General features: G+C 51.7%; 58 protein-coding genes (2 of these 58 only partly in view). 26 read left to right on the top strand and 32 right to left on the bottom strand.

The window, feature by feature from the left end; genetic code table 11:
• On the top strand, nt 1–888 hold the final stretch of the coding sequence (locus tag ACJJIS_RS22380) for an ATP-binding cassette domain-containing protein (RefSeq protein ID WP_475709120.1). Its footprint begins 1,032 nt before the window's first position; 888 of the gene's 1,920 nt are visible here — the last part of the coding sequence; its start codon lies beyond the left edge, outside the window; the stop codon is at nt 886–888.
• 86 nt (nt 889–974) lie between these two features.
• Here ACJJIS_RS22380 and ACJJIS_RS22375 read toward each other — a convergent pair whose 3' ends face one another.
• Nucleotides 975–1,913, bottom strand: a complete 939-nt coding sequence (locus ACJJIS_RS22375) for an outer membrane beta-barrel protein (RefSeq protein WP_475709119.1) — start codon at nt 1,911–1,913, stop codon at nt 975–977.
• A gap of 203 nt (nt 1,914–2,116) precedes the next feature.
• Between ACJJIS_RS22375 and ACJJIS_RS22370 the strand changes: the two genes are divergently transcribed.
• Complete coding sequence (locus ACJJIS_RS22370) at nt 2,117–3,127, top strand: hypothetical protein (RefSeq protein WP_413663809.1); 1,011 nt, start codon at nt 2,117–2,119, stop codon at nt 3,125–3,127.
• A gap of 73 nt (nt 3,128–3,200) precedes the next feature.
• Here the strand turns inward: ACJJIS_RS22370 and trmB are convergent, their stop codons facing one another.
• From trmB to ftsY, 6 genes are all read right to left on the bottom strand, one after another.
• A complete protein-coding gene (gene trmB, locus ACJJIS_RS22365) occupies nt 3,201–3,986 on the bottom strand; it encodes a tRNA (guanosine(46)-N7)-methyltransferase TrmB (protein ID WP_475709118.1) in 786 nt (261 codons plus the stop codon).
• 84 nt (nt 3,987–4,070) lie between these two features.
• On the bottom strand, nt 4,071–4,448 hold the full coding sequence (locus ACJJIS_RS22360; protein ID WP_444911805.1) for a DUF423 domain-containing protein: 378 nt from the start codon (nt 4,446–4,448) through the stop codon (nt 4,071–4,073).
• A gap of 108 nt (nt 4,449–4,556) precedes the next feature.
• On the bottom strand, nt 4,557–5,411 hold the full coding sequence (rpoH, locus tag ACJJIS_RS22355; protein WP_282930650.1) for an RNA polymerase sigma factor RpoH: 855 nt from the start codon (nt 5,409–5,411) through the stop codon (nt 4,557–4,559).
• A 222-nt stretch (nt 5,412–5,633) separates the two neighbouring features.
• A complete protein-coding gene (ftsX, locus tag ACJJIS_RS22350) occupies nt 5,634–6,650 on the bottom strand; it encodes a permease-like cell division protein FtsX (protein WP_444915170.1) in 1,017 nt (338 codons plus the stop codon).
• Nucleotides 6,631–7,317, bottom strand: coding sequence for a cell division ATP-binding protein FtsE (ftsE, locus tag ACJJIS_RS22345; RefSeq protein ID WP_444895668.1), 687 nt, complete (start codon nt 7,315–7,317; stop codon nt 6,631–6,633). Before ftsE ends, ftsX begins: the two co-directional genes overlap by 20 nt.
• A 36-nt stretch (nt 7,318–7,353) precedes the next feature.
• Nucleotides 7,354–8,397, bottom strand: coding sequence for a signal recognition particle-docking protein FtsY (ftsY, locus tag ACJJIS_RS22340; protein WP_444898273.1), 1,044 nt, complete (start codon nt 8,395–8,397; stop codon nt 7,354–7,356).
• 433 nt (nt 8,398–8,830) lie between these two features.
• On the opposite strand from ftsY, the gene rsmD reads away from it, so the two are divergent.
• The 4 genes from rsmD (at nt 8,831) to ACJJIS_RS22320 (ending at nt 13,548) form a co-directional block, all read left to right on the top strand.
• A complete protein-coding gene (rsmD, locus tag ACJJIS_RS22335; protein ID WP_444895667.1) occupies nt 8,831–9,421 on the top strand; it encodes a 16S rRNA (guanine(966)-N(2))-methyltransferase RsmD in 591 nt (196 codons plus the stop codon).
• A gap of 86 nt (nt 9,422–9,507) precedes the next feature.
• Nucleotides 9,508–9,984, top strand: a complete 477-nt coding sequence (coaD, locus tag ACJJIS_RS22330) for a pantetheine-phosphate adenylyltransferase (protein ID WP_282930647.1) — start codon at nt 9,508–9,510, stop codon at nt 9,982–9,984.
• Between the two features lie 62 nt (nt 9,985–10,046).
• Nucleotides 10,047–11,771: a gamma-glutamyltransferase gene (ggt, locus tag ACJJIS_RS22325; RefSeq protein ID WP_475709117.1), complete on the top strand. Its 1,725-nt coding sequence runs from the start codon at nt 10,047–10,049 to the stop codon at nt 11,769–11,771.
• Nucleotides 11,772–11,910: 139 nt separating this feature from the next.
• Nucleotides 11,911–13,548 (top strand): NAD-dependent malic enzyme, encoded by a 1,638-nt coding sequence (locus tag ACJJIS_RS22320; RefSeq protein WP_444906855.1) that lies wholly within the window; start codon nt 11,911–11,913, stop codon nt 13,546–13,548.
• A 49-nt stretch (nt 13,549–13,597) separates the two neighbouring features.
• On the opposite strand, the gene ACJJIS_RS22315 is transcribed toward ACJJIS_RS22320, so the two are convergent.
• The 7 genes from ACJJIS_RS22315 to radC all read right to left on the bottom strand — a co-directional run bounded on the left by ACJJIS_RS22315 (nt 13,598) and on the right by radC (nt 18,299).
• Nucleotides 13,598–15,199 (bottom strand): amidohydrolase family protein, encoded by a 1,602-nt coding sequence (locus ACJJIS_RS22315; protein ID WP_444906854.1) that lies wholly within the window; start codon nt 15,197–15,199, stop codon nt 13,598–13,600.
• 84 nt (nt 15,200–15,283) lie between these two features.
• Nucleotides 15,284–15,832 carry a disulfide bond formation protein B gene (locus ACJJIS_RS22310; RefSeq protein WP_475709116.1) on the bottom strand — a complete coding sequence of 183 codons (549 nt, stop codon included), beginning with the start codon at nt 15,830–15,832 and terminating at the stop codon, nt 15,284–15,286.
• 11 nt (nt 15,833–15,843) lie between these two features.
• Entirely contained in the window at nt 15,844–15,996 is a 153-nt protein-coding gene (locus ACJJIS_RS22305; RefSeq protein WP_475710377.1) for a DUF5993 family protein, read from the bottom strand.
• Between the two features lie 71 nt (nt 15,997–16,067).
• Nucleotides 16,068–16,883: a bifunctional DNA-formamidopyrimidine glycosylase/DNA-(apurinic or apyrimidinic site) lyase gene (gene mutM, locus ACJJIS_RS22300; protein WP_444934497.1), complete on the bottom strand. Its 816-nt coding sequence runs from the start codon at nt 16,881–16,883 to the stop codon at nt 16,068–16,070.
• Between the two features lie 97 nt (nt 16,884–16,980).
• Nucleotides 16,981–17,136, bottom strand: a complete 156-nt coding sequence (gene rpmG / locus ACJJIS_RS22295) for a 50S ribosomal protein L33 (RefSeq protein ID WP_020413983.1) — start codon at nt 17,134–17,136, stop codon at nt 16,981–16,983.
• A 36-nt stretch (nt 17,137–17,172) separates the two neighbouring features.
• Nucleotides 17,173–17,409 (bottom strand): 50S ribosomal protein L28, encoded by a 237-nt coding sequence (gene rpmB, locus ACJJIS_RS22290; protein ID WP_020413982.1) that lies wholly within the window; start codon nt 17,407–17,409, stop codon nt 17,173–17,175.
• A gap of 215 nt (nt 17,410–17,624) precedes the next feature.
• Nucleotides 17,625–18,299 carry a RadC family protein gene (radC, locus tag ACJJIS_RS22285; RefSeq protein ID WP_444892377.1) on the bottom strand — a complete coding sequence of 225 codons (675 nt, stop codon included), beginning with the start codon at nt 18,297–18,299 and terminating at the stop codon, nt 17,625–17,627.
• A 148-nt stretch (nt 18,300–18,447) separates the two neighbouring features.
• Between radC and coaBC the strand changes: the two genes are divergently transcribed.
• From coaBC to slmA, 4 genes are all read left to right on the top strand, one after another.
• Nucleotides 18,448–19,653 carry a bifunctional phosphopantothenoylcysteine decarboxylase/phosphopantothenate--cysteine ligase CoaBC gene (gene coaBC, locus ACJJIS_RS22280; RefSeq protein WP_475710376.1) on the top strand — a complete coding sequence of 402 codons (1,206 nt, stop codon included), beginning with the start codon at nt 18,448–18,450 and terminating at the stop codon, nt 19,651–19,653.
• A gap of 65 nt (nt 19,654–19,718) precedes the next feature.
• The gene (locus ACJJIS_RS22275) at nt 19,719–22,094 is read left to right on the top strand and encodes a phosphomannomutase/phosphoglucomutase (protein ID WP_475709115.1); all 2,376 of its coding nucleotides are present in this window, start codon (nt 19,719–19,721) and stop codon (nt 22,092–22,094) included.
• A gap of 146 nt (nt 22,095–22,240) precedes the next feature.
• Nucleotides 22,241–23,158 (top strand): acetylglutamate kinase, encoded by a 918-nt coding sequence (gene argB, locus ACJJIS_RS22270; RefSeq protein WP_444915165.1) that lies wholly within the window; start codon nt 22,241–22,243, stop codon nt 23,156–23,158.
• A 111-nt stretch (nt 23,159–23,269) separates the two neighbouring features.
• On the top strand, nt 23,270–23,878 hold the full coding sequence (gene slmA / locus ACJJIS_RS22265) for a nucleoid occlusion factor SlmA (RefSeq protein WP_108735025.1): 609 nt from the start codon (nt 23,270–23,272) through the stop codon (nt 23,876–23,878).
• A gap of 64 nt (nt 23,879–23,942) precedes the next feature.
• Here the strand turns inward: slmA and ACJJIS_RS22260 are convergent, their stop codons facing one another.
• Nucleotides 23,943–24,539 carry a hypothetical protein gene (locus ACJJIS_RS22260; protein WP_475709114.1) on the bottom strand — a complete coding sequence of 199 codons (597 nt, stop codon included), beginning with the start codon at nt 24,537–24,539 and terminating at the stop codon, nt 23,943–23,945.
• 47 nt (nt 24,540–24,586) lie between these two features.
• Entirely contained in the window at nt 24,587–25,240 is a 654-nt protein-coding gene (gene pyrE, locus ACJJIS_RS22255; protein ID WP_413663822.1) for an orotate phosphoribosyltransferase, read from the bottom strand.
• Nucleotides 25,241–25,354: 114 nt separating this feature from the next.
• Between pyrE and ACJJIS_RS22250 the strand changes: the two genes are divergently transcribed.
• Nucleotides 25,355–26,122, top strand: coding sequence for an exodeoxyribonuclease III (locus ACJJIS_RS22250; RefSeq protein WP_413663823.1), 768 nt, complete (start codon nt 25,355–25,357; stop codon nt 26,120–26,122).
• 66 nt (nt 26,123–26,188) lie between these two features.
• Here ACJJIS_RS22250 and rph read toward each other — a convergent pair whose 3' ends face one another.
• Nucleotides 26,189–26,908 carry a ribonuclease PH gene (gene rph / locus ACJJIS_RS22245; RefSeq protein WP_444895659.1) on the bottom strand — a complete coding sequence of 240 codons (720 nt, stop codon included), beginning with the start codon at nt 26,906–26,908 and terminating at the stop codon, nt 26,189–26,191.
• Between the two features lie 109 nt (nt 26,909–27,017).
• Here rph and ACJJIS_RS22240 point away from each other — a divergent pair, with 109 nt between their 5' ends.
• The 8 genes from ACJJIS_RS22240 (at nt 27,018) to ACJJIS_RS22205 (ending at nt 36,309) form a co-directional block, all read left to right on the top strand.
• Nucleotides 27,018–27,905 carry a YicC/YloC family endoribonuclease gene (locus ACJJIS_RS22240; protein WP_475709113.1) on the top strand — a complete coding sequence of 296 codons (888 nt, stop codon included), beginning with the start codon at nt 27,018–27,020 and terminating at the stop codon, nt 27,903–27,905.
• 88 nt (nt 27,906–27,993) lie between these two features.
• Nucleotides 27,994–28,548 (top strand): rhomboid family intramembrane serine protease, encoded by a 555-nt coding sequence (locus ACJJIS_RS22235; RefSeq protein ID WP_445355381.1) that lies wholly within the window; start codon nt 27,994–27,996, stop codon nt 28,546–28,548.
• 528 nt (nt 28,549–29,076) lie between these two features.
• Entirely contained in the window at nt 29,077–30,816 is a 1,740-nt protein-coding gene (locus ACJJIS_RS22230; protein ID WP_475709112.1) for a S8 family peptidase, read from the top strand.
• A gap of 334 nt (nt 30,817–31,150) precedes the next feature.
• Entirely contained in the window at nt 31,151–32,395 is a 1,245-nt protein-coding gene (locus ACJJIS_RS22225) for a sterol desaturase family protein (RefSeq protein WP_444906845.1), read from the top strand.
• 223 nt (nt 32,396–32,618) lie between these two features.
• Nucleotides 32,619–33,239, top strand: a complete 621-nt coding sequence (gene gmk, locus ACJJIS_RS22220) for a guanylate kinase (protein WP_444906844.1) — start codon at nt 32,619–32,621, stop codon at nt 33,237–33,239.
• Nucleotides 33,240–33,337: 98 nt separating this feature from the next.
• Entirely contained in the window at nt 33,338–33,601 is a 264-nt protein-coding gene (gene rpoZ, locus ACJJIS_RS22215; protein ID WP_413663830.1) for a DNA-directed RNA polymerase subunit omega, read from the top strand.
• Nucleotides 33,602–33,652: 51 nt separating this feature from the next.
• On the top strand, nt 33,653–35,770 hold the full coding sequence (spoT, locus tag ACJJIS_RS22210; protein ID WP_282930627.1) for a bifunctional GTP diphosphokinase/guanosine-3',5'-bis pyrophosphate 3'-pyrophosphohydrolase: 2,118 nt from the start codon (nt 33,653–33,655) through the stop codon (nt 35,768–35,770).
• 155 nt (nt 35,771–35,925) lie between these two features.
• Entirely contained in the window at nt 35,926–36,309 is a 384-nt protein-coding gene (locus ACJJIS_RS22205; protein WP_282930626.1) for a Rid family detoxifying hydrolase, read from the top strand.
• Nucleotides 36,310–36,356: 47 nt separating this feature from the next.
• Here the strand turns inward: ACJJIS_RS22205 and ACJJIS_RS22200 are convergent, their stop codons facing one another.
• Together ACJJIS_RS22200 and ACJJIS_RS22195 are read right to left on the bottom strand one after the other, a co-directional pair.
• The gene (locus ACJJIS_RS22200; protein WP_282930625.1) at nt 36,357–37,241 is read right to left on the bottom strand and encodes a sugar nucleotide-binding protein; all 885 of its coding nucleotides are present in this window, start codon (nt 37,239–37,241) and stop codon (nt 36,357–36,359) included.
• A 142-nt stretch (nt 37,242–37,383) separates the two neighbouring features.
• Complete coding sequence (locus tag ACJJIS_RS22195; RefSeq protein WP_108735039.1) at nt 37,384–37,644, bottom strand: GlsB/YeaQ/YmgE family stress response membrane protein; 261 nt, start codon at nt 37,642–37,644, stop codon at nt 37,384–37,386.
• 189 nt (nt 37,645–37,833) lie between these two features.
• Between ACJJIS_RS22195 and ACJJIS_RS22190 the strand changes: the two genes are divergently transcribed.
• Nucleotides 37,834–38,757, top strand: a complete 924-nt coding sequence (locus ACJJIS_RS22190; RefSeq protein ID WP_282930624.1) for a hydrogen peroxide-inducible genes activator — start codon at nt 37,834–37,836, stop codon at nt 38,755–38,757.
• On the top strand, nt 38,736–40,841 hold the full coding sequence (gene recG, locus ACJJIS_RS22185; RefSeq protein ID WP_475709111.1) for an ATP-dependent DNA helicase RecG: 2,106 nt from the start codon (nt 38,736–38,738) through the stop codon (nt 40,839–40,841). The genes ACJJIS_RS22190 and recG overlap by 22 nt, the downstream gene beginning before the upstream one ends.
• A 10-nt stretch (nt 40,842–40,851) precedes the next feature.
• Here recG and ACJJIS_RS22180 read toward each other — a convergent pair whose 3' ends face one another.
• Nucleotides 40,852–42,168 (bottom strand): dicarboxylate/amino acid:cation symporter, encoded by a 1,317-nt coding sequence (locus ACJJIS_RS22180; protein ID WP_413665904.1) that lies wholly within the window; start codon nt 42,166–42,168, stop codon nt 40,852–40,854.
• A gap of 74 nt (nt 42,169–42,242) precedes the next feature.
• On the opposite strand from ACJJIS_RS22180, the gene ACJJIS_RS22175 reads away from it, so the two are divergent.
• The 4 genes from ACJJIS_RS22175 (at nt 42,243) to phoR (ending at nt 46,077) form a co-directional block, all read left to right on the top strand.
• The gene (locus ACJJIS_RS22175) at nt 42,243–42,920 is read left to right on the top strand and encodes a chorismate--pyruvate lyase family protein (RefSeq protein WP_475709110.1); all 678 of its coding nucleotides are present in this window, start codon (nt 42,243–42,245) and stop codon (nt 42,918–42,920) included.
• A complete protein-coding gene (gene ubiA / locus ACJJIS_RS22170) occupies nt 42,917–43,798 on the top strand; it encodes a 4-hydroxybenzoate octaprenyltransferase (protein ID WP_475709109.1) in 882 nt (293 codons plus the stop codon). Before ACJJIS_RS22175 ends, ubiA begins: the two co-directional genes overlap by 4 nt.
• Before the next feature lie 110 nt (nt 43,799–43,908).
• Nucleotides 43,909–44,613, top strand: coding sequence for a phosphate regulon transcriptional regulator PhoB (gene phoB, locus ACJJIS_RS22165; protein ID WP_108735044.1), 705 nt, complete (start codon nt 43,909–43,911; stop codon nt 44,611–44,613).
• A gap of 84 nt (nt 44,614–44,697) precedes the next feature.
• Nucleotides 44,698–46,077 carry a phosphate regulon sensor histidine kinase PhoR gene (phoR, locus tag ACJJIS_RS22160; protein WP_475709108.1) on the top strand — a complete coding sequence of 460 codons (1,380 nt, stop codon included), beginning with the start codon at nt 44,698–44,700 and terminating at the stop codon, nt 46,075–46,077.
• A 12-nt stretch (nt 46,078–46,089) separates the two neighbouring features.
• Here the strand turns inward: phoR and ACJJIS_RS22155 are convergent, their stop codons facing one another.
• From ACJJIS_RS22155 to ACJJIS_RS22140, 4 genes are all read right to left on the bottom strand, one after another.
• On the bottom strand, nt 46,090–46,449 hold the full coding sequence (locus tag ACJJIS_RS22155; protein WP_475709107.1) for a hypothetical protein: 360 nt from the start codon (nt 46,447–46,449) through the stop codon (nt 46,090–46,092).
• Between the two features lie 2 nt (nt 46,450–46,451).
• Nucleotides 46,452–47,063, bottom strand: a complete 612-nt coding sequence (locus tag ACJJIS_RS22150) for a DUF938 domain-containing protein (RefSeq protein WP_475709106.1) — start codon at nt 47,061–47,063, stop codon at nt 46,452–46,454.
• The gene (gene yaaA, locus ACJJIS_RS22145; protein ID WP_475709105.1) at nt 47,060–47,836 is read right to left on the bottom strand and encodes a peroxide stress protein YaaA; all 777 of its coding nucleotides are present in this window, start codon (nt 47,834–47,836) and stop codon (nt 47,060–47,062) included. Before yaaA ends, ACJJIS_RS22150 begins: the two co-directional genes overlap by 4 nt.
• A gap of 79 nt (nt 47,837–47,915) precedes the next feature.
• On the bottom strand, nt 47,916–48,395 hold the full coding sequence (locus tag ACJJIS_RS22140; RefSeq protein ID WP_108735048.1) for a DUF4265 domain-containing protein: 480 nt from the start codon (nt 48,393–48,395) through the stop codon (nt 47,916–47,918).
• A gap of 72 nt (nt 48,396–48,467) precedes the next feature.
• Here ACJJIS_RS22140 and ACJJIS_RS22135 point away from each other — a divergent pair, with 72 nt between their 5' ends.
• Nucleotides 48,468–49,754, top strand: a complete 1,287-nt coding sequence (locus tag ACJJIS_RS22135) for a M48 family metalloprotease (protein ID WP_475709104.1) — start codon at nt 48,468–48,470, stop codon at nt 49,752–49,754.
• 57 nt (nt 49,755–49,811) lie between these two features.
• Here the strand turns inward: ACJJIS_RS22135 and ACJJIS_RS22130 are convergent, their stop codons facing one another.
• From ACJJIS_RS22130 to ACJJIS_RS22095, 8 genes are all read right to left on the bottom strand, one after another.
• Complete coding sequence (locus ACJJIS_RS22130) at nt 49,812–50,759, bottom strand: putative porin (protein ID WP_475709103.1); 948 nt, start codon at nt 50,757–50,759, stop codon at nt 49,812–49,814.
• Between the two features lie 580 nt (nt 50,760–51,339).
• Nucleotides 51,340–52,167, bottom strand: a complete 828-nt coding sequence (locus ACJJIS_RS22125) for a putative porin (protein ID WP_475709102.1) — start codon at nt 52,165–52,167, stop codon at nt 51,340–51,342.
• 291 nt (nt 52,168–52,458) lie between these two features.
• A complete protein-coding gene (locus ACJJIS_RS22120) occupies nt 52,459–52,773 on the bottom strand; it encodes an antibiotic biosynthesis monooxygenase family protein (protein WP_475709101.1) in 315 nt (104 codons plus the stop codon).
• Nucleotides 52,774–52,858: 85 nt separating this feature from the next.
• Entirely contained in the window at nt 52,859–53,560 is a 702-nt protein-coding gene (phoU, locus tag ACJJIS_RS22115) for a phosphate signaling complex protein PhoU (protein WP_282930610.1), read from the bottom strand.
• 23 nt (nt 53,561–53,583) lie between these two features.
• Nucleotides 53,584–54,393 carry a phosphate ABC transporter ATP-binding protein PstB gene (pstB, locus tag ACJJIS_RS22110; protein ID WP_282934617.1) on the bottom strand — a complete coding sequence of 270 codons (810 nt, stop codon included), beginning with the start codon at nt 54,391–54,393 and terminating at the stop codon, nt 53,584–53,586.
• Nucleotides 54,394–54,495: 102 nt separating this feature from the next.
• Nucleotides 54,496–55,782 (bottom strand): phosphate ABC transporter permease PstA, encoded by a 1,287-nt coding sequence (gene pstA, locus ACJJIS_RS22105; protein WP_282930609.1) that lies wholly within the window; start codon nt 55,780–55,782, stop codon nt 54,496–54,498.
• Nucleotides 55,775–57,154 (bottom strand): phosphate ABC transporter permease subunit PstC, encoded by a 1,380-nt coding sequence (pstC, locus tag ACJJIS_RS22100; RefSeq protein ID WP_444918616.1) that lies wholly within the window; start codon nt 57,152–57,154, stop codon nt 55,775–55,777. Before pstC ends, pstA begins: the two co-directional genes overlap by 8 nt.
• A 163-nt stretch (nt 57,155–57,317) precedes the next feature.
• Nucleotides 57,318–57,418: the final stretch of a PstS family phosphate ABC transporter substrate-binding protein gene (locus ACJJIS_RS22095; RefSeq protein ID WP_475709100.1), read on the bottom strand. Its footprint extends 952 nt past the window's final position; the window shows 101 of its 1,053 coding nt (coding positions 953–1,053); its start codon lies off the right edge, out of view — the gene reads right to left on this strand; the stop codon is at nt 57,318–57,320.

Raw genomic sequence — 57,418 nt, 5'->3', positions numbered from 1 at the left:
CTGCTCGGCCCCAATGGTGCGGGCAAGTCTTCTCTAATCAAAACCCTGGCTGGCACACTCGCCCCCCTCAGCGGCGAGCGCCAATGTGGCGAACACTTGGCCATCGGCTACTTCGCCCAGCATCAGCTGGAAGCACTGGATAGCAACGGTTCCCCATTGCTGCACCTGCAAAGGCTGAGCCCCGATGCCTCGGAGCAATCGCTGCGGGATTTTCTCGGCGGCTACGGTTTTATCGGCGATCGGGTTTTCGAAACGGTAGGGGGCTTTTCCGGCGGTGAAAAAGCCCGTTTAGCCCTGGCACTACTGGCCTGGCAAAAACCTAACCTGTTGCTTCTCGATGAACCGACAAACCACCTTGATTTGGAAATGCGCCACGCCCTGACCCTGGCGCTGGCGGAGTTTCCCGGTGCCGTCATATTGGTTTCCCACGATCGTCATCTACTGGCCAATACTGCCGACGAATTTATTCTGGTGGCCAATGGCCGCGCCGAACCCTATAGCGGCGACCTTGATGACTACAAACAGTGGCTGCTCGGCTTTAACCGGGAAAAGAAACGCAAAGAGGAGAGCCCCTCCACTGTTACTGGCACAGAGGAAAAAGCCCCTGAGGATAAGAAGGCCCAAAGGCGCGCCGCCGCCGCTCTACGCGAACAACTGAAGCCCCTGACCAACAAACTCAAGAATATTGAGCGACAGATGGCTACGGCAGAAAAGGCATTGGCCGCAGTACAGGAAAAACTTGCCGATGAAGCGCTATATAGCGGCGGCCAGCAGGAAGAAATAGCTCGACTTAATAAAGAGCAGTCGGAGCAGCAGGAATTAATGGAAGAACTGGAAATGGAATGGCTGGAAATTTCTGAGAAGCTCGAAGAAATTCGCAGCGAGTAATTTTATAGAAAATCATTTTAAACAATATCTTCAGCGGGCTTCAGAACTTTTCTGCCGCCCGCTGAAGAAATCGATTTTAGTTGCCCTTAACGAATACAACCGTATTCATCCACTGCAATACCAATCGGTGTATTTGGGCATTGATCGATATAGCTGGGTACACCATCAAAATCTGTATCCAGCGGGCAGCCATCTAATTGCACATCGATTCCCACTGGGGTCTGCGGACATTGATCAGTGGCATCAATAACACCATCGGCATCTTCGTCATACCAAAAATCCGGATATTCAAGCCATTGATAGCCGACCGCCAAGCTGGCAAAACCATCGACACCACCTTCTTCGACCCCCTGGAAAAGCCGTATATCTGCGCGGGCCTGCCAACGGGGCCCCAGGTGATATTTAATTCCCATTCCCACATTCACCATATTTTGCCGGTCATGCCAGTCACAATGGTTAGGCGGGTAGGGATAATGGTGGCCGTCTGGCCGATCCTCAGGGACATAGAATTTCTTACGACAATCCCAAGGATAGGGATAGTATGGGTCGTAGGGATGATCCGGATCATAGACATACTTTGGGTCATCTGGATGCCAGTGTTTTTTACGGTAACGCCGGTCGTAATTAATACGCATTTCACCCAGGCCAAACGCGACATAGGGCTGCCAACAAAAATTACCGCAGAACTGCCCTCCAAATTGATATAGGAGATCTATGCGGTAGTTATACACATCTACTTTCTCGGGCGTATCCGCAACACTCACGACGAAATAGTCGACAACCCCTTCCATCGCCCAATGATTTGTCATGTTAAAGCCAAAACCGGCACCGACACCTGAGGTATCTCGCATTTCAAAACCACGAAATGGTGTGCCTTGTAGGCGGTCGCCATCAAACCAATGCTTACCCCCATTAACATAGAGGTTTAAAGTTCCAACAAAATCAGCACGGACTTCAGAAACTGTAAAGAGTAAGATAAACGGCAGGCTATAGAGAAATGAAAGCAGAGGGTCACGCCTTCTCATTAGAAACACCAAGATTCCTTCCTTGATCAACCCCCCAAATTATTATTAACATCAATATCTATTAATAAAAATAATTCGGTTTTGTTTTCGCGATGCTTCCTGAATCCGGTTCTTATTGGAAATAAAATTCGATAATCACAGCACCACTAGAAGCATAGACGGCTAGTGGCGAAAAACAGTAATAAAGACAGGAGAGTTAACCCTTGCTGGCACCCAATATCGATAACTATGTTAGGAACTTGGTTCACCCACAAAACATACAAACCACCTGCTATGTCCCCAAAAGTATCCGTGAGTACGCACAGGACTTCCAAAATAATTCCAATAGCAACAGTAAGTGGTATCACAAGCGCAGTAGTGATGGACTAACCCGGATCGACCAATTAGTAAGCCAGGCAGTACAAATTCAAACAAATGATTATGGAAGGATTACCCGTGTCGCCAAAGTACTAGTGGAAACCCTATATACCTGGCTTACTGGATTTGATCCCTCCACACCCACCAAGCTACTCGATAGCGATGGAATAACACGCCGTAAAGATGCCGTTTTAGCTTTACTCGGTGGAGCTTACTGCTGGTATCGACAGGCCAGTGAAGCTTTCAGCTCTGAGAGGAGAGCAATATCCAACATCGAAGCCCATTTGGACGTCCCTTTCTCACTATTTAATTACCGATTTAGCCGCAGTGGTTTTAATCTGCACACAGTGACAACACTGTTATACCGTGGCGATACCCGCCCACCACAGAAGCTGTGGCAAGCCGGGGGATTCTTTCCCTGGATGAATCAAAATGGCCGCTTTGATCCGCACTTGGGTACCGGAGCATCTAACCAAGTCATCTCAACCACTACCAATGCAAATATTGTTGCGCGCTTTGCCTGGCACAACAAAACTTATTGCCCAAAAAGGTATTATTTTGTGCATGGAACAAATGAGGGTGATTTAGCCACTACCGGTTTTATCTATGAACTCGATAAAAGAAACCACCAATGCGTAGAGGTTTCCACTGTCACCCAGGGACGTGAAGTTGCCTTTATGGCTATTCCCAACCAATTTATTCGCCGCTTTCGCATGCGTTATTTTGCGGGCACCCAAAATAATATTGAACTGTCGGACTGGATGTCTTATGACAGTAACACCATCCGCAACCTGAATGTTGTCGAAGACAAGCGCCGATGGGAAGCCGCCAAGAAAAACTGGAATGAGTTTTTCTAACAATAGAGGTGGGTTGTTGCTTGCCACTGGTGCCATGTTAGCACCGGTAGCAAGCATTGATCGTCAGTGCGAATTATTCGCCTTTGGACTCTTCAGCGGTTGACGCATCTACGTCAGAGGTAGTGAGCGGCAGCGCTTCACCAGGTAACCTGCGGTATACCAGATCCCAAACACCGTGCCCCAGTCTCTGCCCTCGACGCTCAAACTTGGTCTCTGGGCGCCATTCTGGCCGGGTGACATAATCACCCTCACTAGCGGTATTTTCTAGCAGGTTTTCACCCTGCAATACTTCCAGCATATGCTCGGCATAATTCTCCCAATCTGTCGCCATATGCATAAGACCGCCGGTTTTTAACTTGCTGCAAATCAGGCGAACAAATTCCGGCTGCACTATCCGGCGCTTGTGGTGCTTCTTCTTGTGCCAGGGGTCAGGGAAGTACAGCTGGAAACGATCCAGGCTCCCATCGGCAATACAATCGTTTAGGACATCGACCGCATCGGCCATGTAAACACGCAGGTTTTTGATACCTGCCTTGCCGGCATTATTGATCAACCGGCCAACCCCCGGCGGGTGTACTTCAATACCAATAAAATCCTTATCTGGCTCGGCTTCAGCCATGGCCAGCAGGGAGTCACCCATACCGAAACCGATCTCTAACGCCAGTGGCGCCTCGCGGCCAAAGACCTGTTGGCGATCCAGAGGTCCATCAAATAGGGAGAGTCCATACTGCCCCCAATAATTGTCAAAGGCATTGCGCTGCCCCTCTGTCATTCGCCCCGCGCGAATCACATAGCTGCGGATAGATTTCTTCTTAAATTCTGTGCGGTAGGGAAAATCTTCCGCAGATTCGTCTTGCATTGTTCGCGACCTCTTATGCGAAACGGTTTATATCTTGATGTTTTATTCGGGCTCGGTATCTGAGTGTAAGCCCTGAAAAGCTGGCTACTTAGAGAAATTAAATGCGGCAAAAAACAGGACTACCCAACCGGCAATCATCATCAGCCCACCGAGAGGGGTGATTGGACCTAACCATCGGGGGCCTCCCAGTACCAGGGCATAGAGACTGCCGGAGAAGAAGATAATACCGAAAGTAAAAAGAGCACCGCTCAGGGTCAGCGATAAACGGTTTCCCCAGTTTTGCATGAGTAGTACCACACCAAACAGCGCCAGGGCGTGGATCATCTGGTACTGGACTCCGGTTTTATAGGCCTCTAGCAGGTTCTCTGCCACTTTACCGCGCAGGCCGTGAGCCCCAAACGCCCCCAGAGCCACACCACTGGCGCCAAAGAGTGCGCACAGCAGCAGATAGAGTTTGGCCATTACCTTCCCTTTTTGTTTTACCTAGTGGTGACAGGTATGCCTGTAACAGGCGGGACAAAAAAAACCGCGCTACTGCGCGGTTTTCTACCCGTGTACCAGAACGCCGATTTAGGCTTCCATAGCAGCACGCACTTTCTTCATGGCATTTTTTTCCAGCTGGCGAATTCGCTCAGCGGAAACACCATACTTATCAGCCAACTCATGCAATGTGGATTTCTCCTCACTGAGCCAGCGGGCCTGAATAATATCGCGGCTGCGATCATCCAGTTGTGCCATGGCACTGGCGAGGCTGGTCAAGTTGGTTTCCTGCCAGTTATCCCGCTCAAGCTGGGCGGCCGGATCAAAACTGCGGTCTTCCAGATAGTGAGCCGGAGCCTGCCAGGCGGTATCGTCATCGTCATCGACACCCGCATCAAAAGCCGCATCGTGTGCAGCCAGGCGGCCTTCCATTTCATGGACCTGGGTGACATCCACATTCAGGTCTTTGGCGACGGCCTTAGCTTCTGCATTGGTCAACCAGGCGAGTTTTTTCTTCTGACCGCGCAGGTTGAAGAATAATTTGCGCTGCGCCTTGGTGGTGGCAATTTTAACAATACGCCAGTTGCGCAGAATAAATTCGTGGATTTCAGCTTTAATCCAATGTACCGCAAAGGATACCAGGCGCACTCCCTTTTCGGGATTGAAGCGTTTGACGGCCTTCATCAAACCGACATTACCTTCCTGAATCAGGTCGGCTTCATTGAGCCCGTAGCCGGAATAAGATTTGGCGATATGCACTACAAAGCGCAGGTGTGACATGACCAGCTGGCGTGCAGCATCGAGATTTTCGCGGTAATAGAGGTCTTCTGCCAGGTGCTTTTCCTGTTCAGCGGTCAGTACGTCAAAACCACTGACGGTCTGGATATAAGCTCCCAGGTTGGCGCCCGGAGACAGCGTATGCACTGGCTGTAGGCTGGTTCCCATTCAGGTCTCTCCTGTCATTATTAGTCGGCCGATATTACCGGCCGCTGCCGGCGGATACTGTATCCGGCGACAAGCTGGACTCAGTGTAGCACTTGCACGGGCAGATAAGAAAGCCCGCCAACAACTACCGTATTCTGTTGTATTTCGCGGAATTAGAGGGGCTTTTTACGCCTCAGGTTCCCTTTGCCAGAACACTTTACCCTTCTTGATCAGACTCACCGGTCAGCGGGGTTCTATCTTGCGAGTGTGTCGCGCTACCGCAAGCCAAGCCCCTAATAGGCCCAGCGAGGAGGCCCCCAAAGTTAATTGAAAGAAGTAACTGGCGCCCGGCCCTCTCAGTTCGAAGCTGCTGCCATAACTTGATGACAGACTCTCAACTGGCCCAGACAACATAGCCACACCACCTGTAAGCAACAGCCACGCCAACAACCCGCCAAATAGCCCATAACAAATGCCACTGTAAAGGAACGGCCGTCGCACAAACGCATTAGTGCCGCCAACGAGCTTTACTACCAGGATCTCCTCCCGACGACTTTCGATATGCAGTCGTATGGTATTGATCACCACCAATACCACTCCCAGCGCCAATAACAGGGCTAGACCTGCGGAGAGACGCTGTCCCAGTTCGGTGATCTGGGCGAGGCGCTGGACCCAGGCAAGATCCAAGACCACTGAATCCGTCAGTGCCTGGGCTCTCAGATTCTCCACCAAAGCCTGTAGTTTATCGCCGTCCTTCGCATCCCTTGGCCGCAGCAACAGCACTGCCGGCAGGGGGTTGGCATCCAGGCCAACCAATACATCCCCAAGCCCCGAGGCCTGTTCAAACTCTGCCAGGGCATCTTCCGGGGAGACATAAGTTACCTCCGCGATAGCGGGGTCACTGCGCAATTTGTCGGCCAGGGAATTAACCGCAGCCTGTCTCGCATCTTTGTGCAGAAAAACAGAAATTTGTGGCTGCCCATCCCAACCAGCCACCGCGCGCTGGAAATTCAACAGGCCCAATTGCAATGCCGCCGGCAGGGCCAGGGCAATAGCAATCACCAACGCCGTCATTGCACTGGCCATCGGTGCGCTAAAAAATCGACTGACAGAGTCGGCGGCCATCTCACGGTGATGCCCCAACCAGCTATTCCATCGATCGCCCAACCCTGTTTGTGCAACAACAGCGCCGGTGCTGCGCACACGTTTGTCTGCGGCAGGGTTGGCCTGCCGTTGCGCTTTAGCTTGGGTGTACTTCACGGCTCGGAACTCCGTCGTATATCAGTTGGCCAGCCTGTAGGGTCAATACCCGTCGGCGCATCCGTGCAATCAGTTCCAAGTCGTGGCTCGCCACCAGCACCGTAACTCCCACTGCGTTAAAGTCGGCGAATAACTGCATGATTTCCTGCGAGAGTGTTGGGTCCAGGTTGCCGGTGGGCTCATCGGCAACCAATATCGCGGGCTTGTTAACGACTGCGCGGGCAATCCCAACCCGCTGCTGCTCACCACCAGACAACATAATGGGATTTTGCTTTTCCTTGTGCAGCAAGCCGACCTTATCCAGGGCTGCGCGAACCCGACGCCCCACCTCGCGCTTATTGCAACCAGCAACAGACAAGGGCAGGGCAATATTGTCAAAAACGCTGCGGTCAAATAGCAGCTGGTGATTCTGGAAGACAATACCCAGATTGCGGCGGTAGTAGGGGATCTGGCCATTGCGCAGGCGGTTGAGATTCTGTCCGGCGACAAGAATACTGCCCTTAGTAGGGCGCTCAATCGCGGTCAGGAGTCTCAGTAAAGTACTTTTACCCGCACCGGAGTGACCGGTGAGAAATACCATATCGCCACGGGGGATTTCCAGGCTGACTCGCACCAGGGCATCCTGCCCCGATACGTAACGCTTGTTCACATTATCGAAAGTGATCACGGCTTCTGTTGTTCTTGTTATTTCCTAGGCGAATTATCAGGCCTTATCGCGGCCAAACAGGGCGGATACGAACTCACGAGCGCGGAATGGCTGTAGATCTTCCGCCTGCTCACCCACACCGATAAAACGCACCGGGATACCGAAACGACGAGCCAGGGCAAAGATAACGCCGCCTTTGGCAGTACCATCCAATTTGGTCAGCACCAAGCCAGTAACGCCGGCCGCCTCACGGAACTGAGAGGCCTGGTTAATCGCATTTTGGCCAGTGCCAGCATCCAGTACCAACAGCACCTCGTGGGGCGCACTGGGGTCCAATTTGCCCATCACCCGGCGCACCTTGGACAACTCCTCCATCAAGTTGGATTTGGTGTGCAGGCGCCCGGCGGTATCGGCAATTACCACATCGACGCCGCGCGCCTGGGCAGACTGAACCGCATCGAAAATAACTGACGCACTGTCAGCACCGGTATGCTGCGCTACAACCGGTACATCGTGGCGCTGCCCCCAAACCTGCAGCTGCTCAACTGCTGCGGCACGGAATGTATCACCGGCAGCCAACATCACCGACTTGCCTTCACCGAGAAAGCGGTGGGCCAGCTTGCCGATTGTTGTGGTTTTACCCACACCGTTTACGCCCACTACCAGAATGACGTAAGGCTTCTTGCTGATATCGATTTCCAGGGGAGCATCAACACTATCGAGTAAGTCAGCCAGCTCCTGCTGCAGTGCCTTGTAAAGTGCATCGCCATCGGCCAATTCCCGACGGGATACCCGTTCGGTCAGGCGCTCGACGATCTCGCTGGTAGCCTCAACTCCTACATCTGCCATTAACAGCTGTGTTTCAAGTTCTTCCAGCAGATCTTCATCGATTTCCTTGGCCCCGAGGAACAGGTTTCCCATCCCCTCGACAAACTGGTTGCTGGTGCGGCTGAGGCCGCGACGAATACGCGCAAAGAAACCCTCTTTCTTTTTGGCTTCCGGTTTCGGCTGCTCTTTGGCTCTGGGTTTTGGAGCTGGCTCGGGCTGAATCGGGGCTGGCTTTTCGGCTTCCTCTTTTACAGGCTCTGCTGCTACAGCCACCTGGGGGGCTTCGACAACGGCCTCCGGCTCGCCCGCCGCATCAGCATGCTGCGCCCAGCCGGCACTTTCCTCTTGGGGGACAGAAGCTGGGGCAGTGGGTTCATCGATAGGGGCCTTTGCCTCCTCCAGAGCGGAGGTTTCTCCCTGGGCAGACGACTTTTCCTCTATGTCTGAGGGCATTTTGTCCAGCGCCGAGGGCTCTTTATCTAGAGCTGAAGGCTCTTTCTCTAGCGCTGAAGGCTCTGGGCTCTGCGCCGATGATTCCTCTTCAGACGCAGCAGTGACCTCCGCCTGGGATTGCTGGGGCTCACTTTGTTCGGGCTTGCGCTTCTTCTTTTTGCGCAGGAAGTCAAAAATCATTCGTATGTCCGGATGTACCGCTTGCAGAAAGACGCTAATCTTAGCATCGCTAAGCCCCCAGTAGAGAGTTACCTTGGCCAGAAGTTCATCCCGAAAGCAAAGCCCGCAAAACCTTTCACAGTTACGCATCATTGGCGGACAGTGGCGCGGGCGAAAATTACAGTTTGCCCCAGTGGAGGGCTTGAGACCTACCGGCGACCGACTGCGGGAGGTTCTGTTTAACTGGCTGCAGTTCTACCTGCCCGACGCCCGCTGCCTGGACCTCTTTGCCGGTTCAGGAGCCCTGGGTCTGGAGGCGCTATCCCGAGGCGCCGGTTCGGTAGATTTTGTCGAGCTGAATACTCGCGCTGCGCGAACCCTGGCGGAACAGTTAAAACAGTTAAACGCCCGGGAAGCCAAAGTCCATAACTGTAGTGCAGAAGAGTTCCTCGGAAGTAATGGAAGTAAATACGACCTCGTATTTATCGATCCCCCTTTTGCTGACAATCTTTGGCAGGCAACTCTAGGCGCCCTGTCCGGCCATCTTTCGCAGGATGCATTAATCTATGTGGAAACACCGCGAGACACAGTGGTTGCATCCGTACCTGGCTGGGAACAGGAAAAAGAAAAACGTGCAGGACAGGTGTGTATGCGCTTGTTTCGCCGCGCCGGCCCATCGGTTTAGGGAAGAATAAAAAGATTCGGTTTTGACCTTAGCCGTAAATTGTTTACCATTCGCATCCCATTCGGCCCGCATTTAAGCCCTGGCGTATGAAAAAAGTCGTCTATCCCGGAACCTTCGATCCCATCACCAATGGTCACTTGGACTTGGTGGAGCGCGCATGCCGCTTGTTTGACCACGTTATCGTGGCTGTGGCTGCCAGCAACCGCAAAAACCCCCTGTTCACCTTAGAGGAGCGGGTAGAACTTTCACAAAAAGTTCTCGGCCACCTGCCCAATGTCGAAGTCATTGGATTCGATATCCTGCTCGCCGACCTGGTGCGCCAGGTAGATGCTTATGGCGTACTGCGCGGTCTGCGCGCGGTGTCCGACTTTGAATACGAGTTCCAATTGGCCAATATGAACCGCCAGTTAGCGCCCAATATGGAAAGCCTGTTCCTGACACCGGCAGAACATTTGTCCTACATTTCATCCTCTTTAGTGCGTGAAATTGCCTCCCTGGGCGGCGATGTCACCAAGTTTGTTCCGGCTGCTGTACAAAGCGCGCTGGAAGAGAAATTTCGTTAAGCCGGAATCTGGCTATTTCTGATACACTCGAGCGGATTTATCCACAATCTGCGGAGTGTTACGTGCGCAACCTTCTCGCCGCCTTTGCACTGGTTCTGAGTCCCGCTTTCGCTTTTGCCGATGAACCACAACCGGAGTTTGATACCGGTCGCACAGCCGTTAAGTCCTCAACGGCCAACTTCTATATGGCAGTCACTGCCAACCCCCATGCCAGCCGGGCTGCCGAGCAGATTCTCGCCCTGGGCGGCAGCGCTGTGGATGCCGCCATTGCCGCTCAGATGGTATTGGGATTGGTAGAACCACAATCCTCCGGGATTGGTGGCGGAGCATTTATGCTCAGCTATGACGCTGCGGCAAAGAAGCTCAAGTACTACGACGGGCGCGAGACAGCCCCCTCTCAGGTAGACGAAAATTACTTTATCCGCGACAACAAGCCGCGTTCATTTTTTGAGTCTGTAATCGGCGGCTACTCGGTCGGCGTTCCCGGTGTTGTGCGAATGCTGGAAATGGCTCACGAGCGCGATGGCAAGTTACCCTGGGAGCAGTTATTTCAGCCGGCCATACACCTGGCCAAATCCGGCTTTCAGATCTCACCGCGCCTTCACCAGCTGTTACTGCGCATGCCGAAGGTGGCTGCTCGACCGGCAATTGCCAGCTACTTCTTCAACAGTGATGGCAAACCTCTGCCCGTGGGTCACAACTTGAAGAACCCAGCTTACGCGGAAACCCTGGAGGCAATTGCCCAGGGCGGTGCGGATGCCTTTTATCACGGCGACATTGCCAAGGCTATCGTAAAAGCTGTGCGCTATGACAGTGCCAACCCAGGGCTCCTGAGTCTCGAAGATATGGTTAGCTACCGGGCCAAGGAGCGCCAGCCCCTGTGTTCGGAGTTTCTCGAATATCGTGTGTGTGGTGCCGATGCCCCATCGTCCGGAGGTACCACGGTAGGCGGTATTCTGGGCATGCTGCAACAGTTCCCACTGGAGCGCTTCGAGCCTGGCAGTGATCTGCTCACCCACTTATTTATCGAAGCTTCGGAACTGGCATTTGCCGATCGCAACACCTACTCCGGTGATTCCGACTTTGTCCAAGTACCCAGTAAATCGCTGGTGTCCAGGGATTATTTGGCTCGCCGCGCGCAGTTAATCGACCCGGACTCCGCCACAGCTGCGACTCCGGGTACCCCAGCCGAACTCGGGGTGAAGCGGGTGATGGCCCAATCGCCAGAGCTGCCCAACACCAGTCATTTAGTGATTGTCGACCGCTACGGTAATGGCGTCAGTATGACGACCAGTATTGAAACCGGCTTCGGGTCGCGCCTGATGGTAAAGGGCTTCCTGCTCAACAACCAGCTCACCGATTTTTCCTTCACTCCAAAAAACAGTAGTGGGGAGCGGGTGGCCAACCGCATTCAAGCGCGCAAGAGACCACGCTCTTCCATGTCCCCCACCATCGTTTTCAACAAAGATGGCAGCATGCGCCTTCTGGTGGGTTCCCCCGGCGGCTCACGAATTATTGACTACACCGCGCGCACCATTCTCTACCATCTGGGCTTGAATATGCCGATTGCCGAAGCGATTTCTGCGGGAAATATCGGCGCTATTGGTAAGAGAGTCGAATTGGAGCCCGGCTTTTTCAGCCCCGATACTATCGAGAAACTCGAAGCCCGTGGACACGAGGTTGTCGAAAGGGGCCTCAACAGTGGTATCCATGCCATCGCTTTGCAAAATAACAAGCTGTACGGTGGAGCCGACCCCCGCCGCGAGGGCAGCGCAGTGGGCCGCTAAATGGCCCACCCTCGTGGTGATTAGCCTGCCCACTCACGCTCCCAAGCAAAAACCATTGATCCCCCGCCAACCCTGCCATTAACCGAGTCCACCTTAGTCCATACTTCTTTTTGCTTAATCGAGTAAGAGAGCTTGGCAAGTGAAAAAACCAAAAACCGAGTTGGGGGGACTCAGACTCCTACACAACCCGATAACCAACAAAGGCACAGCCTTTACTGCAGCAGAACGACAAAAATTTGGTCTCACAGGCTTAATTCCAGATGCGGTTGAAACCATAGAAACCCAAGTAGAACGGGTAATGATGCAGTTGAGTCACAAGCATTCAGACATTGATCGCTTTGTTTACCTCACTGGGCTATTGGACACCAATGAAACGCTTTTCTACCGCGTGGTTATGTCCGACCCAGAGCGCTTTTTACCTATTATTTATGACCCTACCATCGGTGAAGCTTGCGTTAAATTTAGCCATATCATACGCCGGGTTAGGGGCGTTTACCTTTGCACTAACCACCGGGGCAAAGTCGCCGAATACCTGCACCATTGGCCGGATCAGGAAATCCGTTTTATCTGCGTAACTAACGGTGGACGAATTCTAGGACTGGGCGATATCGGAGCCAATGGCATGGCCATTCCCATTGGAAAATTACAGCTATATACCGTGGCGGCAGCTATACCACCAGAACATTTACTGCCGCTCTTTTTAGATGCGGGGACGAATAACGAGGCTATTCTCAGTGACCCCTTATATATCGGCTTACGAGAAAAACGTCCCACCAGTGAAGTCCTATATCCCTTTGTCGATGAGTTTGTTGCTGCTGTTCAGGAGCAATATCCCAACTGTTGTTTGCACTTCGAGGACTGGACTGGCAGTGATGCTGTACACCTGCTGAAACGCTACCGGGACAAAGCTTGCTGTTATAACGATGATATTCAGGGAACCGCCGGAATAGTTCTCGCAGGCATGCTCAATGCACTGAAAATCAAAGGTAGTACGCTAAAAAATGAGCGAATATTTTTTGCCGGAGCAGGGTCGGCAGGCATAGGTATAGCTGACTTACTCGTCAGTAAAATGATCGAGGATGGGCTAAATGAAAAAGATGCCCGAGCTAGAATTATTATGTTTGACCAAAATGGCCTATTGGTTAAAGGTCGGACAGATTTATATGATTTTCAGCAACCCTATGCGCATGATTTACCCCCTACCAATGACCTGTTTACCGCTGTAAATACACATAAGCCAACTACTCTTATCGGCGTCAGTACTGTTGGGCAGCTATTTACGCGGCAAGTAGTAGAGACTATGGCAAAACTTAATCAAAAACCAATAATTTTTGCCTTATCCAATCCAACCGAGCACGCTGAATGTACAGCGGAGCAAGCTTATCAGTGGTCTCAAGGCACAGCTATTTACGCTGCTGGAGTTCAGTTTCCAAATTACAACTTTAATGGGAAAAATTATTTACCTGGACAGGCAAATAATTTCTACATCTTCCCTGCAGTTGCTCTTGCAATCTATGCGACCAAAGCAAAAAGAATCCCAGATGAGCTATTTATAGAGGCGGCTATTGGTGTTGCAGAACAGGTCGCAAACGAACTTCTTGATCAAGGCTGCTTATTTCCACCACAAGCGGACATACTTAAAGTGTCATTGCACACTGCTGTCAGGGTAAGTGAAAAAATATTCAAGCTTGGTCTGGCCGAAATACAAGAGCCCAAGAATCTATATAAATTCATTGAAGAGTTAAGCTATAAAGCAGAATATAGGACATTCACATAAGCTTCATATTTTACTCTAAAGTGCAACCACCAATTTATTAATGGATTTTTTAGTATACCTGCCTACCTTTATAGTAGGTATTTAACACTCTAACTTTATCAATTTCAGCTGATTTTATTTTCAATAAATTTCCATCCAGAACGATAAAATCAGCCCACTTTCCCACCTCTAAGCTTCCTACTTCATTCTCCAGATGAATAGCATAAGCCCCCCTAATTGTGAGCAACCTTATCATAAGGTCAACTGGAACCTTATGCTTAGCTCCTGTGTGTATAATGGAAATCGGATCTCGTATCACATTTAGGCTATTCATCTGCCCTTCTAGCTTCCCATCACCTGCAAAAAATAAAATTTTACCCCCCATATAAGAACCTGTGCCTTCTGTTAATTTATCGACATTAAAGGTTGGCAACTTACCCTCATAAACAATTGCTGCCGCATTATTTTTCTCCAACAAATCAACCAGTAAGAATTCTGGAATATTTGATACGATATTACGGACCCCCTGATACTCCGCATTAATTAACTTTTCAACTTGGCCCCTTAATATGCCACTTTCATAACTCCCTTCAGGAAGGCTAAAATGCACCTGAAACTTATATAAATTTGCCTGATGAAAAAGATCGACAAGCCATGCAGAAGTATCTTTTACACTTTCTCCCAGCTCGTCTTGAATTAGATAATTATAATTTGAAATAGAGTCTGGAATTACGAAACTAATAGCAATCACTTTAAAATCATCTGAAGAAATTTTATCCGCATAATTCCTAAGGGATATAAATCGATCAGAAGGCATGTTCATAGGAACCGTTAAAAACGCTCTAATACGAACATCACGATTTTCCAAAGAATTTGATTTTTTAAATTTTTCAGCTTTATTTTCACTTTCAAAAAAAGGAATATGAAATGAATGTAAAGTCGTGACCCCCATGGAAAGGGCTACATCCTTTAGCTCACTGAGATTATGAAACTCTTTGCTCACCTTGTCTTCAGGAATTAGACTACTAAAAACACTTACTGCTCCCCTACCTTGAAATAGGCCAATAGGAATTCCATCATCACTTCTTTTAATAAAATTCTCAGTCGAACTATTGGTGCTCATATCTATTCCAGCCGCCGCTATAGCTTCAGAATTAGTCCACACATATGAGTGATCCGCTGAGAACATAATAATTGGTACTAGATCATTAATCTGATCAAGCATTGCTTTATGGGGCTCGTCGTCACCAAATACTTCCATTTTCCAGCCACGGCCGACGACAATTTGGGCCTCAGGATTATTGAGAATGTAATCTTGAATCTTATTTTGATAGGCTTCAACTGATTGAAACAGAGACAAATCCAGACCGCTATAATCGGTATTGTTTGAAATTGACTGGATGAAACCGGGAAGTACTAACCTTCCTTTCAAATCATTAACCTGAGTGTGAACTCCGACATACCTATTCACTCCATTTTCATTCCCCAAATAGACTATGCGCCCATCGCGAATTGCCATTGCCGAGGCAATACTACGGGCCGGGTCGACGGTATAGATATACGCATTCCTTAAAACGTGCTGGGCGGGTTCAACACTGGCGGCCGGCAAGGGGGATTCAGCTCGTTCACAAGCAATTAACAATAGTGAAATGAGCAGGCAGGCCAGACGCATAGGGACTCCTCACAGTTTTCCGTAATTCCCCGGGACTCGGGTCTTATCAGGAAAAGTGTAGAAAGCTCGGACACATTTGTGTGCCTAACCTCGAGACCACAACCAGTGATACCCAAATGACCCACTGGTGCAGGGACCCAGACCGCACTCGAGGAGAACCGCGACTAAATTGGCCAACACGACAGTGAAGAAAGAGATGGCAATGCACTTTTCAATCAAAGTTAACTCTCTAGTGGCAAAACTTCGTCGCTTAAAGCCAAACATTAATGCAACGCCACAGTAGATCAGTAAGACAAAGAAAATCAGTGCAGACCAAGTGTATAAATGCAAGCCCAAGACTGGGCTGCCAAACCCTGGATCGCCAGGGGTGATATGCAGCAATACCTGCCTTACAGCAGCAGCCAGACCGGCTAGACACGAAAGAATAACAACGCCGTAATGCCCTGCACGAATACTAAAGCGCAGGTTCAACATCAATCCCATGCCAATCATGGCAAAGGCAACACGTTGTAAGAGACAGAGAGGGCAGGGGTGTTGGTGGGATGCCAACTCCATGATCAAGGCAATCCATAGGATTATGCTTACCGCTAACAGCGCCAAGCTATCCAGCCTTCTGACCATAAACACCATCATGGGCACGGCCCCTAGAAAGACAGCGACAGTGCTCGCGTCATATGATATCCACACCACGTAATGAAGATCAGCAAGGTCAACAACCACCAGCCCATTGCAGAGCGGCGACGACCATTCCAAACGGCCCAAATCGACAGGGTGACCGTAAGAAAAGGCAATATCATGACCACTAAGCAGCTCCTTATCGACAATACGATGATATTAGTATTGTCTAAAGCTGCCAGAAGGATGCGATTTAACGTTGGCAGCTAGAGCAGAAAAAGGTATTTCTCTGGCCCAAAACCATATCTTTGACTGCTCGGCCGCAAGAGGGACAGGACTCACCCGCACGGCCATAAACATTTAGCTGTTGGGCGAAATAGCCAGGTTTTCCATCACCGCCAATAAAGTCCCGCAAGGTAGTCCCACCTTGGGCGATTGCCTGACTGAGAACCTGCTTTATGGACTCAGCCAAGCGCTGGTGTCGGGCTTTGGAAATAGAACCGGCCTGTCGATCTGGGCGAATGCCCGCCAGAAAAAGAGATTCACTGGCGTAAATATTACCCACCCCCACAACGATACGGCCATCCATGATGAAGGTTTTGACCGATTGCTTACGTTTGCGCGAGGTTTCAAACAGATACTCACCACTAAATTCTTCCGAGAGAGGCTCTGGGCCCAGATGGCTGAGTAAGTCGTGGGCCAGTGGGTCCGCCACTGTCCACAGTAGGGCACCAAAGCGGCGCGGGTCGCGGTAACGCAGTGTGAGACCACTATCCAGGCGCCAGTCGATATGATCATGCTTTTCCGGTGCCTGTGCAGCCTCGACCATACGCAGGCTGCCAGACATTCCCAGGTGCCAAATAGCGCAGCCCTTGTCAGTATGTACCAGTAGGTATTTAGCCCGACGCTCCAGTTTCAGTATCCGGGCATTGCGGACACGGCGCTCAAAGTCTGCTTCCACGGGCCAGCGCAACTGATGCTGGCGCACTTTTGCGGAGCGAATTTTATGCCCCTCCAGGTGAGGTTGCAGGCCTCTGAGAGTGGTTTCTACTTCTGGGAGCTCTGGCATCGTCTGGAGTTACCCTGTGTAAACTGGCTGCTCAATTTCCAATACGCACAAAAAAGCCCGGTTAAAACCGGGCTTTCTGTACAGTAGCGGTAGGCAATTACTTAATTTTGCCTTCCTTGTACATTACATGCTTGCGTACAACGGGATCGTACTTTTTGATCTCCATTTTCTCAGGCATGTTGCGCTTGTTTTTGGTAGTGGTGTAGAAGTGGCCAGTACCGGCGCTGGAATTCAGACGAATCTTCTCACGCATTGCTCTATCTCCAATCTATTAGCTGGGCTACAGCCGTTACACTTTTTCGCCGCGGGCGCGCAGCTCAGTCAGGACAGCGTCGATACCTTTCTTATCGATAACGCGCATGCCTTTCGCGGAAACACGCAGCTTCACAAAACGCTTCTCGGATTCAACCCAGAAACGGTGGCTGTGCAGGTTCGGCACGAAGCGACGCTTGGTGCGGTTCTTAGCGTGGGATACATTGTTTCCGGTGACCGGACGCTTACCGGTTACCTGACATACCTTGGACATCTGTTGGCCTCTTCAAAACGCTTGTGCCCGCATGGCGCCAATCCTGAAGAGGAAAAGGTAGTGCGGGAACATAAAAATCGGGATTCTAATCCGGTTCCTGGATGGCGGCGGAACCTGTGCAGAATCTGGCCCGGCCGCAAAGAGCGGCGTTTTATACCAAAAGAGCCCGTAGGGAGCAAGTTTTGTACAACATTTCAACGCCGGGAACGACACCTTTACATCAATCCCTGCTCTGCAAAGGATAGCGCCTTGCCCTCACCGACGATCAAATGGTCCAGAACCTTGATATCCACCAGCTCTAGTGCCTGGGTCAACCGCTCGGTAATCCAGATATCTGCCTGGCTGGGCTCACTGACACCAGAAGGGTGGTTGTGCGCCAAAATAACCGCCGCAGCCCCCTTCAACAGCGCTTGCTGTACTACTTCGCGCGGGTAGACATTCGCTGCATTCAGAGTCCCCTCGAACAGCTCCTCAAAAGCGATCACCCGGTGTTGATTATCCAGGTAGAGGCAGCAGAACACTTCCCTGCGCCGGTGCCTGAGCTGGATTGCCAGGTAATCCCTGACCGCCCCGGGACTGCACAGTGCGCTGCCGTGCTGTATCGTCTCCGCCAAGTGCCGCTTGGCCATTTCCAGCGCCGCTTGCAACTGAGCAAACTTGGCGTCGCCGAGCCCTCGCGCGCGGCAAAAGTCATCTCGCTCGGCCTCTAATAGGGGGCGCAAGCCACCAAAGTCATTGAGTAGTCCCCTGGCCAGATCCACTGCTGAGAGGCCAGGTAGCCCCACGCGCAGAAAAATTGCCAACAACTCTGCATCCGACAGGGCTTCAGCCCCTCTCTCCAACAGCTTTTCCCGAGGCCTCTCACCTGCCGGCCAGTCCTTTATTTTCATTTGTAGCCCAGTTAGTCAGTGTCTTATCTATCGCACATCTACTGAACACCTTTTCCATGCTGCCCTTGTGAGGCGCTACTGCAGTCTTATAAGAAACGACACAGAAATGCTAATCTTACCGGCTCGCACCAAATCGGAAACAGCATTTATGTCCTCTCTGGCCGACAAACGCATACTTTTAGGTATCAGCGGTGGAATTGCCGCCTATAAGAGTGCCGACCTGGTTCGCCGGCTCAAAGAGCGCGGTGCCGATGTCCGAGTGGTAATGAGCGCCGGAGCACAGGAGTTTGTGCAGCCACTGACCTTTCAGGCGCTATCCGGTAATCCGGTGCATACAGACTTGCTGGATCCCTCGGCAGAAGCCGCCATGGGTCATATCGAACTGGCGAAATGGGCTGACCTTATCCTGATTGCTCCAGCCAGTGCCCAGGTAATGGCAAAGTTGGCTGCCGGTATGGCTGATGACCTCCTAACTACCCTTTGTTTGGCCAGCGAAGCCCCCCTGGCCCTGGCACCAGCCATGAACCAGGCCATGTGGCGCCACGCAGCTACCTCAGCCAATGCTCAGACCCTAAAGGAGCGCGGAGTCATATTCTGGGGCCCGGGCGCTGGTAGCCAGGCCTGTGGCGACGTGGGCCCCGGCCGTATGTTGGAACCAGAAAACCTGGCGGAACACACTGAGTCCCTGTTTCGCACAAGCCACTCACTGCAGGACCGCAAAGTAGTAATCACTGCCGGCCCTACCAGGGAAGCCATCGACCCGGTGAGATTCCTCAGCAACCACAGCTCTGGAAAAATGGGCTTCGCCCTGGCCGCAGCGGCGCAGAGTGCCGGTGCCGAAGTGACGTTGATTGCCGGCCCCGTAAATTTGGATACGCCGCCAAAGGTCAATCGTATCGATGTTATCAGCGCCCAGGATATGTATGAGGCCGCCAAAAGTGCCGCCGATCACTGCGATATCTTTATCAGTGCAGCAGCCGTTGCTGATTTCCGTCCGGCCCAAGTCGCTGAGCAGAAAATCAAAAAGAAAGACGGGCAAGATGATGATGCAATTGCCCTCATCAAAAATCCCGATATTGTTGCAGCCATAGCCACGCGTACTGAGCTGCGGCCGTTCACTATCGGGTTCGCCGCAGAGACAGAACAGGTTCTCGCCCACGCCCAGAGCAAGCTGCAGCGGAAAAACCTCGATATGATCATTGCCAACGATGTGAGCCAACCGGACTCGGGATTTAACAGCGATCACAACGCTGTCACTGTGATAGATGCGGATGGTCAGAGCCGACTGGCTCCCGCATTGAAGACCGACCTAGCCCGACAACTCATTGAACTCATCGCCTCCAAGGCTCAGTGACAAAATTTACGCTCAAATCAGGGATATCTGTGGGCTCCAACAACAAAAAGAAACCAGGCGGTACCATGCAGAAAGGGTTATTTTTACCGTTATTATTAGTAGTTGTCGCTTGGCTGGGCGGTGCCTATCTGTTAATCCAGTATCTTGTAATACCCCACAATTACTCGCAGATTGAGCTAGCCGCCAAGCAAAAAACTGCCGAACTAGCTGAAGTCGTGCAGTCTTACGTCGCAGACTATTCGAAGCGCCTGCAGGCCCTTGGATCAAGGAAGCTCCCTGCAGCAACACTGATTGAATCTACCAAATTACCTGAGCAGGTATCCCTCCAGGCCTTTTCTTCCGAACAGGTTCGAGTGGGCTCAGGGCAAAATCCCTCCCTGAACTTTGCCTTGGTCGATCTGTTAAAGCGCAGTCAGGAAACACCTGAGCAACCGATGGAAGTACTGCGTACAGGTGTGGAAAATAGCTGGCAACTTCATAGTGTTATCAACCTGGAAAATGAACAACTACTGGCTACCCAACCCTTTTCCGTGCTGGAAAACATTTTAAAAAGTCTGGGCGGTGGTCATGGACAAGTTCAGTTAATGCAGAAGTTTCCCGATGCCCACCGACAAACTCTGTGGCGCGCAGGCACAGGAAAAGGCCACAACACTATAGAGCAACTTGAGGACAGCTATTTAAGCCTCCACTTCAGTCCCTCCGAAACCTTTGTCGAACAGCACAGTCTGCCCACATCCTGGATTTATATCGGAGCCGGCATTGGAATATTGGTGAGCCTATTCGCCCTACTGAAGTTCCTACCTCGCGATTCGAGAGCCCCATGGGAAAGAAGTAAGGATGCTAGTGGCAGCGAGCTTAATAAGGCGCACCCACAAGCCTCTGATGGAGGAACTACACAGGCTCCCAATACAGATTTTCTGCCGCAGAGCTTGGCCTCAGCACCCAGTATCTCGGACTCTGATTCAGAGAACTCAGAGTCCGAAGAAAAAGAAAATAGTTCAAAGGACTTGCCAGAAAGTGACGATGACAAGCCCGAGCTGCCTCTGACCTCTGAGTATCCCCAGCATGTTTTCCGCGCCTACGATATCCGTGGAATCGCCGGGCAGGAAATCAACGAACCTTTTGCCTATCAACTAGGCAGAGCGCTCGGCACCCTGGCACAGCACGCTGGAGAACATCTCTTACTAGTTGGCCGAGATGGACGCAATAGCAGTGAGACACTTAGCCAGTGCCTGATTGAGGGAATTCTAGATAGTGGCTGCAACTCTATTAATCTCGGCCTGATTCCATCACCACTTCTCTATTACGCTTGTGCGAAAGGAAAAAATACCAGTAGTGGGGTCATTGTTACCGCAAGCCACAACCCTGCGGAATACAACGGCTTTAAGATCGTACTGAAAGGTCGCGCCCTGGCGGAAGACAAACTGCAGGGGCTCTACCAGTTGATGAAAAAAGGCCCATTCAAAAGTGGGGAAGGCGCCAATCGGGAGCAAGAAATCACCGATAAATATATCGATGAAGTTTTCAATAATGTCGCCCTCGCCGGGCAACCGCACTTGGTTATCGATGCTGGCAATGGCGCCACCTCTAACCTGGCTCCCCGCCTCTTTGAGCAGCTCGGCTGTGCTGTAACACCGATCTATTGTGAGGTGGATGGCAACTTCCCCAATCACGCACCGGACCCCTCCAGACCAGAAAACCTCGAAGCCTTGACTGAAAAGGTTCTGGCTACAGGAGCAGATCTGGGCGTGGCCCTGGATGGTGATGGTGATCGTGTTACCCTGATTTCAAGCAGCGGCCGTATCGCTTGGGCAGACCAACTGGTTATGTTGCTGGCAAGGGATATCCTTGCGCGCAATCCAGGAGAAAATATTGTCTTCGACGTTAAGAGCAGTCGCAGTTTATCCCAGCTAATCAGCCAGTATGGGGGCCGCCCCATTATGTGGAAGACCGGACACTCGCCCATGAAAGCCAAGATGTTGGAGACCAAAGCCATTTTGGGCGGCGAGCTTTCTGGACATATCTTTATTAAGGACCGCTGGTTTGGTTTCGACGATGGTATCTACGCTGCTGCGCGGGTACTAGAAATTATGGCACTACGCGAACAAAGTCTTGATGAACTCCTCGACACCTTGCCGAAAATGCACAGCACCCCTGAGATCCTGCTACCAGTAGAGGAAACTGAGAAGTTTTCACTGATAGACCAGCTGCGCGATAAGGGGAATTTTGGCAATGCCGATATCAATACTATCGACGGCCTGCGCATAGAGTTTCCCGATGGCTGGGGGCTTGTACGTGCCTCCAATACCACTAGCGCACTAACCCTGCGCTTTGAGGCTGAAAATGAACAGGCCCTGGAGCGCATCCGTACTGAGGTGATGGGACAGCTCAGAAAGATTGCTCCCGCAATTACTGTACCCGACTGGCAGCTGCTCGATTAAGATAAAACGGCGGAATAGACTGCGCCGCCATCGGGCCACTGCCCCTATTGCTTAGAAAACAATCCACCACATTTGCTTTAAATCGTTGGCGACTCAAGTCAGGCCCCCAAACCTGATTGCCTGTCGCCCTGTGTAAGGAACTGCCCATGTCCCTAGATCTAAACTCTGCGCTGAAAAGTGCCCAGGTCCTCAATGAAGCACTGCCCTATATCCAGCGCTTTACAGGCAAAACTATTGTGGTCAAGTTCGGTGGCAACGCCATGGTGGATGAGCAACTACAAAACAGTTTCGCGCGAGACATTATCCTGATGAAGCTGGTAGGTATGAACCCAGTGGTAGTGCACGGTGGCGGACCTCAAATCGGGCAGCTGCTAAATAAGCTCAGTATTGAGTCCCGCTTCGTAGACGGAATGAGAGTCACCGATAGCGAAACCATGGATGTTGTGGAGATGGTGTTAGGGGGTACCGTCAACAAACAGATCGTCAATTTGATTAACAAAAATGGGGGCCGCGCGGTAGGTATCACCGGTAAAGACGGATTACTGGTTAAAGCGCGAAAGTTGACCCGAAAAAATGAGAGCGCGGGACTACATGCCTCTGAAATCATTGATATTGGCCAGGTTGGGGAAGTCGAGAAAGTTAATATTGATGTGATCAATATGCTGGTCCACAGTGACTTTATCCCGGTTATCGCGCCCATTGGAGTCGACGGCAATGGGGTTTCTTACAATATTAATGCCGATCTCGTCGCTGGGAAAATCGCCGAAGAATTGAAAGCAGAAAAACTGATGTTGCTCACCAATGTCGCCGGCCTGCAGGATAAGGAGGGAGAGGTTCTCACCGGACTGACTACCAATGAAGTAGAGGGCTTAATTCAGGATGGCACCATCTATGGCGGCATGCTGCCAAAAATCACCTGCGCTCTGGACGCTGTTCAGGATGGGGTAAATTCCGCTCACATCATCGACGGCCGTGTGCCCCACGCCATATTGCTCGAAATATTTACAGATCGAGGCGTGGGTACCCTGATTACCAACATCGAAGCGCAAACTGTGGACCACTAGCCCCTTGGCAATTGAAGACAGCCCGGCGAATCGGTAGGATTCCGCCGCCGTCAAAATAAGACGACAAGAGCAAAACTAAATTCCGCCCCCCAAGCGGACCAAAGGCAGTCAATGAGCAGCGAAAAAATCAATCGGCGTCAACAAATCCTGGAAGCTCTAGCACATATGCTGGAAGTCAGTCCCGGCGCACGTATTACAACAGCAGCACTGGCCAAGGAAGTTGGTTTCTCTGAAGCCGCGCTATATCGTCACTTCCCCAGTAAATCCAAGATGTTTGAAGGGCTGATCGAATTTATTGAGGAGACCATTTTCAGCCGTATCGCAATGATCCTGCAGGAGGAGCCCTCGGCTCTCAATCGCTGCCAGAAAATTCTGCAGCTCCTGCTAGCTTTCTGTGAGCGCAACCCAGGAATCACTCGCCTACTCACAGGCGACGCGCTTACCGGTGAAACTGAAAGGCTACATGGACGAATCCTGCAGTTGTTTGATCGACTGGAAACTCAAATTAGACAGATCTTGCGCGAAGCCGAGTTGCGCGAACACCTGCGCCCGACTCTTCCTCTCGGTGGTGCTGCCAACCTGCTTTTGGCGAGCGCGGAGGGGCGTATCGTCCAATACGTGCGCAGCGGTTTTAAGCGTAAGCCTACAGAGTACTGGGCAGAACAGTGGCCCGTATTAACGGCTGGTTTCTTCCGTGAGACAGTGGCTGCAGCCAGATAACCATTTCCTCATGAGGGCTGTTTAGCGGTAGCCCTCCGAAATTATTCAGGCATTGAGAAATTAGCTAGCTCTCAGCATTAAGTTCGGTATAGCGGGCTACCGCCTTATCAAAATCAACCCCTATGGTATCCGCTTCAGCCGCACGCCGGCTGAGGCGCTCCTCAAGCACTTCCATTTCTTTTTGTAGATCTGCAATTCTCTGCAACAATTCGGGAGCCACCTCACGGCCGCCCCGCTGCGTGCGCGCAGCAGAGGCTTCTTCCTGGGCAATTTGCCGGCGTAGACTGCTGATATTTGACCGCATGATAGCCATATCCTGCTCTACGACAGCCAACTTGCGCGACCGAGCACTCTCAATATCCGCAATACTGTTATAGCGCTTGAGCAACTTACGATCCGCCTCACGCTGGGCCTCCAACTTAAGCTGGGCCTGGTACTCTTCAGGACTGAGCTGCGGTGCGATTACTTCAACTACACGACCGGTAAGAGTGAGAATCTCATATCCATTTGGAACAAATTCCGGTGGAATAGCATCGTTGATCACCAGGACTCCCTGGTGATCAGTGTATCGATACAAAACCCGGCTATTGTTACCATAAGCCTCTACAGCCAACATCAAAAGGGTGCTGACCAATAGAGGTACTAAAGGGGCGATTCGCATCGCTCTTCTCTCTGAATTAACCGGCCCACAGCTAGGGGGGGCAATATTTATTGACCCGCGACACCGTAGCGCTGCCGGTAGTCCACAATTTTCTGCAGAGTATCGCTATCATTCGACTCCTGCTCGAGAAAGCTGATCACATCGTCTAACTGCACGATGCCGACCACAGGAATATTGTACTGTCTCTCAACTTGCTGAATAGCGGAGAATTCACAATCTTCACTAGCCTTTTCCTGGCGGTTGAGACCAATCACAACTCCCGCTGCTTCTGCGCCATGAGATTCGATAATTTGCATCACTTCGCGTACGGCTGTGCCCGCAGTAATAACATCATCGATAATCAAAACCTTGCCATTAAGCGGCGCACCCACTAAGGTTCCGCCTTCACCGTGATCCTTGGCTTCTTTTCGGTTGTAACAGAAAGGCTTATCGATCCCCTTTTGGGCTAGAGCCACAGCAGTCACCGCACCCAGCGGGATACCTTTGTAGGCCGGTCCAAAAATGACATCGAACTCCACTCCCGAAGCGATTATCGCCTCGGCATAGGCCTGCCCCAGCGCTGCCAGTGCAGCACCGGTGTGGAAACGGCCGGCATTGAAAAAGTAGGGGCTTTGACGGCCCGACTTCAATGTGAAGTCGCCGAAACACAAAACCTGATGATCCAGGGCAAGTTGGATAAAATCGCGCTGATATTGCTGCATGGAAAATTGTTAACTATTGGCTAAGGTGAAGGGAGACCTCCCCGTAGCATTCCCGGGGGTAGGCATGCATATAATGTTTCTAATGATACACAGTCCGCTGGTAAGGGGCTAATAATGCGAATAGTAAGCTTGTCGGTAGACGGCGTTCATCAGGCCGCCCAACGCGGTCTCTACGATTGGTTGGCGGAGCAGGACGCAGATATTATCTGCCTTCAGGATCTGCGCTCTCTCGAGCCTGAATTGGACCACCCAATATTTCACCCCGACGGTTATTACAGTTACTTTTTCGACTCGGGAACCCCCCACGAAAATGGTGTGGCTATCTACACCCGCAGCCAGCCCAAAGCCATCATATTCGGCATGGGCTTCGCCAATGGTGAAGATATGTACGGCCGCTATCTACAGGCGGATTTCGAGCGACTGAGCGTTGGCTCTCTGCTCGCGCCAGTCGCCTCCGATGAGACGTCGTTAGAGAAAAAAGTCCAATTCTTTGAGGACATGCAGGCGCACTTGCTAAAAATAAGCCGCAAACGCCGCGACTTTATTTTCTGTGGTAACTGGGGCATGGCTCACCGTCGTGCAGACGTACAGAATTGGCAGGATCATCAGGATTCTCCCGGCTTTATGCGTCACGAACAGCGCTGGCTGGACCAACTGTTTAATGATGTTGGCTATGTCGATGCTTTTCGCCGTGTAGTAAAAGATACCGACGAATTTAGCTGGTGGCCCAGCGGTACTGTCGGAGAAGGAGATGGCTGGCGTACTGATATGCAGATCGTCTCTCACGGTCTGAAAAATCGCATTGAGTACGGTGCAATCAATAAGAATGTGAAATTCTCCAGCCACTTGCCGGTCATCATGGACTACGAAATCGAAGTCTGAATCACACGGAGTTCCGGCCCCTTCCCTATTGAGAGAGGGCCGGATACAAACCAAGGGGCGGCAGCTTTACTCGTCCAGCGCCCGCTTTTGCAAAGCGATCAATTCATCGATACCCGCCTTGCCCAACCCCAGCATCTGCGCAAACTGCTTTTCAGTAAATGGCTCACCCTCTGCAGTGCCTTGAACCTCGATCATGCCGCCATCTTCGGCCATCACCAAATTCATATCGGTATCCGCTGAACTGTCTTCCGGGTAATCCAGGTCCAGTAGCGGCTCCCCCTCATAAATTCCCACTGATACCGCTGCTACCATATTCTTGAGCGGATCATCGGCAATGATTTTTTCTCTCTGCATATGACGTAGGGCATCAACCAACGCCACACAGGCACCTGTGATTGCTGCGGTCCGGGTACCGCCATCGGCCTGGATAACATCGCAATCGACGGTGATTTGATTCTCACCCAGCTTCTCCAGGTCTACCGCTGCCCGCAGTGAGCGCCCGATCAAGCGCTGAATTTCCACGGTGCGCCCACTCTGCTTGCCCTTGGCCGCTTCCCTGGGCATACGAGAGCCTGTGGAGCGTGGCAGCATGCCGTACTCTGCAGTAATCCAACCGCTGCCCTGGCCGCGTAAAAACCTTGGGACTTCACTGGATAGAGAGGCATTACACAAAACCTTGGTATCACCAAACTCCACCAACACAGACCCCTCCGCATGACGGGTATAGTTGCGGGTAATTTTTACCGGGCGCAATTGCGCAGGGGCGCGGCCACTGGGACGCTGCATAGTCCACCTCAAATATTGAATGAAAGCCCCGCATTATATACCCCAGCATGGCGATCCAAACGCTGTGTTATTATGCCGGGCCGATTAATACGCCTGTAGGGGATCAGCTATGGCCAGTCAACGGGAACAGAACAAAGTGCGCAGCATGACAGCCTTTGGACGCGCCGAGGCCAATTACGCAAACGGCACTGCTATCTGGGAACTGCGCTCGGTCAACCATCGCTACCTGGAACCACATTTCCGTTTGCCCGAAGCGGCTCGCGCCATGGAAACACAACTGCGTGATACGCTGCGCAAGACGCTGTCCCGCGGCAAAATTGAACTGACCCTGAGCCTGAAGACCAATAGCGCCGAAGATACTGGGCTGGAAATCAATCAACCCCTCGCCCAGGCGCTGATTCAAGCAGCAAAACAGGTAGCGGGTGGCGAGGATGTTCAACCACTCAATCCCTTGCAAATTCTCCAGTGGCCCGGTGTTATCAGTGAACCTGAAGCAGATACCGATAAACAGACGGCAACGATATTAGAGGCTTTTCGCGAGGCACTGGGACAGCTGCGCGCAAACCGTGAACGCGAAGGCGCTGAGCTAGCCAAGTTTATTGAGGCCCGACTCAAGGGAATCGAAGAGCAGGTAGCCAATGTTCGAGAACTGCTTCCCCAGATTCTTGAAGCACAGCGAGACAAGCTGCGCAGCCGCCTGGAAGAGTTGCAGGTGGAGCTGGACAAGGACCGGCTCGAGCAGGAGATCGTCCTGTTGGCCCAGAAGGCTGATGTGGATGAAGAGCTCGACCGCCTCAGTGCGCACACTTCTGAAACACGTCGGGTTTTAGCCGGCGGTGGATCAATCGGCCGGCGGCTGGATTTCCTGATGCAGGAGTTTAATCGCGAAGCCAACACCCTCTCCTCAAAGTCTGTGGTTACCGACACAACCCAAGCTGCGGTAGAGCTCAAAGTATTGATCGAGCAGATGCGCGAGCAAGTACAAAACATCGAGTAATCCTCTGGGGCATTCTCACCGAGACTGCGGATGCCCCTCTACCACCAGACAGGGGGATTTGTGATAGCTCACCTTTTAAGGAATATTTATGCGACAAAACCTGAAGTGGGTCGGCGCTATTTTTTTAGTGCTTGCTGCAATTGAAATTATTAATATTCTTAGCGGCCGATCGCTTAATTACTTTGGTATTGTTCCCCGCTCAATCAACCACCTCCCCCATATCTTTTCTGCACCATTACTGCATGGAAATAGCTGGCATTTCTTCTCGAACATATTCACTCTGTGCATCTTCAGTTTCTTAGTGCTGCAGTACGGGGTAAAAACTTACCTTAAAGTGACCCTGTTCATTGTGATCACCACCGGACTGGCCGTTTGGCTTTTTGCTGGCAGGGGCAATCATTTGGGAGCTAGCTCAGTTATCTATGGCTATTTCGGCTTTTTGCTTCTTGCGGGATTTATCAGTAGGAAATTTAGCCGTTTATTAATATCTATTGTGGTAGCCGTCCTTTATGGAGGGCTTATTTTCGGTGTCTTGCCACGGGGTGGTTTTATCTCCTGGGAGTCCCACCTATTTGGATTTATCTTTGGGTTGCTGGCTGCAAAGCTGTGGGCCAAAGTTCCCAGTTATAGCAAGGCCAGATAAACACAAGTCCTAACACCAACCTTTCAACCTCAAACCCCAGTAGTAGCCAGCAAAGGTTTTCATTACTGGGGTACCCTCAGGAAACAGGCCCCAAAGCCAAGCTACGTAAATGCTACGTACACGTCACTAAGAAGCGTTTAGCGATTCATCTTTTCTACGCACGATAATTCTTTTATCTGAAAATATTCGCTTATTAACCAATTTCCCCCTGTGAACCCCTCCACATCTCTCCCGTAGATAAATTCTCACTATCAGATTTTTTTCCCAAAACTTATAAATTTGTCGCCAAAAGCCACACAAAATTAAAGGCTTAAGCTGAGGATAATAATTTCACGAACGTTATAAAGAAGTACCATTTTGAAACTTTGGTACCAATTTTGGTCAAACTGACTTACCGACTGTGAGAAAGACAGTTTCTAGGCCTATCCGTTAAGCAAATTTATTTTGTTAGTGCGGAGTTTTTCAGGAGTCTCCGGTCTATCGGAATACTGATAGCCGGATTTAAAATATCTCGGAGATATAACAATAATGAAATCATCATTGAAAAGTCTTTTGCAAAAGACGACTCTGGCGAGTGCGTTTTCGTTACTGTGTGCTACCCCTTTCGCTACTCACGCAGCGGACGCGGAAAAAACACTGCTAACCGACCGCATCATCGTAAAGTACAAGGAGAGCGCTAAGGTTGGGAAGGCGGCCACCATGGCCACAGAGACGGTCGAAAAAGCTTCCCGTCGCGCCGGCCACAAGATGCGCCACCTCCGCCGTATGGCCACTGGCGCCCAGGTAATGCGCCTGGAAGGCCGTAAAAGTAGAGCTGAAGTAAACGCGATCATCGATCGCCTGAAACAGGATCCGGATGTGGAATACGCAGAGCCGGACCTGATTATGAAAGCGATGGCCGAGCCCAATGACCCGAGCTATCTCAGCCAGTGGCATTACTACGAGTCCACCGGCGGATTGAACCTGCCCTCAGCTTGGGACGTTACCCAGGGCGATGGCGTAGTGGTTGCCGTACTCGATACCGGTTATCTCCCCCACGCCGATCTGGTAGACAATATCCTGCCAGGCTACGATATGATTTCTGACACTTTCGTCTCCGTAGATGGAGATGGACGTGATGACGATCCCACTGACCCAGGTGATTGGTATGAAGCCGGCACTTGCGACGATACCTCTGAGAGCGATAGCAGCTGGCACGGCACCCATGTAGCAGGCACTATCGCCGGGGTTACTAACAACAACATGGGTATCGCCGGTGTTGCCTACGATGCGAAGATCGTGCCCGTGCGCGTACTTGGACGCTGTGGTGGCTATACCTCGGATATTGCCGACGGAATCATCTGGGGTGCCGGCGGTTCTGTCAGCGGATTACCGAGCAACCAAAACCCAGCCCAAGTATTGAACCTGAGCCTCGGCGGTAGCGGTAGCTGCGACACTACCACGCAAAGTGCTATCGACACTGCGCGCAGCCTCGGCGCTACCGTGGTTGTCGCCGCTGGTAACAGTGGTGCCAACGCAAGCCAATACTCGCCCGCCAGCTGTGATGGGGTTATTACCGTTGCGGCAACTGACCGTACCGGCGGCCGCTCTTATTACTCCAACTATGGCAATGTAGTTGATGTCGCTGCACCCGGTGGCGCACAGAGCTTCGCAAACGATTCCGACGGTATCCTTTCCACCTACAACAACGGCTCTACCGATGCGGGCAGCGATAGCTACTATTACAGCCAGGGTACCAGTATGGCGGCCCCCCATGTCGCCGGCGCAGCTGCGCTGATTTATTCGGTTAACCCCGACGTTACTCCGGATGAAGTTGAGTCGATCCTCACCAGCACTGCTCGCAGCTTCCCCTCTTCTTGCAACAACTGCGGCTCCGGTATTGTGGACGCGGCAGCAGCTGTAGCTATGGCGAGCGGCGACGATAGTGGTAATGGCGACGACGACGATGACGACAGTGGCAGCAATGGTTCAGGTTGGACAGAAACTAACCTTTCTGGCAGCCAGGGCAGCTGGAATGACTTCACTATTGATGTTGAGTCTGGGACTTCCACCCTTACTATAGAGATGTCCGGTGGCTCCGGCGAAGTTGATCTCTACGTGCGCCACGGTAACTATCCTACCCTGCGTCGATATGACTGTCGTCCATACCTCTGGGGTAACGAGGAGAGCTGCACCATTAGCAACCCGGATTCCGGCACCTGGTACATCAGTGTCTATGGGTATGAATCCTACAGCGGTGTGACTTTGGAAGCGGAAGCTAGCGAGTAAATAGCGACCCGTTCAGAGTAAAAAAAGACCGGCATTTGCCGGTCTTTCTATTTATAAACTCCAAAGAAAATCCTATCACGAAGAAAACCATGATTAAACATCGAAAGTCGCACCTAGCCGTGGTACCAATTCGACGTATCGCATGCTCTTGCCAATCTTTTGGTTAGTGCCAATCAGGCACCACTTTTGTAAACCTGAAAGTTAATTACGTCAAAATCCCTTCAGCGAATACTGACTGATTTCAGAATCCATACATCACTGGCATATGCGGCCCAGTAGCCGTGTGGCAGAGTTCAATAGATACGCTATCTAATAATAAAAATATGGGGTTTCTGTGGACCTGCTTACTTTCTCTATTCCATTTTTTCTGACCGCCATGCTTATGGAGTTCGCCCTGGATCGCTGGAAAGGCTGGGGGCTCTACAGGCTGAATGACACTATTGGCAATCTCAGCACGGGGATTCTCAATCGTATTATCGGGCTTACCTATAAAAGCTTATTCCTCGTTATCTATATCCCGCTGTTTACGTTGCTACAACCCTACTATCAATGGGTTGGTTTCAACTGGTCTATCGACAATGTCTGGCACCTGGCCCTGGCGGTTCTCGCATACGACTTCTGCTACTACTGGAAGCACCGTATCTGTCACGAGGTAAACATCTTTTGGGCAGAACACCTGGTGCACCACCAGAGTGAGGACTACAACCTGAGCACAGCATTGCGCCAGTCTTCGGGGGGGCTACAGCTGGATTGGATATTTTATCTACCGCTTCTATTGATTGGTTTGCCGGCAGAAATTGTTATTGTCGCCGGCGCAATTGATCTTATTTACCAGTTTTGGGTTCACACACAAAAAATACCCAAGATCCGCTGGTTGGAGTGGTTTGTCATTACCCCCTCGAATCACCGGGTACACCACGCCCAGAACGCTGTCTACGTAGATAAAAACTACGGCGGAATATTAATACTTTGGGATCGCTTATTTGGCACCTACCAGCAGGAACTCGAAACTGAGCCCTGTCTTTACGGTGTGCGTAAGCCCCTGAATACCTTTGATCCTGTAGCAGCCAATTTACAACACTTAAAGCGCATGGCAATTGATGCCTGGCATACGAAAAGCTGGTGGGACAAGTGCACTCTTTGGTTACGCCCCACAGGCTACAGACCCGCAGATGTAGAAAAATCCATGCCAGTAGCCTCTACCGATCTGACAAACTTTAAACGTTTCAACCCTGAAATTAGCCCTGGTTTGCGCAACTACGCATTCGCACAACACCTCTGTTACACCGCCACAACCTTATCTCTCCTCTGGTTCACCAGCGTATTGAGTTTCTGGCAACTTATGGGCTCGGTTATTGCCTTGATTATTTGCCTGGCAATTAATGGAAGGATACTGGATGGTCATCCTATTTCAGGGCGCCTCGAAACTTTGAGACTCGCAGCACTCATCTGCGCTATTCCGCTACTAAACAATACATATGTACCACTCTTCATATCCTACTTGCTCGCAAGCTCTTTGGTATGGTGGTGGTTGGCAACCCGGCGCAAAGAGGATAGAGTCACTTTCGTTAGCGATTAACAACAGGGAGATCCCCTTAATCACAGGTGGTTGGCGGTGATTGAGAAACTCCCGCGAGGCTATCCCGGCCGGGCCCAGGCGCGCAGGTGGTAACGCGCCCTGAATCTCCCAACAGATACCCCCACCCCGGTCGGGGGCTAGCCTTGTCCCTTCATGACACTCTTTCATCTCCAGACGCAAGCTTCGGTTATAATGGGCTCTTTGCTCGCGAACAGGATCAGTTGTGCAAACAGGAACCCTCTACACCGTCTCCGCTCCCTCCGGTGCAGGAAAAACCAGCTTGGTCAAAGCGCTGGTAGACAGCGACAGCCAGGTTACCGTATCGGTTTCCCATACCACTCGTGCCATGCGCCCAGGCGAAACTCACGGCGTTGACTATCACTTTGTCGAGCGAGAAGAATTTTTGGCAATGTTGGAGCGCGATGCTTTTTTTGAGCACGCCCAAGTTTATGGCGATAATTATTACGGCACCGCCAAAGCTGAGATCGAAGAGACTCTTGCCAGTGGTCGCGATGTAATCCTGGAAATCGATTGGCAGGGGGCCGAACAGGTTCGTCGCCTGCGCCCTGATGCAGTGGGTATTTTTATTTTGCCTCCGTCCCAGGAAGCCCTGCGTGAGCGCCTCACCGGACGCGGTCAGGACGATCAAGCGGTCATTGATCGCCGTATGGACCAGGCCATCGACGAAATGACCCATTATGTCGCCGCAGATTACCTGGTAATCAACGATAACTTCGAGCAAGCGTTAACAGAGCTGCGTGCCATTATCGTTGCCCAGCGACAGCGCTTAGAGCTGCAGCAACTGCGCCACGGCGATCTACTTCAGGCACTGTTGCGCCACTGAACCAATTGATCGAATTGCATACATTTCCCGGTCCGGTAAAATAGCCGGTCCCCTGTACAGAATTTGCCTTCGGGCACAGCAAATGGAAACGAAAGTTTATGGCACGTATTACCGTTGAAGATTGCCTTGAGCATGTGGACAACCGCTTCGAGCTCGTTATCGTCGGCAGCAAACGCGCCCGTCAGATCGCTACAGGCGGCAGGGATCCATTGGTTCCCGAAGAAAACGATAAGCCCACGGTAATTGCCCTGCGCGAAATCGAAGAGGGCCTGGTGGATGCCGCCATCCTCGACGAGCCGGAACGCGAAGAGGCACCTGCTCCTATCGTTGCCCCCAACTACCTAACAGATCAGCAAGTCTGATCAGGTCTCTTACTGGGTACTTTTTGTGTTTTACGAGAGGCGCGCGCGGCATTGCACACCATAGATAGTTTGGCCCACCGCCTCTCCTCATACCTTCCTCCCGACCAGATCCAAATCGTCCGCCGCGCCTATTTTTACGCGGAGCAGGCTCACGATGGTCAGCAGCGCCGTTCCGGCGAGCCCTATGTCACCCACCCGCTGGCAGTTGCCACTATTCTCGCGGGCATGCATATGGATCACGAGAGCTTGGCGGCAGCCATGTTGCACGATGTGATCGAGGATACGGGTATCCCCAAGGCAGCTTTGGCCGAGCAGTTTGGTGGAGAGGTTGCCGACCTGGTCGATGGGGTCTCCAAACTAACCCAGTTCGAGACCGACAGCCCTGCAGAAAAGCAGGCGGAAAACTTCCAGAAGATGGCGCTAGCCATGGCCCGCGATATCCGCGTGATTCTGGTCAAACTGGCCGACCGCCTGCACAATATGCGCACTCTTGGTGCACTGAAACCGCAGAAGCGTGCCCGTATTGCCCGCGAGACGCTGGAGATCTACGCACCCATCGCCCACCGACTGGGTATGAACGACGTTCGTATCGAGTTCGAGGATCGCGCTTTTTTTGCCATCTACCCACTACGTGCCAGCCGCTTGCGCGCCGCCCTGGTCGCCGCCCGCGGCAATCGCAAAGAGCTGCTGGAACAGATTCAGAATGCTATAGAACTGCGCTTGCAGCGGGAGGGCATCAGCTCTCTGGTGATTGGTCGGGAAAAGCACCTATTTAGCATCTACCAAAAGATGCGCGCCAAGAAGAAGTCCTTCAAGGAGATAATGGATGTCTACGCTTTCCGCATCATTGTGGACAGTGTGGATACCTGTTACCGGGTTCTCGGTGTTATGCACAGCCTGTACAAACCGGTAATCTCCGAGTTTAAAGATTACGTCGCTATCCCCAAATCCAATGGCTACCAGTCACTGCACACAGTGCTGCTGGGTATGCACGGGGTGCCCATTGAAGTTCAGGTCCGCACCAAGGAAATGGATGAAATGGCCAACAGTGGCATTGCCGCCCACTGGCTGTACAAAGCCTCCGGCGATGAGGTGATCAATACCGGTGGCACCAGCCAGGTGCGCGCACGGCGCTGGGTCCAGGGACTGCTGGAGATGCAGCAGCGCGCCGGCGACTCGTTAGAGTTTATTGAAAACGTAAAAATTGACCTGTTCCCGGATGAAGTTTACGTCTTTACCCCTAAAGGGCAGATCGTTGACCTCCCCGCAGGAGCCACTGCCGTGGACTTCGCCTATTCCGTACACACGGATATCGGCAACTCCTGTGTTGCCGTGCGTATCAATCAGCGCCTGGCCCCTTTGTCCCAACCTCTGGAAAGCGGGCAAAAAGTCGAGATTCTCACGCGCAAAACTGCACAGCCAAACCCTAACTGGCTCAATTTTGTAGTAACCGCCAAAGCGCGCAGTGCTATCCGTCACTTCCTCAAGCACCAGCGTCACCACGATTCCATTACCCTGGGCCGGCGCCTGCTGGAAAAAGCACTCAGTAAGTTCGACACGAGCCTAGACGCGCTATCGCCAGAGCAATTAGAAGCGGGCCTCAAAGAGGCGAAATGCGCAACTTTGGACAAGCTGCTGGAAGAGATAGGTATGGGCAGTAAAGTGGCCTTCTCTGCCGCTAAATTACTCGCGCCCGTCACCAGTGAAGAGACTGAAGCCAGCAATATCTCTTCTCCCTTAACGATCGATGCCCAAGAGGGCATGATGATCAGCTTCGCTCGCTGTTGCCGTCCTATTCCCGGGGATGCCATTATCGGCCATATCAGCTCGGGCAAAGGCGTAGTAGTACACCGCGACACCTGCCGCAATACCGGTGATTTTCGCGAGCACCCAGAAAACATCATGCTGGTGAACTGGTCACCGGATGTGACAGGAGAGTTCCTCGGTGATGTGCGGGTAGAAGTCGAGTCAGAGAGAGGGATTATTGCCCGACTGGCTACTCGTATTACGGAAGAGGGCGCCAGCATCGAGCAGATCAATGTGGATGAGAAGGATGCTCACAACAGCGTGATCTCCCTGACCCTGGAAGTCAGTGGCCGTGTACATTTGGCTCGGGTTATGAAGCGCCTGCGCAACCTCCCTTCTGTCATACGCATCGCCCGCCCTTGAGGAACACAAGGGAATCCCATTGGGAACTGCCATTAGGCTTCAAAGCGCGATATATTTAACCGACTTCTGAAAGCCCCGCAAATAAGTAAGGGATTAATCGGAAGTTCCGTATAGGTCTTCCTTTTCAACAATATTGATAAGTAATGGAGTACCCCATGCCCAATCGAGCCGTTATTAAAACCGACCGGGCACCCGCCGCAGCTGGTACCTATTCCCAGGCAGTAAAAGTGGATAATACTGTTTACCTGTCGGGACAAATCGCTCTGGACCCAGAGACACAACAGATGATTAGCGGAGGTTTTAGCGATGAAGTCCACCAGGTCTTTCGCAACCTCAGCGCAGTCTGTGAGGCCTCTGACGGATCGCTTCAGCATATTGTGAAACTCAATCTCTACATTACCGACAGCAGCAACTTTGCCGCTGTAAATGAGATAATGGCAGAGTTTTTCGAAGAGCCTTATCCCGCCAGGGCAACCGTCGTCGTCAAGGAGTTGCCGCGGGGAGCCCTTTTTGAAGCCGAAGCGATTATGGTGACCTGAGGCAAGAAGTTCTCGCCGATGCTGTGGCAATAATTGAGGAGGGCAGCTCAGCCCTCCGACTCCAACAGAGCGCTATAGCCCACCTTGTAATCTGGATATTTCAATTCGTAACCACTGGACAGCATCAACTGATTGCTGAGCTTTTTCGAGCGGCGCTCGCTCGTTTGCACAATCTCGCGCAGGTGGGCACTGGTATATCCCATCGCTTTTACCAACCACTGTTGTAGCTCGTACATCGGCACAGGCTGGCTATCGGCGCCTATATAAAGGGGCTCCGGGACCCACCCCTGTTTGTGCCTTTCAATAAGGTGCAATAAAAAACCAATACAATCATCGACATGGATGCGATTGCTATATTGCGGTGGCTGGGGAGGAGCGCAGCGACCAGCGCGAACCTGCGACAACAAGCGATCTCGACCAGGCCCATAAATTCCCGCAAAGCGCACAATGCAACTGTTGGGAATTGCGTTGCGAATGATCTCTTCAGCTGCCAGCAAACTATCTCCCTGAAAACCACTGGGCAGGGGTAAGGTTTGCTCATCGATAAAGTCGTCACCGCTTTGGCCATAAACACGAGTAGATGAAACCCAAATAACCAAGCGCGGTGGGGATGGAAGGTGCGGAACAACTTCAGCGACTGCCTTTGCCGTTTCCACATAGGCGCGGTGATAGCCGGTTGGTGTGTGCTCAGTGGGGGTAAATGTCGCGAGAATGACATCCGCCCCCGTAGACAACAAGCGTTCAATATCTTCTTTCTTAGTGGCATCCCCCCGGCGCCAATTCACCACATCTGCCCGGCGCTTACTCGCCAGAGCTACCAGGGGATTGCGCCGCATTCCATAAACCGCGTATTGCTTTCGGTCTATATGCAGTGCCAGTCTCGCCCCGAGGTCACCACACCCAAGGATCCAAAGCTTTTCTTGTTGTGTCATATAGTTCCCGGTGAACAATCTTTGCTGTCCACCTTATTCCCTTGATTCAGTGCTATTCAGTCCTAAGGTGCTGGGGTCATTTGGGCAAATATCAAATTCGGAATGCTTATAGTTCGCCGCCGAGGCTCTCCCCAAAGGCGGACTAGTTGCCACGCCTTTTGAACATGCGATAGATCGCAAGAAAAATTATCGCACCAATCGTAGCCGTTATTATGTCGCCAATTCCGAAACCAGTCACTGGGCCACCGAACCCAATCAAGGCACCCAGCCAGCCTCCAATAAAGGCACCGACAATGCCGATGACCATAGTGACTATCCAACCACCAGGATCTCTCCCGGGCATAATCCACTTTGCCAAAGCGCCGGCAATCAACCCGAGAATGACCCAGGACAGAACTCCCATGACGTATCTCCGTTCGGTGTGCCCCTTACAGATATAGCAAAATTTTGCGCCTCAATCCCACCTGAATTCCCAAAACTAGTAAATTTTCCCAATATTCGCTCTCAGCTTACAGATTGAGACAGGGTATTGGCCAGCGGCGATTATTTATGAATAATTACTATTACTAATGGCCATCTAATTGCCTCGACCATGACTCTCAATGAACTGCGCTATATCGTAACTCTCGCCCAGGAACAGCATTTTGGCCGTGCCGCCGAGCGCTGTTACGTCAGCCAACCGACACTCTCTATCGCGGTAAAGAAACTGGAGAAAGAGCTCGGTGTCGCTCTGTTTGAGCGCTCAAAAACTCGAGTGCAGGCAACCCCATTGGGCGAGAGAATTGTCGCCCAGGCCCAGCTGGTTCTGGAACAATCAGCAGCCATCAAAGACATCGCCAGCGCCGGCAAGGACCAGCTGGCGAGCCCCCTGTCAGTTGGCGCCATCTTTACTATTGGGCCCTACCTGTTCCCACACTTTATTCCCCAACTACAGCATTTGGCACCAGAAATGCCACTCTATGTTGAAGAGGGATATACCGCCACGCTGAGACAGAGGCTACGCAAGGGCGAACTGGATGCCATCATTATCGCGCTCCCCTTTACCGAGCCCGACGTTGTCACCCAACCCCTGTACGACGAGCCATTTGTTGTATTGATGCCCGCAGGCCATCCACTTACAAAGCAGGAGGTTATCTCCCCGGATCAACTCACTGAAGACAATGTGCTTCTGCTGGGTGAGGGCCACTGCTTCCGTGATCAGGTACTGGAAGCTTGTCCGCACCTGCAACTAACCATGGAAAAAGAAGCCGGCGGCGGCAGCATACGCACAGCCGCAGATGGCAGCTCACTGGAAACACTCCGCCATATGGTGGCCTCAGGGCTGGGGATAACCGTATTGCCACTCTCAGCCGCCACCGCATCACAGTACGCCAGTGGCCTGCTGGAGACCCGCCCCTTTACCGCACCGGGCCCACGCCGCACCGTAGCACTGGCCTGGCGGGCAAGCTTCCCCCGACACCGCGCAATCGACATACTGCGAGAGGCCATCAGCCAGTGTCACCTGACCGTGGGATAGATAACAACCTGGCCGAGCTGCCCGTTACCACCCTCAAAGGCGTGGGGGATAAATTTGCTCAGGTGTTGGCCAAACTCCATATCAACTCCCTACAGGATTTGGTTTTCCACTTGCCCCTACGCTACCAGGACCGCACCCGGGTGGTGCCTATTGCCGGCCTCACCGCCGGTATGGATGTGGTAATCGAAGGGGAGGTCAGTGCCGCCGATGTCGTATTCGGCCGCCGCCGCAGCCTGGTGGTCAGATTACAGGATGGCAGCGGCACCTTAACTCTGCGCTTTTTTCATTTTTCTGCCGCACAGAAAAGCCGCTTTGCCCGAGGAACCCGAATACGCTGCTTTGGGGAGGCCCGTCGCGGAGCCAACGGCCTGGAGCTCTACCACCCGGAAACGGAAATCGTCGGTATCGAAAACGCGGAGACCGCAGATACCCTTACGCCGGTTTACCCGCTAACAGAGGGGGTGAGCCAGGCCCGTATGCGAGGATTGGTGGAGCAAGCACTGGTTCTACTGAAAAACGGCGCTGTTACCGAGTTCTTGCCGGCAGAGCTATTACCCAAATCTCTGCGCTACCCCCTCAGGGACGCCTTGCTGTATTTGCACGCCCCTCCTGCTGGCACCCAGCTAGATCAACTGGCAGCAGGTACTCACCCCGCCCAGCAGCGTCTGGCCCTGGAAGAGTTACTGGCACACCATCTGAGCCTGCTGGAGTTGAGGCGCAATAGCGCTAGGGTAGCGGCACCACCTCTGTCCGTTAACCGATCCCTGGAGCGAGACTTTTTGTCGCGTCTGCCATTTTCCCTCACCGGCGCACAGCAGAGAGTTTGCGAGGAAATCGCTGAGGATCTGGCTCAACAAACCCCGATGATGCGCTTATTGCAGGGAGATGTGGGCGCGGGAAAAACCCTGGTCGCCGCTATGGCTGCCCTAAAGGGCATTGGGACCGGTGCTCAAGTAGCAGTCATGGCACCGACAGAAATCCTGGCAGAGCAGCACCGGATCAATTTTTGTAATTGGCTGGAACCTTTGGGTATTGAAGTTGCTCAGCTAACGGGCAGCTTAAAGGCTGCCGAGCGGCGTAAACAGCTGGGCAAGATCGCCAGTGGCGATGCCCAGTTAGTGGTGGGCACCCACGCACTTTTTCAGGAAGAGGTGGCTTTCCACAACCTGGTGTTAGTGATTATCGATGAGCAACACCGCTTTGGCGTACAGCAGCGCCTGGAGCTGCGTGAGAAAGGGGCGGCAAGTGGAGCTACCGGCAGGCTGCAACCCCACCAGCTGATTATGACCGCTACACCGATTCCCCGCACCTTGGCGATGTCCGCCTTCGCTGACCTGGATTGCTCAATCATCGATGAGCTGCCGCCAGGGCGACAACCCATCAACACCGTTGCCATTGCCAATGATCGGCGCGACCAGGTTATGGAACGGGTGCAAAGCGCCATCGCCGAGGGCCGCCAGGCCTACTGGGTTTGCACCCTTATCGAGGAGTCGGAAAGCCTGCAAGCCCAGGCCGCAGAATCCACCGCTGAAGAACTCGCTGAAATGCTCGAAGGCGTTCGCGTGGCCCTGGTACACGGCCGCCTGAAGCCCGAGCAAAAAGAGCAGGTGATGAGCGCCTTCAAGGCCGGGGAAGTGGATTTGCTGGTGGCAACCACGGTCATTGAAGTGGGCGTAGATGTGCCCAATGCCAGCCTGATGATTATCGAAAACCCCGAACGCCTGGGCCTGGCCCAATTGCACCAGTTGCGCGGCAGGGTCGGGCGCGGCTCCATCGCCAGCCACTGTGTGCTGCTGTACGGCACACCGCTATCGCAGAATGGCCGCGCCCGCTTGCAAGCGCTGCGTCAACACAGTGATGGTTTTGCTATTGCAGAGGAAGACCTGCGTCTGCGAGGTCCCGGGGAAATCCTCGGCACCCGCCAGACAGGGGAGATCCAGCACCGCATCGCAGACTTGCAGAGGGATGCTGAGCTGCTGCCGCAAGTGCAAAAAATTGCTATTTCCCCTCAATTGACAGAGGGCATGCGACAACAGTTGATTAAACGCTGGTTACAGAACAAGCCCCGATTTGCCGAGGCTTGAGGAGAGCGCCCTAGTGGGCGCCTACTGTGTTGTTGTCGTTAATGCTGACACTCTTGTAATTGGCATCGTAGTAAGTCTCTTCGTCCAGGGCACCTTCACTCTTCGCCACCACACTACTTACTACCGCATCACCGGTAATATTGACCGCCGTGCGCACCATATCCAACAGGCGATCTACGCCGATCACAATGGCAATCCCCTCGAGTGGCAGACCCACCTGCTGCAATACCATACCCAACATAATCAGGCCGACGCCGGGCACCCCAGCAGTACCAATAGACGCCAGAGTTGCTGTCAGGATCACCGTCAGAAAGCCGGTCAGGCCGATCTCAATTCCAAAGAACTGGGCAATAAAGACCGTAGCCACACCCTGCATAATCGCGGTGCCATCCATATTGATAGTCGCACCTAGGGGAACTGTGAATGCAGCAATTTTATTATCCACACCCAGGCGCTTCTCTACCGTCGACAAAGTCACCGGGATAGTGGCAGCAGAGGAAGCGGTACTGAAGGCAAATAACATGGTCGACCACATTTTCTTCAGTAGCTCTAGGGGATTGAGCCCACTCAGCAGCTTCAGAATCACCGAGTAAGTACCCAATGCATGCAGAAGCAGGGCACAGACCACGACCAGGAAATACTTTCCGAGTTGTATCAAGCCTCCTAACCCAAGACCGGCAAAGGTTTTCGCCAGCAACGCAAAAACGCCATAGGGGGCAAAAACCATCAGTACACCGACCATGCGCAAAACAACGGTATTGAGGTCATTAAAGAAAGCGGCAATACGTTGACCCGGCTCCCCGCAACGAGAGATCGCATAGCCCATCAACAGGGCAAAAACGATAATCTGCAGCATATTTCCCTCAGCCATAGCGGCAACAGGGTTGGTCGGGAATATATTGACCAGTACCTCTGAAAGAGGTGGGGACTCCTTCGGCACAAATGTTGAAGCGGCTTCAGCTGCAGCTTCATTAACACCAACTCCAGGCTGGAAGATTAATGCCAGACACAGTGCCAGAGTAATGGCAATGGCCGTTGTCGCCATATAAAGCAGGACGGTTTTACCCGCCAGCGGCCCAATTCGGCTGCCTTCCGATAGGGCACAGGCGCCACTGATCAGCGAGACCAGAACCAAAGGTACCACCATCAACTTTAGTGACGCGATAAAGATACGGCCGATAACATCGAACAGGCCTTCGGTCAGGTAAAGATTAATAGCACTGTTCACGCCAGCACCGAGCAGCTGGGTCTCATTCAAGGAGTTGATTAACCCCCCAACGGTAATGCCCGCAAACATTCCCACTAAAATTTTGGTCGTAAGCCCCATAACAAGCTTCTCTTTATGAATCGTTGTTTTCATTGCAGTGAGCACTATATCCATTGCCGTGCTGGGGAGCAAAAATGCAACAGGGAGAGACCTGTTGCCACCGACCGGGATACAATGGGGCCTTTATCCAGACTGCGGAGTTATCGTTGCACCAATCACCATTTGTGCCCTCTGGCGATTGGCAGAGTTTGCCTCTTGAAACCCAGCAGCAACCACCCAAAAATCTGGTGCCCTGGCTGACCTATTCCGGATCACTCACCGCCGCTCTCAAGCAGCAAAGTGACGGAGACTTTTATGTTCGCGTGCTGTATCAGGGGTGGCAGACACCCCGCCCTGAAGAATGCCTTGTACTGGGGTTACACAATGGCAACCGGGCCCTGATTCGGGAAGTACTGCTCTACGGCTGCGGACAACCCTGGGTGTACGCCCGCAGCGTTTTACCCGAGCGCAGCCTGCAGGGAAAATCTCGCAATCTGCGCAGCCTGGATACTCGCCCGCTGGGGGAGCTGCTGTTTAGTGAACCGGGTATTCGCAGAGGCGAGATCGCCCTAAATTTACTGCAGCAATCCCCTGGCTGCGCCGATCGTGAACTTGGGGATAGAGATTCTGAAGTCTGGGGTCGCCGCTCGGTATTCTGGCTGCGGGATAAGCCCTTACTGGTGTCGGAGGCTTTTCTTCCCAACTTCACACCGACAGGTGACCCCATAGCGCAAGAAACTGCCAAAACTATCGCAACTGAGGATTCACTGTGATCAGCCAACAGATCTCACAACACTGGCCCACAGCGCTGCCCTACTGGCAATTGGCGAGGATGGACAAGCCCATAGGTTCACTGCTGTTACTCTGGCCCACTTGGTGCGCACTATGGCTAGCCGCTGAGGGATGGCCGGGCTTTCACTTGTTTATCGTATTTACACTTGGGGTGATCCTGATGCGAGCGGCTGGCTGTGCAGTCAATGACTTCGCCGATCGCAAAATTGACGCCCATGTAAAACGCACCGCAGAGCGCCCCCTGGCCACCGGCGCACTGACGCCAAAGTCTGCATTGGCGCTTTTCGCCGGGCTCAGCGCTGCCGCCTTCCTACTGGTACTCACCACCAACACACTCACGATTCTCCTCTCGTTTTTAGCTCTGGCCCTGGCATTCGGTTATCCCTTTGCAAAGCGCCACACACACCTACCCCAGATGGTCCTGGGCGCCGCCTTTAGTATGGGAATCCCCATGTCTTTCGCAGCGGTTACAGGAGAAGTACCAGCAGAGGCCTGGTTGCTCTATACCGCCAACCTGGTTTGGACCCTGTGCTATGACACTTTCTATGCGATGGTGGACCGCGATGACGATCTTCAGATCGGCGTTAAATCCACCGCCATTTTGTTTGGGGAAATGGACAAGGTCATCACCGGAACCTTACAACTTTTAGTTCTAATAGCCCTGCTGCTTATTGGATCAAGGTTCTCACTCGGTATTTTTTACTACTTGGCGCTATTGCCGGTTTGCAGTTTATTCGTTTATCAGCAGTGGCTGATTCGGGACAGAGGGCGAGAGGGCTGTTTTCAGGCTTTTATCAACAATAATTGGGTAGGGTTTGCCATTTTCGCCGGCATATCGCTGCATTTTCTGCTGAATTGAAAGATGAGTGGGCCCCAGAAGTGGAGCGTCATATATTTGTCATATAAATCCCGTTTAATCCTCGGCCATAACTGGGGAAACCCTGACAACAGAGCGGGTATGGCAGGCAAATGCACAGTAAAACGATCCTGATTGTCGATGACGAATCCGCAGTGCGCGATATGCTGCGGGTCGCACTGGAAATGGCAGATTACCGCTGCCTTGAGGCGGAAAACGCCCAGGAAGCTCACGCCCTGATTATCGACGAGAAGCCAGACTTAGTGCTGCTCGACTGGATGCTGCCGGATGTTTCCGGGGTAGAGCTGGCAAGGCGCCTCAAGCGCGATGAACTCACCACCTCGTTGCCAATCATCATGCTCACGGCAAAAGGTGAAGAAGACAATAAAATCAAAGGGTTAGAGACCGGGGCCGACGATTACATCACCAAGCCTTTCTCCCCCCGGGAGCTGGTTGCACGCTTAAAGGCCGTACTGCGCCGCGCGGGCCCGGCAACCCCGGAAGAACCGCTCAGTGCCGGCGCACTGATATTGGACCCACTGAGTCACCGGGTCACTATCAAAGGGCAGCCGGTAGATATGGGGCCAACAGAATTTCGCCTGCTTACCTTCTTCCTCTCCCACCAGGAGCGCGCCTATACACGCACCCAACTCCTCGATCATGTATGGGGTGGGAATGTCTATGTAGAGGAGCGCACCGTGGATGTCCATATTCGCCGTCTGCGCAAAGCCCTGGCCATTGATGGCCACGACCGCTATATCCAGACAGTTCGCGGCACCGGGTATCGGTTTTCTGTGCAAACCGCAGAAAAAGTGTGACAATCCTCTCTGGATCGGTACCGATCCCTGCAGAATCAAACCTCCGCACTTAACGGGTGCGGGCCTGGTTCCATGAGGTATTGAATGTGGGCGGAAGAGGCTGTGCCACTGCCGCCATCTATCAGGCAACACGGCAACTCTATGTTGGATCGCAGTATTGGCGAGTTCTCGCGTTTCGTAATTATCGCCCTGGGGTGCACCATTCTCGGTGTCACCTCCGGCAGCTGGTCTCTCGCCCTGATTGCGGGATTGGCCAGCTACCTAATCTCAGTGCTGTGGCAACAGCAACGTTTCAACCGCTGGCTGGCAAACGGCAGACGCGGCCCAGCCCCAACCGCCTTTGGAATTTGGGGCGAAATCTACGACGACTTTTACCGTATGCAGCGGCGCCACCGCCGCGAGAAGCAGAAGCTGCATGTGATGTTGCGCCGGGTACAGGACAGTACCAGCGCACTGCGCGAGGGCATTGTAGCCCTGGAAGACGGCGATAACCTGGCCTGGTGGAACCCTGCTGCCGGTGAACTGCTCGGGTTACAGGCCAGTGACTCCGGCCAGTCATTAGTCAACTTTGTCCGCGACCCTGGCTTTGTCAGCTATATGCACAGTGACAACAACGGGGAACCCCTCACTCTGCCCGCACCTGGCAATGAAGCCCGCATGTTACAGCTGGAAGTCACCCGCTACGGTAAAGATGAGGCATTGGTCATTGTTCGCGACATCACCCGTTTACACAATCTCGAGCAGATGCGTCGGGATTTTGTCGCCAATGTTTCCCATGAGCTGCGCACCCCCCTCACGGTAATTGCCGGCTACCTGGAAACACTGCAAAGCAGTGATATGGCACCACCTCCCTGGAGGAAACCCCTGGCTCAAATGGAGGAGCAGACTGGCCGCATGAGTACGCTGGTCAATGACCTGCTGCTATTGGCTCGCTTGGAGACCTCTGAGCGCAAAAGCGGGGATATGGCTGTGGCAGTGCCAGAACTGATTGAGAGGGTGGCCCAGGAAGCGCGCAGCTTCAGTGGCGATCGGCATCATCATATCGAAGTTGATTGCAAAGGGGATTGCTACCTCAATGGAGACCCCGGCGAATTACACAGTGCTTTTGCCAACTTAGTATTAAATGCAGTGAAATACACCCCCGAAGAGGGCGGAATTCAATTGCGCTGGTGGCAGGATGACAAAGGCGGGCACTTTTCCGTAGAGGACAATGGTATCGGTATTGATTCGATCCATATTCCCCGCCTGACTGAGCGCTTCTATCGAGTTGATCCAGGCCGCTCACGGGACAGTGGCGGCACAGGTCTCGGGTTGGCGATCGTTAAGCATGTGTTGCTGCGACACAATGGAGAAATGAGTGTAGAAAGTACGCCCGGGCAGGGCAGTCTCTTCACCCTTCACTTTCCACCAGCAAAGCTGGCTCAAAAGCCAGCACCCAGATTGAGTTCTGAAGCCGCTAATTAAAGCGGCTTTCAATTACTCCAGTTCCTGCAGTTCTACTTCTTTACCGTCTTTGACATAGCTGGCCGTGCCCTCTTTACCCAGAGCGTTTGCTTCCCGGCGCAAAACCAAATGGTGCAACTGCAAATCCCCATCGCGCAGCAGTAGGTGCTCATTGCCCTCATCATCGGTAGGCAGGGCCTTAGCACCAATGAGGGCATCTCGCAGAGCGCGCAGCTTGGGCACATCGCGATAGCGATTCAAGTCATTCGACAAACGGGCTTTCATGCGCTCACTCTCATGCAGTGCCGCCGCTGTCTCTCGGTATTTGGCAAAAAAGAATACCGCTCCAATGGCAAAAGCCACAATTACCACTATTTCAAACCACTCAGGCATAGTTACTCCTTATTATCATTTTTGCGCCAAACCATTAATTGATTATTGGCTGGCAGGTAATTTAGTTCTGCGCGACTGAGCCCCGCACTCTCCGCCACCTGATCGAGCCATTCGAGATCGCGAATCCCCCGCTTGGGATCACGCTCCTTCAACTCGAGATCAAAGTCAGCATTAGAGGGACCGATAAACTCGCCTGCAATCTTCACGGGGCCATAGACAAGCAGCAAGCCTCCGGGCTCCAGAATATCGGCACTGTGCAGAAAGAACTTCTGCACCAGTTCAGCGGACATAATATGCAAGGTGTTTGCGGTGAAAATAGCATCAGCCGAAATCTCAGGCCAAGAATCGCCAACATCGAGCGCCAGCGGTTGCGGCAGGTTGCTACTGGGTATCTCCGCCAGCCAGGACTTTACTGCCTCCAGCTGTTGCGATCGCTCTGAAGTTTGCCATTCAAGATGCGGTAAATGCGGAGCAAAATATACTGCGTGTTGACCAGTACCACTGCCAACCTCAAGCACTTTACGACTTGAAGCCAGCAGGCGAGTCAGTTGCTGGAGAATCGGCTCGCGATTGCGCCCGCAGGAGGGCGCATTGGGCAATTCAGTGCTGCTCACTGCGGCTCATCCCGGGTAAATACCCAATCCCACTCAGTGGACAAACCTAGGTTAAAACCATAACCAGCCACATCAAAACCTTTCAGCTCTTCCGCCTTCTTTACCCTCTGATCAATCGCCCAGCGACTCATCATGCCTCTGGCTTTCTTAGCGAAGAAGCTGATCATCTTATACTGACCATTTTTCAGGTCCTTAAAATGCGGGGTGATCACCTGAGCATCAAGCTGCTTGGTTTTGACTGATTTGAAATATTCATTGGAAGCCAGGTTTACCAACTCGCGACTCTTCACACCCTGCAACTGCGCATTCAATGCTTCGGTAATCTTATCTCCCCAAAATTCATAGAGATTCTTACCCTTGGCATTTTCAAATTTAGTGCCCATCTCGAGGCGATAGGGTTGCATCAAGTCCAACGGGCGCAGCAAACCATAAAGGCCAGAGAGCATACGCAAGTGCTTTTGCGCATAGGCAAAGTCCCGCTTACCCATAGTCTCCGCCTCCAATCCAGTATAAACATCACCTTTAAAGGCGAGCAGGGCGGGGCGGGCGTTGTTATCGGTAAACGGGCGCTTCCAAGTGTGGAAGCGATCGTAATTCAAGACTCCCAACTTGTCTGAAATCTTCATCAGGCTGGAAACCTGCTGCGGGCTCAGTTCGCGCAACTCTTTGATCAGGGCTGCTGACTCTTTCAAAAAGTCCGGCTGGGTGGTTTCCAGTGAGGGAATATCACTTTCATAGTCCAGGGTTTTCGCCGGTGAAATAACTATTAACATCGGGTGCCTTCTCAATTCGCTATCGCCTCAACCACACACTACCAAGCTATTGTGGGTGGCCCAAATATATCGCGGATGTTTACTCCGGCTTTAGGACGTCCTGCCACCAGTTGAGCGGGGTCTGCCCATCTTTGGGGTCATAAACATTGCCGTAATACCAAACGCTATTAGCCCCATCGCAGGCACTGTTGAGGATCTCCTCAATCTTATCGAATCCACAGCTGACATGAATGCTGTAGACCAATACGCGCGGTGCCTCGAGATCCAACTCACCCCCGAGTTTTTCCAGCTGTGGGGTTAACTTATCAGACAGTTCCGTGCTATCACCGCGACAAAAAATACGCACCGCCAAATTGCCCGAGCGCTTTACCAACTCAAATTGCTGGGTGTCTTTATCGACCTTAATGTAATCCCCACTGGCGATTCCTTTTATAAAGACAGGGGATCGCACCAGCTGGCAGCTATCATCCTCGCTCACACGAACCTGTAGCCGTTCCACCACGGGCTCACCTTCGGGGTTGTTGCCCGCAAATAACTCAATGACTTGAAGTGCCGTCATAAACCTCAGTTCCCGTACTGTGTACAATGAGTAACCATTCTAATGACTCAACATTATACAGGGAGGGAGGTAATGATCTCGCGTACCCAGGCGCTTACGGCATGTGTCGCATTTCTGACAACATCCATTCTCGGCGGGTGTGTTGTCAACCCAGTCACCGGTGAGAAACAGGTTTCGCTGATATCTCCGCAGCAGGAGGTTCAACTGGGGCAACAGCACTACGCTGCCAACCAACAACAGCAGGGCGGCCAATACACCATTGATCCGGCCCTGCAAAACTACGTCAGCCAGGTTGGCCAAAAGCTGGCGCGGGTCTCAGACCGTCCCCAGCTACCTTACGAGTTTGTAGTTCTGAACAACTCGGTTCCCAACGCCTGGGCCCTGCCCGGCGGCAAAATCGCTATCAATCGAGGCCTGCTGGTGTTACTCGATGACGAAGCTGAGCTCGCTGCCGTACTGAGCCATGAGATAGTTCACGCTGCTGCACGACATTCCGCAACTGCAATGTCCCAACAACAATTACTGGGCGCAGGCCTGGCAATCGTGGGAGCTGCCACCCAGGACTCTGGCTACTCTGACTTGATTGCCACCGGGACTCAACTGGGGGGCTCCGCCTATATTGCCCGCTACAGTCGCGGCAATGAGTTAGAGTCAGATCAATACGGTATGAAATATATGGCCGCTGCGGGGTATGATCCCCAGGGGGCCGTACGCCTGCAAAGCAAATTTGTTGAACTGTCGGAGGGGCGGCAAGCTGGTGGACTGGAAGCGCTCTTTGCCAGCCATCCCCCTTCACAGTCTCGTGTCAGCGCTAATATCAAGCACAGTCAATCTCTACCCCAAGGGGGAATCACCAACCGGGCCTCTTACCAAAAAGCCATAGCGCAATTAAAGCGCGATGCCGATGCTTACAAGAATTACGACAATGCGGTTGCCGCAGCCAATAATAAAAAGTTTGACTCTGCACTAACGCTGGTAAGAAAAGCTCAAAAACAGCAACCCAAAGAAGCTGCCTTTTTTGCGCTAGAAGGCGATTTACTCAGCCAAAAGAAACAATATAAAAATGCCCGAAAGGCATACGACAGTGCCATTCAAAAGAATCCGGCGCTATTTTCGTATTGGCTAAAACGGGGAGTCACTAATATCCAATTAAAAAATTACAGCTCTGCAGAGGGCGACCTAACCAGATCACTACGCTATCTTGATACAGCTTACGCTCACTACTACCTCGGCCAGACCTATGAGAGACAGGGAAATAAGCAAAGTGCTTACAAGCACTATCAGGAAGCTGCTGGGGCTGGAGGAGAAATTGGCACCATGGCACAAAACCGAATAAAAGCCATCACCAACAAAGGGTAAATAAATTCGATTTATAAATAAAAAGGGCCGTCTCAGACAGCCCTTTTTTAATTTTGCTTATAACTGAAAAATTACGCTAAGTTCGAACTTTTCTACATCAAGTTCAATAAAGGGAGTCAAAAAGCTAAGCACGGTATCATTTTCAAGATCCGGCATTACATCAAGCGTTGAGGTATATCCAGCACGATAGGTATCACTACCAAAGCTGCGAATATTAATATTATCATCTGCCTCCATAGTGCTATAAGCAGCCTCTAAGGCAATATTCCGACTAAAGAAGTGAGTGAAAGCCAGCTTCATATCGTCTTTCTCGTCCAGTTTCATACCAAACGAGGTGCTTTGTGAGAAGAAATAATCTGCACCGATCTGCCAATAATCGTCATCACCTTCATAGTCGGCATAGGAAAGTTCAGTGGTCAAATACCTCCCACCTCCCAGACTTGTGAAATATTTAGAGGAAAAGACAGCCACATCGAATCCATCGTCACTGACAAAATCAAAACCAATATAATCAGTACCGCTCAACGGGTGATTGTATCGAAACTCAACATAAGTCTCTTCATCAGACTCAAAATCAGTATGGGAAAGTTCTAATAAAAAGTTCGGGGTGAATAAATAGCCAAGAGCAACCGTGTTAATATTGCGATCATTAACTTCGGTCAAATCAACACCGAAAATCAAACCATTTTGAGAAAAATACTCTCCGGTCACGGCGTAATTATCGGCATTATTATTATCTACCTCATTGTGGAAAAAGGCAGCCGACACATTGCTTACTTTGTTAATATATTCAAACTCTTTTAGAGGGCCTAGAGTTTCTTTTCCAGAAAAGTAATAAGTAGTTTCAGCCAAAAACTGATTACCATCTAAATCGAACTCACCACCCAAAACATCTAGATCATAATCCAAGCTAGAATAGCCAGCTGTAGTAATTGAATTATATTTCTCAGCGTCAGCTGTTACAGAGAGAAGTAACAGGGGAAGAATAGCGAGACTGAATCTCATTTCCAAAACCTTTCGTTAACATAATGACCTAAATTGGGGTGCGAATTCTAGCAAGAATTTTTTACTGCGCAACAAATACTATTTGTATGAGATAAAAGCAGAATCCACATATAAATGAACTATTCGGTAAATATGCTATTATCACCAAACCTTGATAATTCAATTCACACAACAGGTTCTTTATGCTTCCACTGCTCATATAGTTCTACTGAACTGACAAGCAACCTTTCGCCTGGAGATACCTATCGATGAAAGTTATTCACCCACAGGTTTTTACGAAACATTCGAAGCGACAAGCTTTCATTTAGTAAGCCCGCATAAGAATTAAGCTAAATTTCGGAAGGATTATCTCTCGATAGCGAGAGATCTAAAGAGATTTCAGATTTATTTAGAGTTCGTTAATAAAAAGGAAAATCAGTAAAGTACTCCAACCATTACATAAAAACAGCTGGATACAGAAGAAATCTGGCACCAATGTGCCAAGCAGGATTGAAGCAGTACAGCTAAGTTGCTTTGAGCTTACCCAAGCTATACATACAAAATAAAGGGCTATCAATGATAGCCCTTTATTTAATCTAGCTTACAATTGAACAGTTAAGCCCAACTGATAGATATCAAGGTCACCCTTAACATCATTGTTAGAAAGATAAGCTGCTTCAACAGCAATATTGCGGTTAAAGAAGTGAGTCATACCCAGCTTATAATCTTCTTGTTCGTTATAGTCAAACTCAACAGAAGTGTACTGATTGAAGAAAAACTCAGTACTCAGCGTCCAGAAATCATCATATTCCTTGATGCTATTGTAAGCCAACTCTGCAGTCAGGTACTGCTCTCCACTCAGGTGAACGAAATACTTAGAGGACAAGACGCGATTGTCAGACTCCTCATCCACATAAATATTAAAACCAACATAATCAGTTGAGTTCAACTGGTGGTTATAGCGAGCTTCCACCGAAAATTCATTATCACTATCGTTATCAACATGGTTCAACTTAACCAGAAAATCTGGAGAAAAGAGATATCCGATAGACTGATAATCTAAATTAGACTCCCAAAGGTCATATATACCGGCACCGATAACGACCCCATTGGATGCAAAATATTCACCACTTACCGCGAAAATATCAGAGTCATAACTACCACTGTTAGAGTGCGAGAAGCCAGCAGAAACATTACTCACCTTGTTGATATATTCGAACTCTTTCAAGGGGCCAAGAGTTTCTTTACCACCAAAATAGTAAGTAGTTCCAAGACCAAAATCATCTGCATCAGAGCTAAAATTAAAACCATCCCCCTTATAACCATACTCGGTATTAGAGTATGTAGCATTAGTAAAAGAATTATATTCTTCAGCGCCTGCAGTTGCGGCGACAAGCATCAAGGGAAGAGCAGCAAGCTTGAATCTCATTTGATAAATCCTTCGTTAACGTAGCGATCCAAATTGGGCTGCGGATTGTAGCAAAAGTTTTTTGGTGCGCAACAACAGCAAATTACACGATAAGCAATTAGAGCCAAATTTGCGGTAAAGCGAATATTTTTTTTCGATAAAAGAACGTATCAACCAGAAAAAACAAACGCTGTAATTGGCTGTAATGCACCAAACAAATAAATTCCAGCTAAAAAGAATAAAATAAAAAGTTTTATTTTAATATTCGAACATATATTTATTCAGGCTGTGTTCAGGTTGAATTGATTAACATCAATCGCTATTAATATTTACAACCCATTGCGGGTCATAAAACTCCCCTATTAGATTAATTTTTACAAAAGGGGCCACACTGGCAATGATTTCATCAATTTTTTTACTGTGCTCAGCTTGCATAGCATCCCGATCTTTTTTACATCGCCAGCTAGCAATGGCTATCAACACATTGGGGTCATCAATTTTTTGATGAAGCTCTGTGCCCATCGCTCCCGGGGAGCGCTGGATAATCTCAGAAGCGCGCATCCAGGCATCGGCATAATCCTCAGCTTTAAACCCATTTTGTAGTTGAACCTCGAAGATAAATTTCATGCTCTGTATTACCTAACGACTAACAAATAGTTTTCCGTAAAAAAAAAGGCCGCACTAGGCGGCCTTTTTAAATTAGCAAATCCCTTTAGGACTTGCGCAGATTTTCCTGGTGCCCGTGCCGGATATCAGCACCCTCCACCAAGTAAACAACCTGTTCACAAATATTCTTCGCATGGTCACCGATCCGCTCCAGTGAGCGCAGGGTCCACAACACATTAATGACCCGGGAAATACTGCGCGGGTCCTCCATCATGTAAGTTACCAGTTCACGTACGGCCGTACGGTAATCCATATCAACCTGCTGGTCCTCAGCAAGAGTTTGCAGAGCCGACTGCACATCGAAACGAGTATAGGCATCCAGGGCGTCATTGAGCATTTTGCGCACAGCATTGGCAATATGACGGATTTCGGTATACCCGCGCGGCGACGTACCTTCATCTGTCAGCGCTATGGCCATCTTGGCAATCTTGCTCGCCTCATCTCCAATTCGCTCCAGGTCGCGGGCAATTCGAATGACAGACAGCACCATACGGAGATCGGATGCCGCCGGTTGGCGCTTGGCTATAATTAGCGTGGCGTGCTCATCCAGGGCCATCTCACTCTTATCGATGACTTCTTCAATACGCAGCACTTCCTCGGCCAACTCACTGTCAGCATTAGCCAGGGCATCAACCGCATCGGCAACCTGGCGAGCGACCATGCCGCCCATTTCCAGCATCTCTGTCTTTAGGCTTTCCAGGTCTTCATTAAATTGGCGTGAGATATGTTGATCGAAATGCATTTCCATAGTTTTCCCTCCGAGCAGGAACCTTAGCCGAAGCGGCCGGTGATATAGGCTTCAGTGAGTTCGTGCTCGGGGTTGGTGAACACCGTTTCAGTATCGTTAACTTCCACCAAATGCCCCAAATGGAAGTAAGCTGTACGCTGACTCACCCGCGCAGCCTGCTGCATCGAGTGAGTAACGATTGCGATAGTGTAGTTCTGGCGCAGCTCATCAATCAGCTCTTCGATTCGCGCCGTCGCAATTGGGTCCAGGGCAGAGCAGGGCTCATCCATCAGGATCACTTCCGGACTCACCGCAATTGCGCGGGCGATACACAGACGCTGCTGCTGACCACCGGACAGACCCGTGCCCGGCTTGTCCAAACGATCTTTAACCTCATTCCACAGACCGGCGCGGCGAAGGCTGTTTTCTACGATCTCATCCAGATCGGCACGGCGGCTGGCAATGCCGTGGATTTTTGGGCCGTAGGCCACATTCTCGTATATGGACTTGGGAAAAGGGTTTGGTTTCTGGAATACCATACCGACGCGGGCGCGCAGGGGTACCACATCCACTTTGGGGCCATAGATGGGGTCACCATCCAGACTTAACTCGCCCTCGACGCGACAACCTTCAATGGTGTCATTCATGCGGTTGAGGCAACGCAAAAACGTCGACTTACCACAGCCGGAAGGGCCGATCATGGCAACCACTTCATTTTTTCCAATATCGAGGCCGACCGAGTGGATCGCCTGGGTTTCACCATAGAAAACATTCACATTGCGCATACGCAACTTGGCGGTGTCACAGAAGGGTTGGCCAACTGTTTCTCTAACATCAGCCCGATCATTCATCATTTGCCTACCCGCAACATCGGATTGCGCCGCATCAGTTTGGCTGGCGGCATCCAGGGTCATGGTACTCATATAATATCCCGCTTTCTGATAATCCGCGCTCTGTTACCAGCGGCGCTCAAGTTTCTTGCGCAGCAATACCGCGCTGGTATTCATCACAATCAACACACTCAGCAACACCATAATGGCTGCGGAGGTGCGCTCGACAAAGGCGCGCTCCGGGCTGTCTGCCCACAGGAAAATCTGCACAGGCAGCACGGTGGCCGGGTCGGTTACCCCAGCAGGTACGTCGACAATAAAAGCGACCATACCAATCATCAATAGGGGCGCCGTCTCACCGAGGGCCTGGGCCATACCGATAATCGCGCCGGTCAACATACCCGGCATCGCCAGGGGCAGCACATGGTGGAAAACCACCTGCATACGTGAAGCCCCCATACCCATTGCCGCCTCGCGAATTGAGGGTGGCACCGCCTTCAAAGCCGCGCGGCTGGAAATAATAATCGTGGGCAAGGTCATCAATGTCAGTACCAAGCCCCCTACCAGGGGTGCCGAACGCGGTAACTCAAAGAAATTAATAAATATCGCCAGGCCCAAAAGACCGAAAACAATAGAAGGCACTGCCGCGAGGTTATTGATATTCACCTCAATCAAATCGGTCCAACGGTTTTTGGGCGCATACTCTTCCAAGTAAATCGCCGCCGCCACACCGATAGGGAATGACAGTGCGAGAGTTACCAACAGGGTAAACAGGGAGCCCATCAAGGCTGCGCGGATGCCCGCCTGCTCTGGTTCACGGGAGTCGCCATTGGTAAAGAAGATGGTATTGAACCGCTTCTTCAGTTCACCGCTGTCCAGCAGCTGTTCAATCCAACCGGCCTTCTGGTCCGAGGTACGACCACGGAATCCCTCTTTGGAGTCCTTCAGGCTTTTGACGAAAGTATCCACATCGTCATCGACTGACAGCCAGACTTTCTCGGATTTACCCAACAGTTCCGGATTCGCAGCTAAGCGATCGCGCAGGGTAAAAGGTGCTCCCGAGGAAACCAGGCTGTAGAGCTCGCGCTTGTCACTGCGACCAGTCACAGTGGGAAAGCGTTCGCGCAGGGATTGGCGAATAACACCGGTGAAGTTTGCCCAGGTCAGACTTTCATCATCGACCTTATCGATGCCCAGAACCTGTTCGTCGTAGTGCACCTCCAGTTGGATAGCTGTCTGTACAAAGGCACCACTGCCTTTGCTGATAATGTCAGTGAACAAAATCAGTACAGCGAGTACACCAAAGGCGATACTGCCAATACCCAACCCACGAAACAGCTTTTCTTTGCGGTGACGGCTGGCGAGGCTTTTTTCTATGCGCTCGCGAACCTGCGCCTGAGTAAGATCAGTCATACTGCTCCCGGTATTTTTTCACTACGTGCAAGGCAATAAAGTTCAGCACCAAAGTGGAGATAAACAACATCAGGCCCAAAGCAAAAGCGGCGAGGGTCTTGGGACTGTCAAATTCCTGGTCGCCAACCAACAGAGTCACTATCTGCACCGTCACAGTCGTGACCGATTCGAGCGGGTTTGCGGTGAGGTTTGCCGCGAGCCCGGCAGCCATCACCACAATCATGGTTTCACCAATTGCGCGGGAAACGGCCAACAATACACCGCCGACGATGCCGGGTAGTGCCGCAGGAATCACAACTTTGCGCACCGTCTCGGACTGGGTGGAACCCAAACCCAGGGCGCCATCGCGCAGGGACTGGGGCACCGCGTTGATCACGTCATCGGACAGAGAGGAAACAAAGGGAATGATCATGATTCCCATCACCAGGCCAGCGGCCAGTGCGCTTTCACTGGAGGCCTGTAGGCCCATAGAGGTGGCCAACTCGCGAATAAATGGAGCAACGGTTAAGGCAGCAAAAAAGCCGTATACCACGGTGGGTACACCGGCGAGAATTTCGAGTACTGGCTTGGCCAGGGAACGCACGCGCTTACTGGCGTACTCCGCCAGATAAATAGCCGCCATCAATCCCACAGGTACCGCCACAAACATGGCGATCGCGGACACCATCAGGGTTCCGGTAAACAGCGGGACAGCACCAAAAGCACCGCTCGATCCCACCTGGTCTGCGCGCAGGGCCATCTGTGGGCTCCAGTGCAATCCAAACAGGAATTCACTCACCGGCACGGACTGGAAGAAGCGCAGGGATTCAAACAATACCGATAACAAAATACCGACAGTGGTTAGAATCGCGGCGCTGGCACAGGCAATCAGCACCGTGCGCAGCACTTTTTCAACTTTTTCGCGAGCGCGCAGCTTGGGAGAAAAGCGCAGCAGTGTGAAAGCGGCAAGGCCGCTGGCCAATACCAAGCTCAGGAAGGCCTGTAAATTATTAGAGCTGGAACGCAACTGACTGAGGTAGTCCGCAGCACTCTGCAATTGTGGGGACTTTTCACCTATCAGGTGGCCCGCCGCGAGATTCTGGATCTGCGCGTAGAGAAGGTTCTGCCCGGAGATGCTCTCCGGCTTATCGGCAATACTATTCATGACCATCGCACGGATGATCGAATCGTCAAACACCAACCAGCCACAGAGTAATATCAGTGCTGGCAAACCACACCAAAGGGCGGTGAGTAATCCGTAGTAACTGGGCAGGGCGGCCAGATTGCGAACGCCGCCAAGACTGCGAGCAGCGTTCACTGCACGGCGAAAGCCAGTGCCGTAGGCCACTAATATCAGGAGCAGCAAAAGTGCGAACAGTGTGGGGGTTTGCATTGAATTACCGTACTAAAAATATCGTCGCTGGCATTATCCAGACTTTATCCCCGCGCTCCATCACAGGGGGGGGCGACAATTTGTGAGTCTTCTTATAAAGAACGGCCAAGCCCTTTCGAGCTTGGCCGTCAATTCCCTTTGACAGTACAACTCCAGAATTTTTTTACTTGGCTGCGAGATTACTCAGTGCGTTCAGCTTGCGCACATCAGTAGCAATCTTTTGACGCTCCTCGGTGGGCAGAGGAATCATGCCTTTGTCAGCCA

It is taken from the genome of Microbulbifer maximicatervae (SeqCode) (genome assembly GCF_056231245.1).
The sequence above is the reverse complement of the archived record's forward strand: the minus strand, read 5'-3'. Positions and strand labels throughout refer to the sequence as shown.

Coding starts and splice junctions, on each gene's coding strand:
- ACJJIS_RS22180 (WP_413665904.1), bottom strand. CDS start 42,168: ATGGGGCTTACGACCAAAATTTTAGTGGGAATGTTTGCGGGCATTACC.
- ACJJIS_RS22125 (WP_475709102.1), bottom strand. CDS start 52,167: ATGAGATTCAAGCTTGCTGCTCTTCCCTTGATGCTTGTCGCCGCAACT.
- ACJJIS_RS22195 (WP_108735039.1), bottom strand. CDS start 37,644: ATGGGAGTTCTGTCCTGGGTCATTCTCGGGTTGATTGCCGGCGCTTTG.
- coaBC (WP_475710376.1), top strand. CDS start 18,448: ATGTCCTCTCTGGCCGACAAACGCATACTTTTAGGTATCAGCGGTGGA.
- rpoH (WP_282930650.1), bottom strand. CDS start 5,411: ATGGGAACCAGCCTACAGCCAGTGCATACGCTGTCTCCGGGCGCCAAC.
- pstB (WP_282934617.1), bottom strand. CDS start 54,393: ATGATGAATGATCGGGCTGATGTTAGAGAAACAGTTGGCCAACCCTTC.
- ACJJIS_RS22140 (WP_108735048.1), bottom strand. CDS start 48,395: ATGACGGCACTTCAAGTCATTGAGTTATTTGCGGGCAACAACCCCGAA.
- ACJJIS_RS22275 (WP_475709115.1), top strand. CDS start 19,719: ATGCAGAAAGGGTTATTTTTACCGTTATTATTAGTAGTTGTCGCTTGG.
- ACJJIS_RS22130 (WP_475709103.1), bottom strand. CDS start 50,759: ATGAGATTCAGTCTCGCTATTCTTCCCCTGTTACTTCTCTCTGTAACA.
- ACJJIS_RS22120 (WP_475709101.1), bottom strand. CDS start 52,773: ATGAAATTTATCTTCGAGGTTCAACTACAAAATGGGTTTAAAGCTGAG.
- ACJJIS_RS22375 (WP_475709119.1), bottom strand. CDS start 1,913: ATGAGAAGGCGTGACCCTCTGCTTTCATTTCTCTATAGCCTGCCGTTT.
- pstC (WP_444918616.1), bottom strand. CDS start 57,154: ATGCAAACCCCCACACTGTTCGCACTTTTGCTGCTCCTGATATTAGTG.
- phoB (WP_108735044.1), top strand. CDS start 43,909: ATGCACAGTAAAACGATCCTGATTGTCGATGACGAATCCGCAGTGCGC.
- rpmG (WP_020413983.1), bottom strand. CDS start 17,136: ATGCGTGAGAAGATTCGTCTGAATTCCAGCGCCGGTACTGGCCACTTC.
- ACJJIS_RS22235 (WP_445355381.1), top strand. CDS start 27,994: ATGCGACAAAACCTGAAGTGGGTCGGCGCTATTTTTTTAGTGCTTGCT.
- yaaA (WP_475709105.1), bottom strand. CDS start 47,836: ATGTTAATAGTTATTTCACCGGCGAAAACCCTGGACTATGAAAGTGAT.
- rpoZ (WP_413663830.1), top strand. CDS start 33,338: ATGGCACGTATTACCGTTGAAGATTGCCTTGAGCATGTGGACAACCGC.
- ACJJIS_RS22250 (WP_413663823.1), top strand. CDS start 25,355: ATGCGAATAGTAAGCTTGTCGGTAGACGGCGTTCATCAGGCCGCCCAA.
- coaD (WP_282930647.1), top strand. CDS start 9,508: ATGAAAAAAGTCGTCTATCCCGGAACCTTCGATCCCATCACCAATGGT.
- rpmB (WP_020413982.1), bottom strand. CDS start 17,409: ATGTCCAAGGTATGTCAGGTAACCGGTAAGCGTCCGGTCACCGGAAAC.
- ACJJIS_RS22190 (WP_282930624.1), top strand. CDS start 37,834: ATGACTCTCAATGAACTGCGCTATATCGTAACTCTCGCCCAGGAACAG.
- ACJJIS_RS22230 (WP_475709112.1), top strand. CDS start 29,077: ATGAAATCATCATTGAAAAGTCTTTTGCAAAAGACGACTCTGGCGAGT.
- radC (WP_444892377.1), bottom strand. CDS start 18,299: ATGAAAATAAAGGACTGGCCGGCAGGTGAGAGGCCTCGGGAAAAGCTG.
- ACJJIS_RS22200 (WP_282930625.1), bottom strand. CDS start 37,241: ATGACACAACAAGAAAAGCTTTGGATCCTTGGGTGTGGTGACCTCGGG.
- ACJJIS_RS22205 (WP_282930626.1), top strand. CDS start 35,926: ATGCCCAATCGAGCCGTTATTAAAACCGACCGGGCACCCGCCGCAGCT.
- ACJJIS_RS22135 (WP_475709104.1), top strand. CDS start 48,468: ATGATCTCGCGTACCCAGGCGCTTACGGCATGTGTCGCATTTCTGACA.
- ACJJIS_RS22260 (WP_475709114.1), bottom strand. CDS start 24,539: ATGCGAATCGCCCCTTTAGTACCTCTATTGGTCAGCACCCTTTTGATG.
- rph (WP_444895659.1), bottom strand. CDS start 26,908: ATGCAGCGTCCCAGTGGCCGCGCCCCTGCGCAATTGCGCCCGGTAAAA.
- pyrE (WP_413663822.1), bottom strand. CDS start 25,240: ATGCAGCAATATCAGCGCGATTTTATCCAACTTGCCCTGGATCATCAG.
- mutM (WP_444934497.1), bottom strand. CDS start 16,883: ATGCCAGAGCTCCCAGAAGTAGAAACCACTCTCAGAGGCCTGCAACCT.
- phoU (WP_282930610.1), bottom strand. CDS start 53,560: ATGGAAATGCATTTCGATCAACATATCTCACGCCAATTTAATGAAGAC.
- phoR (WP_475709108.1), top strand. CDS start 44,698: ATGTGGGCGGAAGAGGCTGTGCCACTGCCGCCATCTATCAGGCAACAC.
- pstA (WP_282930609.1), bottom strand. CDS start 55,782: ATGACTGATCTTACTCAGGCGCAGGTTCGCGAGCGCATAGAAAAAAGC.
- ACJJIS_RS22315 (WP_444906854.1), bottom strand. CDS start 15,199: ATGCGTCTGGCCTGCCTGCTCATTTCACTATTGTTAATTGCTTGTGAA.
- ACJJIS_RS22155 (WP_475709107.1), bottom strand. CDS start 46,449: ATGCCTGAGTGGTTTGAAATAGTGGTAATTGTGGCTTTTGCCATTGGA.
- ACJJIS_RS22360 (WP_444911805.1), bottom strand. CDS start 4,448: ATGGCCAAACTCTATCTGCTGCTGTGCGCACTCTTTGGCGCCAGTGGT.
- argB (WP_444915165.1), top strand. CDS start 22,241: ATGTCCCTAGATCTAAACTCTGCGCTGAAAAGTGCCCAGGTCCTCAAT.
- ACJJIS_RS22240 (WP_475709113.1), top strand. CDS start 27,018: ATGGCCAGTCAACGGGAACAGAACAAAGTGCGCAGCATGACAGCCTTT.
- ACJJIS_RS22305 (WP_475710377.1), bottom strand. CDS start 15,996: ATGATATTGCCTTTTCTTACGGTCACCCTGTCGATTTGGGCCGTTTGG.
- slmA (WP_108735025.1), top strand. CDS start 23,270: ATGAGCAGCGAAAAAATCAATCGGCGTCAACAAATCCTGGAAGCTCTA.
- trmB (WP_475709118.1), bottom strand. CDS start 3,986: ATGCAAGACGAATCTGCGGAAGATTTTCCCTACCGCACAGAATTTAAG.
- ACJJIS_RS22175 (WP_475709110.1), top strand. CDS start 42,243: ATGCAACAGGGAGAGACCTGTTGCCACCGACCGGGATACAATGGGGCC.
- ACJJIS_RS22310 (WP_475709116.1), bottom strand. CDS start 15,832: ATGATGGTGTTTATGGTCAGAAGGCTGGATAGCTTGGCGCTGTTAGCG.